Genomic DNA, 57,671 nt, shown 5'->3' on the forward strand with positions numbered 1-57,671 from the left:
CATGGCTAAGGCTAAGTTTGAACGTAATAAGCCACACGTTAACGTGGGCACAATCGGTCACGTTGACCATGGTAAAACAACTTTAACAGCTGCAATTGCAACTGTATGTGCGAAGAAATTCGGTGGCGAAGCGAAAGACTACGCTGCAATTGACTCTGCACCAGAAGAAAAAGCACGTGGTATTACAATTAATACTTCACACGTAGAATACGATTCTCCAACTCGTCACTACGCACACGTAGACTGCCCGGGCCACGCCGATTATGTTAAAAACATGATTACTGGTGCTGCTCAGATGGACGGCGCGATCCTTGTATGTGCAGCGACTGATGGTCCAATGCCACAGACTCGTGAACACATCCTTCTTTCTCGTCAGGTTGGTGTACCTTACATTCTTGTATTCCTTAACAAGTGTGACCTTGTTGATGATGAAGAACTTCTTGAATTAGTAGAAATGGAAGTTCGTGAACTTCTTTCTACTTATGACTTCCCAGGTGATGACACTCCAGTTATCCGTGGTTCAGCTCTTCTTGCACTTAACGGTGACGCTGGTCAGTATGGCGAAGAAGCAGTTGTTGCGCTTGTTGACGCACTTGATACTTACATTCCAGAGCCAGTACGTGCAATCGACCAAGCATTCTTAATGCCAATCGAAGACGTATTCTCTATTTCTGGTCGTGGTACAGTAGTAACTGGCCGTGTAGAAACTGGTATTGTGAAAGTAGGCGAAGAAGTTGAAATCGTTGGTATCAAAGATACAGTTAAAACAACTGTAACTGGCGTAGAAATGTTCCGTAAACTTCTAGACGAAGGTCGTGCGGGCGAGAACTGTGGTGTTCTTCTACGTGGTACTAAACGTGAAGACGTACAACGTGGTCAAGTACTTGCTAAACCAGGTGCAATCAAGCCGCACACTAAATTCGATGCAGAAGTATACGTACTTTCTAAAGAAGAAGGTGGTCGTCACACTCCATTCCTTAACGGTTACCGTCCACAGTTCTACTTCCGTACAACTGACGTAACTGGCGCGATCAAATTGCAAGATGGCGTTGAAATGGTTATGCCTGGTGACAACGTAGAAATGTCAGTAGAATTAATCCACCCAATCGCAATGGACCCAGGTCTACGTTTTGCGATCCGTGAAGGTGGCCGTACAGTTGGTGCTGGTGTAGTTGCTAAAGTAACTGCATAATCATCTGATTGTGTGAAAAAAAGCGCTCCTTTGGGGCGCTTTTTTTATAATTGTATTTAATTCATTTGTTTAACTTGTTGGAGATAAGGGGCTCGAGTTTTCCTTTTTGTTGACGCAATTGTTTCGGCGGAAGTTCAAACCAGCGTTTAGTGGCTCGGCTTAAGGTTGGTTGCTCAGAAAATCCTAAAATATCGGTCAGTTGACTCATTGAGATATCAGTTTGCCAAAGATACTGTGAAGAGAGCTCTTTACGAATATCGTCTTTGATGGCATCAAATGAAGCACCTTCCTGCGCCAATTTTCGCTGTAAGGTACGCGGATGTAATGCGAGCATGCTGGCTACATGTATTTTATTTGCACGTGGTGTGGATAAATGAAGGCGGAGGGCTTTTCGTACGTTTGCGCTGACTTTTTCGGCAGGATTTCGAAAGTAGCGATGAATATAATCTTCTGCAATTTCCCGCAAGGCAGGGTTTGTACTATGCGGTTGGCTGTCTAAAGTGTGTCTACCTAGGTGTAAAGCAGCACGGTTTTGATTGATTAAAATAGGTGCACCAAAGAAACGTTCATATTCCTTGATTGAAACTAAAGGCATATGCGGAAGTGATACAGCCTTCAGTTCATAATTTTCTGCTGCTAGCCATTTGAGAATACGGTGTGTGGTCCCCAAACAATTATCAATGGTCTGTCGTTGTGGTACATAACTATTAATTCGAATTTCAAAGATTACATCTACCGCATCTTCAAAAAGAGAACTTTGCTCTTTTAAAGAGATTGCTACGCCAGGTCCATGCAAAAATAAAAAATTAGAGGAATAGTCAATTATGCCACGCATCGATGAAGCGCTTTGCATAATGAGGCCCAATATTCCTAAGATGTTAATATCTTGATGTTTCGAAATCCGTAGCCCAAGATCAGGACACCTTGCTAGATATGCCGTGTGCTCGTAAAGGTCTATAACGCTTTTTTGGTCGAGCCAACATCGTCCTGTCTGATTTGTTCAAGTGTGATCTCGTGTTGTGCAAGCAGAGGTTTAGGGTCAAAGCTAAGGTCTTGCATAAACTCAAGATAACCCCGAATTCTACTTGCATGAACCATTATTGTCATGTCTTCTAAAGTTAAATATATGTCTCCTCAAGTCAAGTTAAAGTTTAATCAATTGCTAGTATAAATACGGAATAACAAAAACCGCGACACGGAGCCGCAAAAATGCAAATGGAATATGATGTTGTAATCATTGGAGCAGGTTTGTCTGGAATTGGCATGGCTTGCCAACTTGTTCAGCAAAACCCGAATAAAACCTACACAATTTTAGAACGTCGACAAGACTTAGGTGGCACTTGGGATTTATTCCGCTATCCTGGTATTCGTTCTGATTCAGATGTCATTAGCTTCGGTTATAAATATAATCCATGGAAAACAGACACCGTTCTTGCAACAGCGGACAAGATCAAAGCATATTTGCGCGAAACAGCACAAAAGTTTGGTGTTGATCAAAAAATTCGTTATGGCGTTAAAATTGTTTCAGCAAATTTTTCAACTCAAACCAACAAATGGATGGTAGAAACTGTTAATGAGTTGAATGGTGAAATTCAAAAATTTACGTGTAATTTTCTGATTTCTGCAACGGGTTACTATAATCATGATCAGGGTTATACGCCAAAGTTTGAGGGTCTAGAAAACTTTAAAGGTCAATTTGTGCATCCACAAAAATGGCCTGAAGACTTAGATCATCGTAATAAGCGTGTGGTGGTGATTGGCAGCGGTGCAACAGCAGTGACCTTAATTCCAGCGATGGCTAATGAAACTGCACATATCACCATGCTACAACGCTCACCAAGCTACGTAATTAACGTACCAAATACTGATAAGTTATTTGATGCTGCGCGCAAAGTGTTCTCTGAAGAATTGGTTTATAAATTTTTCCGTAAACGTAATATTTTCATGCAACGCGGTATTTATAAGATTTCACGTCGCTTCCCGAAACAAATGCGTTCATTCCTACTTTCTAATGCACAGAAAGAATTAGGTGAACAATACGATATGACGCATTTTACCCCGAAATATATGCCATGGGACGAGCGTTTATGTGCAATTCCTGACAATGATTTATTTGAAGTGATTCGTGAGGGTAAAGCTTCAATCGTAACCGATCAGATTGAACGTATTACAGAAACTGGAATTTTACTCAAATCAGGGCAAACGCTAGACGCAGATATTATTGTGTCAGCAACAGGTCTAGAATTGCAGATGTTGGGCGGAGTTAATCTTTCCGTTGATCAAGAACAAATTCGTCCAAGTGATAAATTAAGCTATCGTGGTGTCTTGCTTGAAGATGTACCTAACTTTGCTTATTTATTCGGTTACACCAATGCACCTTGGACCTTAAAAATTGATTTAGCCAATGATTATATTTGCCGATTAATTAATGAGTTGGATATTCGTCAAATGACTGCAGTGAAGCCTGTAGCCCCTGCTGGCGAAAATACAGGCGAAAGTATTATTTCAAGTTTACAAGCAGGCTATGTACAGCGTGGCTGTCACGAATTGCCTCGCCAAGGGAAGTCTAAGGATTGGTTTGTTAGCCATAACTACGAAGTGGACTCTGAAATGTTTGCCCAATCTTTAGAAAGTCCAGGTCTGGTCTGGTCTACCGAAGCCAAGCAAATAAAGGCGAAAGGTAAAATCAAAGCCGCATAGGAATTGCGCAATATTTTGCTCATATGGCATCCGCCATATGAGTGCAAATACAAGACATAATGGAATAAGTATAATGAACACGTCACAACTCAACTTTATTAGCCAAGGTACGCGTTGCGCTGGCACCTTGCAGTTACCCTCTCAAAATCGTAAAGCTCCAGTCATTATTATGGCGCAAGGCTTTGGGATGATTAAGGATGCAGGCTTACCCAAATTTGCAGAACGCTTCGTAGCACAAGGCTACGCTGTGTTTTCTTTTGATTATCGTGGCTTTGGTGAAAGCGGTGGACAACCACGTCATTGGGTCAGTCCTAAACGCCATTTAGAAGACTGGAAAGCTGCGCTCGATTTCGTAAGAACACTCGATTCAGTCGATACGCAACAAATTATCCTATGGGGCTATTCATTTTCTGGTGGACATGCCATTCAAACTGCGGCGCGTGATGGAAAAATCAAAGCCATTGTTTTACAAGCACCTCACGTCGATGGTAAGTCGAGCCTAAAAGGGGTTCCACTGACTAAATTGGCAAAATTGAGTGCTGCTGGCTTTATGGACTTGTTGGGAGGCTGGGTCAACAAACCTGTTTATCGTCCAATTATTGGTCGTGGGCATGAAGTTGCTGCAATGACCACACCTGATGCTTGGGATGGGTATTTATCTCAATTACCTGAAAATGCTAAATGGGAAAATAAAACTCGTGCACGTATCTTTTTAGAAATAGCCAACTATAACCCTGTACGTTTTGCACATCAGTTATCTATGCCAGTGGTGGTCATTTCAGGTCAACGCGATACCATTATTCCCGAACAATGCATACGTGCTGCAGCACAGAAAATGCCAAATGCTGAATACTATATGCTGAACAGCAATCACTTTGAGTTATGTGATGGGGAGCTATTTGAGCAAAATATTACTTTGCAAATTAACTTCCTCAAGAAGCATTGTCCAGCACATGCTGAGCTTACTGTCGCGGCATAATTAAAAAGAGGCTTTTAGCCTCTTTTTTTATATTCACATGATTTTATATTTTAATTGTCTAACAATCTGCCTTCAAAACTGTCCTAAACTGATATTTTGCTGACCCTAACTGCACTTATGGGTGAAGTCCAATCGCGTAAGATAAAAAGACGAAAACAACTATAAGTAGTGGATGTCTTTAGGATATTCATAGGAGCAGAAAGATGAATGCGAAGGTAAAAATCACTAACCGTGCGGGTGCGAGTTTTCCTGTACGTCGGATGAACTTTGAGTTTGAAAGCGTACCTGAATATTGGATGAATGGTTCAGCTGGACTGACCCATTTTATGACCGCGCTGTCGGCACTCTTTCCAGCAGGTGAAATGTTTTTTATCGATAGTGTTCGTGCGGTTAGACAGCATCCCTCTATCAAAGACAATGCTGAATTACAAAAAGAAATTTCAGCCTTTATTGGTCAAGAAGCGATGCATACGCAAGAACATGAAGGTTTTAATGCGTCTGCGCAAAAGTATGGGCACGATGTTGCAACACTTGACCGCTATACGGATCGTGCAATTCAAACCACGCGTAGAGTGTTTGCTTTTCTAGGCAAGCCTGTGGGTATTACTCAAGAGATGGTGGATTTAACAGCAACCACCGCGCTGGAGCATTTCACTGCAACCATTGCCTCTCAGTTGTTGGTCAATAACCACATTCAAGAACTGATGAGTGATGAAACCATGAAAACCATGTGGTTATGGCATGCCATTGAAGAAAATGAGCACAAAGCTGTGGCTTATGATGTGTTTGAAGGTGTTTTTGGTAAGGGAGTCAAATCCTATTTACTGCGAACAGGATCGCTGGTTGCAGCCATGGCCATTTTATTCTGCGTGCAGTCGTATTTTGTGTTTCGTTTATTACAGCAAGATAAACAACTGAACAGGGCGGCGTTGAAGGATATTTATACCTATGCATATAGTCCATCGAAAGGAATTATTACAGGGATGGCACGCGAAATGATCATGTACTTTAAACCGGGTTTTCATCCTAATCATCACGACACCGACGCGTTACTTGAGAAATGGAAGCTAAAATTAGGGTTTTAAGCAGTTTTGGCTCTTTGAGCGATGTAAATCGCTCTTTTTTTCGTTCGGTTTTTAGCACAAATTTTTTATACTGTGACCTCCACATTTTAGAAAGATAAACGAAGATGATTCGTTTAATGCAAGCTGCGGATTTAAACCAAGTTGCGCAGATTGAAAATTTAGTTCAAACCCACCCTTGGAGCCTACAACAGTTCCAAGAGTCGATACAGTCTTATCATAGTACCGTGATTGAACAGGCGGGGCAGGTCGTAGGCTTTTGTATCCTCCAGCCTGTTCTTGATGAAGCTAATTTATTGTTGATGGCCATTCATCCAAGCCAGCAAGGCAAAGGGCTGGGGTATCAGCTATTAGATGCGTCACTGGCACAACTCAAAAACAACCCGATACAAGTGTTCTTAGAAGTTCGTGAGAGCAATCAAGCAGCGATTGCCTTGTATGAAAAGTCCGGTTTTCATCAAATTGATTTGCGTAAAAATTATTATCCTAAACCAGATGGTGGCCGTGAGCATGCCATTATCATGGTGAAATCGTGTAGTGATGACTTTTCCGAGTTGTTTAAATGATAGAACAGTTAAGCTTCTTATGGCGCCATTATTTAATAATGGCGTTATTCCACCCCGAAGGTAGGGTGGTCATTAAGGAGTTTCCCAGTTGCTGCACTTCCTCGCTGCTCAGACTATGATTGAGTCTGCGCCACTGACCATCAATCAACAATTCTAGCGGTAAATACTGCGATTTGTAGTTCATTTTTTCTGAGTGCGGCACCCAATAGCCCAAATACACAAACTGTAAAGCGCGTGCTTTGGCGAGCTCGATTTGTTTTAAAATGGCGAAAGTCCCTAGTGAGCGTTTGTTTTCATCGGGATCAAAAAACGTATAAACCGCAGATAAACCATCATCTAAAGGATCGCAGGTTGAAACACAGATGAGCTGGTCTTCTTTCCACAGCTCTAAGAAAAAGCTCTCGGTACAGCTATGCACGAGGAATTTATCAAACTGATCGCGGCTAGGCGGGAACATGTCTCCATCGGCATGGCGTTTAAAAATATAACGCTCATATAAGTCATAATGTTTTTTGGTGGCATCCGCAGTGCGGGTAATTTTTAAAGTGAGATCTTGATTGCGTTTCCATGCTTTTTTTTGACTGCTGTTCATTTTAAATTCGCGCACTGGTACGCGGCTAGATAGGCACTGTCGACACAGATGACACTCTGGGCGGTAGACAAAATCACCACTCCGGCGAAAACCCACCCGAGAAAGTTCAGACAGCGTGATTACATCAATACGATGTGCTGGATCGAGAAATACCATCCGAGCTGATTTTTTTTCTAGATAGCTACAGTCATGCGGTGGCGTGATGTAATACTGTAAATCATTCAGTAGGGACTTCGGGTGATACGAATTCATGATAAATCCCTCTATTATTCTTTATTCAGTCAGTCGCGCATTTTGCGCTATTGTTTTACTTGAAAATACACCCTCCTGATACATTTTCCAATCGATAGCGGGTTGATTTACAACATCTTGTAACGATTTTAAGTAGGTTTGCCGAGAAAGTGTACAAGCACCGAGGCTTAAAAGATGATCATTGACCAATTGGCAGTCGATCCAAGGCAGCTTATTTTCACGGCCAATCAACATCAGCGTATAAAAGGCCATTTTTGAGACATCCGTTTCGGTACTGAACATGGACTCCCCAAAACAGCCGTGTCCAATGCTGATGCCGTATAGTCCACCAACCAAGCGTGTTTGATCCCAAACTTCAACGCTATAGCCATAACCCGCATCAAACATTGCACAGTAGCCATCTATAATGTCTTCGCTGATCCACGTGTCATCAGCGTAGCTACGTGGTAGTGAGCAGGCACGGATCACCCGTTCAAAAGCTTGATTGATGGTGATGCGATAATCCTGCTTTTTCATGCTACGAATGAGGGTTTTGCTGGGCTGATAATCCTGCGGACGTATGATGCAACGTGGCTCGGGGCACCACCAGCAAATGGGCTCGCCTGTTGAGAACCATGGAAATAAACCATGGGTGTAGGCTTCAAACAGGGTAGAAGGGGAGAGGTCTGCACCGATACAAATTAAGCCTTCACCCTCGGGGTCAACTTCAAGCGGATCGGGAAAGATATACTCAGAAGGCGGTAACTGCTGCATAGTGGTGTGTATACATGATAAAAAATGACTTTAAGATCATACATAAAAAAACCGCCTATGGAAGGCGGTCTTTTTCAAGGCTTAGATTATTCGCCTAAAGCATCCAAATACTTTTCCGCATCTAGCGCAGCCATACAGCCAGAACCCGCTGAAGTGATCGCTTGACGATAAACACTATCAGCAATGTCACCTGCTGCGAATACACCTGCAACAGAAGCAGCTGTGGCATTACCAGATGTACCGCTTTGAACTTGAATATAGCCATCACGTAAGTTCAATTGACCATCAAACATCGCGCTGTTTGGCTTGTGGCCAATGGCAACAAACAAACCTTGGACATCAATATCTTGTGTAGATTCGTCTTGAGTCGATTTTAAGCGAACTGCGGTTACACCCGTGTTGTCACCTAAAACCTCATCCACTTGGTGATTCCAAATGATGCTGATTTTGCCTTCTTTTTCCTTTTCAAATAAATGATCTTGAAGGATCTTTTCAGAACGCAATGAGTCACGACGGTGAACCAAAGTCACATGCGATGCAATGTTAGACAAATATAGTGCTTCTTCAACGGCAGTATTACCACCACCCACAACCATCACTTTTTGGTTTTTGTAGAAGAAACCATCACAGGTTGCACATGCGCTCACGCCTTGGCCCATAAAAGCAGCTTCAGATTCAAGACCTAAGTACTGAGCGGTTGCACCTGTGGCAATAATCAGTGCATCACAAGTGAACTCATCCATGTCACCTTTGAGTACAAATGGACGTACAGAAAGGTCGACTTCATTGATATGATCGTAGATGATTTCAGTACCAAAACGTTCCGCGTGCGCTTGCATACGTTCCATCAGTGCAGGACCTGTTAAGCCTTCAGGGTCACCCGGCCAGTTATCGACTTCAGTCGTTGTTGTTAGCTGACCACCGAGTTGGATACCCGCAATCAATGTAGGCTTTAAGTTGGCACGCGCAGCATATACCGCAGCGCTGTAACCCGCAGGGCCTGAACCGAGAATAATCAAACGTGAGTGACGAGCGCTCATACGTAGAATCCTTTTTTTATTTAGAAATTTGTGGAATTATACGTGAAACTCTATAACAGTTGTGTGAGTTCAATGTCGATATTATTGATCAATCAAATCGATTTGAGCTATATAGAAGAAATATGCGGTGTAGAGCGGGAAAAAGTGGAAAAATCATCTGCTCGTTATACATAAAGCATTTAAGAATAGTGCATCTTTTTATAAAGAAGAGGTGCATAATATGACGTTTATTGTGAAACTTTTGCTTTAGGTTTCGAACAAAAACATTAATGAAGAATTTGTTACAGGACAGTATATGACTGAGGTGTCGGGTGCTTATGCACAGCGCTTATTAATGACATTATTTTTAGTCTCGTTTGGCATTTATTTGTTCCTTGCTACCGTGACCTATACCCCATTTGATCCGGGCTGGATGCATATATCAAGTGATACTTTGCAAGTCTCGAATGCCAGTGGCGTTGCAGGGGCGTGGATTGCTGACTTACTGTTTGGTTTTTTAGGCTGGGCAAGTCTACTTATTCCTGTGTTTTTGTTCATTGAAGCCATTCAAGTCTGGTGGCCGCATAGTTTTTTAAACCGTCCATTTCGTTATGCTGCACAATTCTTTATTTTGCTTGCAACCGCCAGCTTACTGTTCTTGTTTTGGAAAGTTCCAGCGGACACTTTAGACAATGCCTCTGGCGGCATTATTGGTTATGAACTGGGACAAAGTTTGTCGCAGATTTTAACCATTTACGGTGCAACCTTATTTTTGGTCGTGTTTACCGTGGTCTTATTGACCTTGGCTTTCGGTATCAAATGGAACCGTACTTTCGCGACGCTCAAAGCAACTCCTGCGTATTTACAAGATTTATTTTACCGTAACGTACCTGAAAGCGAGTCTGCCTTTGATCGTACGACGCCAAGCGTCAAAAAAGAAGTGATTGCAACGGCACCGAAAAAGGGTATTGAAGCAACGGAATTGGTCGAGGCGCCAGTAGCCGTGCAAGAGGCATCAGTTAAAGCACCTCAGCGTGACTATTCAGCAGAGCATTTGTTTAATGACATGGTGGCCAAAGAGCAACGTGTTCAAGAACAACAGGTGGACGTAGATGATGAAGCAGAACTTGAGCGGACTATAGAAAAAGCGCACCAATTAGAACAAGACAGTCAGCGCGTGGTGGCGACAGGGGAAGTGTGGCGTGCATTAAACTCAGGTGAAGATCAACGTCATAAAAATGATATTGATGCTTTACTTCGTGCTGCCGAAGAAGATCGCCCATTTAGCCCAGAACAACATTTTCAAGCAGTGGTGCAAGATCATACAGCGCCAATTGCTGATCCTCATTATTTCCAAGACGATGCCTCTGCACAGAAGAAAAATGTCGATTGGGATGATGATGAAATCTTTGACGAGCTGCTTGCTGCCGTACCCAATGGCAAAACAGCAACGGATGTTCACAGCCCATTCAATACGCCTGAACCGGTGTCTCATTTACATGTGGTTGAAGATCCAATTGCGGTAGCCGAGGTTGCAACCTTAAGTGCTGCTGCAAGTCCCGTTGCATTACAACCAGCGCCGAGTGAAATTGCAAAAGCACAGCTTGATGAGTTGGATGATTTAGACGAATTCCTTGCTGAAGATTGGTCGGAGCAGAAAGTTGCTGCTTCAGATGTACGGACTAGCAGTAGTTATGCGCAGTCATCTGCTTTTGTACAAGCACCTATTCAGCATCATAATACCGTAAGCACAAGTGCTACAGCGGCTGTAGCCAAAGAAGTTTTGTCTAAAGAAGCGTTTATTGAAGCATGGCAGGACACTGCTGGAAAACCGCAAGACGAAGAAGAATTTGACTTTGATGCGCCATTGACTGATGCATCAGGCCGTCCAATGTCTTTGTCCATGCAAGTAGCAGAGCGTCGTCGTGATTTATCACCGCTGCCAGGACTGGATTTACTGGATGAAGTTGACCTGAATAAAAAAGTCAATTTCACAGCTGAACAGTTGGCACGTTTATCTGAATTGCTTGAAATTAAATTACAAGAGTTCAATGTCAAAGCCAAAGTGGTCGAAGCGCAGCCCGGGCCAGTAGTAACTCGTTTTGAGTTGGATTTAGCACCGGGCGTGAAAGCCTCTAAAGTGACCAATATTTCCCGTGACCTTGCGCGTTCAATGTCCATGGCATCTGTACGTGTGGTTGAAGTTATTCCGGGTAAACCGTATATCGGGATTGAAGTGCCGAATAGCACACGTGAAATGGTGCGTTTAATCGAGTTGTTGACCATTCCTGCTTTTACCGATCCGAATAGCATTCTTTCGATGGCAATGGGCAAAGATATTTCAGGTAATCCTGTCATTGCTGACTTAGGTAAAGCCCCGCATATGCTGGTTGCAGGCACCACAGGTTCAGGTAAGTCAGTGGCAGTAAACTCGATGATTTTATCGATGTTGTTGAAATATACGCCGAATGAGCTGCGTTTAATTTTGATTGACCCGAAACAGTTAGAACTTGCTAACTATAACGATATTCCACATTTGCTTACCCCTGTGGTCACGGACATGAAGGATGCAGTCAGTGCCTTGAACTGGTGTGTGAATGAAATGGAACGCCGTTATAAGCTGATGTCTTTCCTAAAAATTCGTAAGCTTGCGGACTATAACCGCAAAGTGGAAGAAGCGATTGCCAATGGTGAAGAGCTGATTGATCCGACTTGGAAAGCCAGTGATTCTGTTGCTGGTGAGCGCGCACCACGTTTGACTCCATTACCATCGATTGTGATTGTGGCGGATGAATTTGCCGATATGATTATGCAGGTCGGTAAGAAAGCTGAAGAAATGATTACTCGTTTGGCGCAAAAGTCACGTGCCGCAGGCATTCACTTATTACTTGCGACGCAGCGTCCATCGGTCGATGTGATTACTGGTCTGATTAAAGCCAATATCCCAACACGTGTGGCTTTACGCGTGAACTCAAAAATTGACTCACGCACGATTTTGGATGCCGGTGGGGCGGAAGACTTACTGGGTCATGGTGATATGTTGTTCTTAGGCCCGGGTAAAATTGAACCTGAACGTGTACATGGTGCCTTTATTGCCGATGATGAAGTCAACCGCATCTGTGATGCTTGGCGTGAACGTGGCTCGCCAAATTATGTTGATGAAATCCTAACGCCATTTGATGAAGAGCCAAGTTCGCGTGGCTTTGAAGATGGTGATGGCGATCCAAACCGTGATGCACTTTATGACCAGTGCGTATCCTTTGTATTGGAAACACGCAAGGTTTCGGTGTCCTCGTTACAACGTAAGTTTAGTTTGGGCTATAACCGTGCCGCGCGAATTGTGGATCAAATGGAAGAAAATGGGATTGTGAGTGCGCAAGGTGCGAACGGTAAGCGAGAAATTTTAGTTTAAAAAGAAAGCCTGCGGATTGCAGGCTTTTTCTTAATCATTCAGTTTAGGCATCCAGTCATGCAAATTATTGATGCATTAATTCCATTGGTAGTACTCATTGCCATGGGGTATGTATTAAAGCGGTATCGCTTTTTAACGGTGGAATTTTGGCAAGGCGCCGAAAGACTGAATTATTGGATTTTATTTCCTGTTTTGCTGTTCAGTAGTCTAGCCACCGTTCATTTTAATGTCGGGCAAGTCCTGCCAGCGCTTGCTGTGGTCTTTACTGTGACTTTGCTGATGAGTGTGGTCCTGTGGGTATTAAAAGCAGTATATGGTACGCCTGTGGCGCAATTTGGCGTCTATTTACAGAGTCACATTCGCTTTAATACTTATATTGGTTTGACCAGTATGGCTTTGATTTTTGGCGCTGCGGGGATGCAAGTCTTTGCCATGATTATTGCCTTTGTCATTCCTTTGGTGAATGTACTCTCCGTACTTGGTTTTTCTCAAGGGCAGGGACTATCTTATAAAAATATTGCGTGGTCGGTTGCGAAAAATCCGCTGATTCTGGCTTGTCTGGTTGGGCTCATTTTTAATTTTTCAGGTATGCATTTGCCCGAGAGCATCAGCCAATCTTTAAAGCTGGTAGCAGGGATGAGTCTCCCACTTGGGCTATTGTGTGTGGGCGCAGCACTACAGTTTAATGCGTTAAAATATGCTGGCCGAGCGCTAATTTTAAACACTTTTGGACGTTTAATCTTGGTGCCTATTTTGGCTTATGTAGGATGTCTTTTATTTGGTTTAGCAACATTTGAAACCATGATTGTGGTGGTTTTCTTCTCACTGCCGACGGCATCGGCTGCCTATGTCCTGACCAAATATTTTCAAGGGGATAGCCAACTCATGGCAGCAATCATTAGTTTGCAAACTTTGTGTTTCGGTTTGACTTTTCCACTATGGATGTGGTTTTTACAGTCATAAAAAATGCCAGTTTCCTAGGAATGAACTGGCATTTGTAGATCATGCGCATTAAGCAGATCTAGGCTTAGGCGAATTTAGCCAAAACGTCTAAGAAGGGAGCTGCTTGACGTGGATATGCGGCAATCACGTCATGTATGCGCTGACCTTCTGGATTGGTGGCATTAATGTCGCGACCATCCGTTTTAAATTGGGTGAGCAGACGCTCATAATCACTTGGGCGCATGTGTTTAAAGGCATGGTACAACACATGAAAATCGCCATTCACACCTTCAGGAGGAAGCTGAGTTAAGTAGGCAAATACACGCTCATCTGACCATTCTTCATTGAACGTTGCTGGCTGAGATAATGCCATAGCAATCTCCTTGCTGGTTTAATCATTAAAAAAGGCAAAATATGGGAGACAAAGAAAATACTTTCTTGTGTCTGCGCATATTCTGCCTTGATTCAATTTACTTGACTAATCAAAAATCAGATTAACGTTCTTCAGGCAAATTGATATTCATTTCAAGCATTTCAATATTCGCTTCAGAACGTACAGCCATTTGAATGTGCTGTTCATCTACACCGCGAACATAGCGATTCACCACTTGCATGATTTCTTTCTTCATTTGGTCGATTTTGTCTTGGCTAAGACGTTTACCTAAACCACTTTCAGACGCTACGATGACCTTCAAACGATCTTTTGCTGTTTGAGCACTAGACGGTTTTTCATCATTACTAAAAAGCTTACTCCAAAATCCTGCCATGTCTACGCTCCAAATAGTCTTGCTAACCAGCCTTTAGGCTTCACCGTAATATGACGGTAAGGACGTTCTTCACCTAAGAAACGTGCCACAAGGTCATCATAGGCCTGGCCTGCTGATTCTTCAGTAAAGAGAATCACTGGTTTACCTTCGTTCGATGCTTGTAAAACGCTCTTACATTCAGGAATCACTCCCAAAGTTGGCACACGTAAAATATCTTTAGAAATGTCGTCAATGGTTAACATTTCTTGTTTATCCGCACGTTCAGGGTTGAAGCGTGTGATACACAAGTGTTTACGAATACGACCTTCATTCATTTCAACTTTTTTGGTTTTGCTGTCGAGCATCCCAATAATACGGTCAGAGTCACGTACAGATGAAATTTCAGGGTTGGTTACAATAATCGCTTCATCGGCATGGTACATTGCTAAAATTGCACCGCGTTCGATCCCTGCGGGTGAGTCACAAATAATGTAGTCAAACTCTTGTGACAACTCATCCATGACACGTGCTACGCCTTCATCAGTTAAGGCATCTTTATCACGGGTTTGCGACGCAGGTAAAATATATAAATTCTCGATATCTTTATCGCGGATAAGCGCTTGTTGTAATCGAGCTTCGTTATTTAATACATTGACAAAATCATACACAACGCGGCGTTCACAACCCATGATCAAATCAAGGTTACGTAAACCTACGTCAAAATCGATCACAACAGTTTTGTGACCACGTAGGGCTAAACCTGTTGCAAAAGATGCGCTTGTCGTAGTTTTGCCTACGCCACCTTTGCCTGATGTTACGACAACAATTTTCGCCACCGAATCCACTCCTGTTATGGTTTAAATCCCCTTATTTATCATTTGGGGCTTTTGGTGTTTATTTATACATTAAAATTCAAGCGCTTCAAATACAAGCTCTTGTTGATCATTTAAGTAAATATGTGTTGGGCGTTTTAAATGCTGCGCTGGAATATCATCTGCAACACAATAGGTCCCTGCAATTGAAACCAATTCAGCTTCTAAAGCATGACAGAAGATGCGTGCAGCGCTGTTTCCGCCCGCGCCGGCAATGACTCTACCACGAGCACTACCATAAATATGTATATTTCCTGAAGCAATCACTTCCGAGCCACTGTTAATGCCTGCGGTAATAATGATATCGCCTTGATTTTGAACCAAGCACTGACCAGTACGTAAAATTTCGTCATGGTATGAAGTTGCATGGCGAATGACAGGTGCTGCCGCAACTGGTGCATTGGTAGAAGTTGTCGCAGCAGGGGCAGGGGCTTCAACCACTTGCTCTTTGGTTGCTTTGACTTCTTGAAGTTGCGAGCTAATGCCATGTCCTTGTGCTGGAATCACAGGGAACTGAATGGCACGGGCTTGTTCAGCCAAAATTCCTTCTTGTACTGCCATCGGCTGTACATCCAGATCCAGCAATAATTGAATCAAGGAAATTAACTCTTGCTCCACGCTACTTTCCAGAACAACTAACGCCCCAGCAGTCGATGCATTTTGTAATGTTTTACTTAATTGCTGTCGGATTGCATCATGATCATTGGTGTCAAGGGTAATGCGAATCGCATTGACCATTCTGCCAGTTATCCGGATATCAGCCATAATTTTTCCTTAAGACTTCTCAGATTTATTTTTTACTAAAGAAGTGATGTTGTAAATAGAGCAAATCCTAGAACAAAATGAAGGATTGCACTAGCTGCGTTTGTAATATTTTTACCTTAATGCTTATTCTTTGGCTTGATCATCTTTTTCAAGCTCTTCTAACCACTGTTTCACCTTAACTTGCTTGCGAATGGCATCCAAACTTTCATAAACAACAGACTCAACCAACTGTTCCAAAGACTGATTATTGATTTTTAAATCACTGACTTTTTCAGCTATCAAGCGATAAGTGGCATTGGGCTGTGCTGCATTTCCCACCACCATCGGTTCCAGTAAACCTTGTGTGATGTTTTCACCAAGTCGTTGTCCGATACTTTGAATTTGTTGCTCAATTCTTCCACCCACAATTGGGATTAAACGCAGTAATTGGGTCAGTTCAGGGGTATCTTCAATCGCACGATTGACAATCAGACCGACATTTTGGGCAATGAAATACTGTCGCTGTTTCAGTTCGGTGGCGAGAGATTCTTGTAAAATTTCAGCCAATGCCTGTGCAAATAAAGCTCGATGATGATCGACGAGGTCATGGATAATTTTTTTATGGGTAGAGCTGGTATTTAATTCGTGCTTCACCCCATCCAATACAGTAATCACGACGCGGTCAGAGAGTTCTTCCATCACCACACGGTAGTAAAATTTGGCCTTGGTTTGTACCGACTCCGGAATTACGTTATAGCCTAATTCATGCAGGCGAAAAGCAATCACCCCTGCACGAAATAATCTTAAAAAACGTAAATGAGGAATAATCGCTAAAATTTCGTACCAATGAATAAAGGGAAAGAAAAACCAGCGACGATGGTGTCGATACACGATGGCAATGCCCCAACGCACCAATAATTCAGTAATCAAGAACAGAATAAACCAAGCTTCTGTGGTGATAACCCACGGATGCAAATGCTCACGATAGAAGCTTAAGACACTTTCTAGGTGAATGGCATGGAAAAACCATCCACCGATATTGCTCATGATAAAAAAATTAGCACATAAACAAAACAAGTTAAAAATGATGAGAAACACCATAAAAATGTCATAGATCAAAAACAGTTTGAAATACAAACTTTGTGGATCAACCTGATGATATTTAGACTTTTTGACTTGGTTATTCTGCATCATGCATAGACCCTTACTCGGTTAAATTGGACGTTGAGTATTTGGCTTTCATTTTTTCAATCAACTGGTCTTTTTCAGTCCAAAGTTGATCGACCCACTGTTGGAATTGTTCACGAAAGTCTGCATCGTCTTCATAGTTTCCAGCGAGTACCCATGCAGGAATATCAATTTTACGCAAATTGACCGCAATCCGTGGGACTTCCCCGAGCCAAAATTCGCTATAGCCAGGCGCGCCGTCGGGATAAACAATGGTCATATCTACCAAGGCATCAATGTCATTACCTAAAATACTTAAGGCCAAGGCCAAGCCACCCGCTTTCGGTTTAAGTAAATTTTGGTAAGGCGACTGCTGCTGTGCATGTTTTTCTTGCGTAAAACGCGTGCCTTCCAAATAGTTTAACAGGGTAAAGGGTTGGCTAAGCAGTTGTTCACAAGACTTGCGTGCCTCTTCCATATCGCGTGTTTTCAACGCAGGATTTTTCGCAATTTGTTCTTTACTATGCCGCTTCATCATCGGGAAGCCTAGAATTTTAAAAGCTTGGCCGACAAATGGAATAAAAATAAGTTCCCACTTGGTAAAAAAACGGGTGAGGGGCATACGGGTTAAACCAAAATATTGGTTAACCGTGGTGTCGACCCAACTTTGATGGTTGCAAGTCATGAGGTAACGGCCCTGCATACTTAGCTCAAAATCATCGTCGACAGAAATGTCCCATTTTGTGTTGGGTAAGACATGATCGATTAAATAATTGTTCACAGCGAGCCAACTGTTGGTGATTTGAATATTGGTCTCATCCACCTTTTTAGATTTTTTAAACAGTTTGGTCAGGCCAAGCGCAAGCACTGGCGGGCCATGAAAAAAAGTACTGCCTGTAATGACTGAACCAACAGTTAAACCACGTGTGATTTTTTTTAATAAAGGTTGTTTTTGGTTTGGTGATGACATAAAAATAAACCCTAAAATATAATGCGTTTCGCAACTCGTTCTATTTCTAAAGGTCAATATAGTACGGGATGATCAAATAGAAAAGCACCAAACATTAACTGTGTAGAAATTGTGACGAAGAAAGTCTTGAAAAGGAAATTTTTTATTACATATTGTAAATAAGGGCTTTATTATTAACAAAAAATCAATGGTCTAGATCATCGTTTTACGACAATATTCGCTTTATAAACAAAACACACAAAGAAGGAGGCATGCGATGCGTGCACTAGCAATTTCCGCAGTCGTTGGGGCAATGGTTCTTACAGGTTGTCAAAGCACTGGTAATAACATTGGTGGTGTAGAATACGATAAAGCTGCATTAGGAACCTTAATTGGTGCTGCTGCTGGTTATGGTATTTCTAAAGGAAACGCAAACACGAGCCGTCAAAACAACCGTGCTGCAGCGATTGGCGCAGTTGTCGGTGGTGCAACGGGTGTTTACCTTGACAACAAAGAGAAGAAACTTCGCCAACAAATGGCGGGTACTGGTGTAGAAGTTAACCGTAATCCAGATGGCTCTGTAGGTTTGGTTATGCCGGGTAACATTACCTTTGATACCAATAAATCAAACATCAAGCCGAACTTTTATTCAACTTTAAACAAAGTTGCACAAACCTTAACTGAAGATAACAAGAGCGGTATTCTTGTAACAGGTTATACAGACAGCACAGGTAATGATTCAATCAACATTCCTCTGTCTCAAGCGCGTGCGCAATCTGTAGCAAGCTACTTGGCATCTCAAGGTGTTTCTACAACACGTATTAATGCACAAGGTCAAGGTTCAGCAAACCCAATCGCGTCTAACGCGACTGCTGAAGGCCGTGAGCAAAACCGTCGTGTAGAAATCAGCATCTACGCAATTCAATAATTTTTATTGAAGACTGAAAAACCACCTTCGGGTGGTTTTTTTTATGACTGTTAAAATATGAATTTGCATTATGCATCTGTAGCGGAGATGACTATAATCGAGCTCGGAATGAAATAGAGGAAAGACTATGTCACTGGCAAGTCAGTTAAATGACAAGCAACTTGAAGCCATGAAATATACTCAAGGACCCTTGTTAGTACTTGCAGGGGCTGGTTCAGGTAAAACTTCGGTGATTACCCGTAAGATTGCCTACTTGGTGAAACACTGCGGCATTCCTGCTTATCGTATTACCGCGATGACGTTTACCAACAAAGCAGCACGTGAAATGAAAGAACGTGTTACCAAGTTGCTGTCACGTGAAGAGGCAAAGGGGCTTTCAGTCTCGACCTTCCACACCTTTGGCCTAAACATGCTGCGTTTAGAACTGAAACACACACCATTAAAAAATAATTTTTCTATTTTAGATGCGGACGACTGTAAGCGTATTTTGATGGACTTGATGCACCGTGACAATTTATCCGGTGCGGAAAGTAAAGAACTGATTGCCAAAGCCATGAAGATGATTTCAGATTGGAAAAACGATCTGATTCCACCTGAGCAAGCACACACCACCTGTGAAACCGCAGAAGATGTTCAGTTTGCGCACTTGTATCAACTGTATGAGCGTAATTTACGTGCCTATAATGCGGTCGATTTTGATGACCTGATCGTGATGCCGACGCGTCTTTTACAAGAAAATGCAGAAGTACGTGAGCGCTGGCAAAATCGCATTCGCTATTTATTGGTCGATGAGTATCAAGACACCAACACCGCACAGTATATTTTGGTGAAATTGCTGGTCGGGGTGATGGGACAGTTCACAGCGGTGGGTGATGATGATCAATCGATCTACGCATGGCGTGGTGCCAAGCCTGAAAACATGGCTTTGCTGAATGAGGATTTTCACAATTTAAAAGTAATTAAGCTCGAACAGAACTATCGTTCGACTAGTCGTATTTTAAAAGCGGCCAATACCGTGATTGGTAACAATCCACATATTTTTGATAAAAAACTGTGGTCAGATAAAGGCCATGGTGAAGTAATTCGAGTGATTACGTGCCGCAATGATGACGATGAGTCAGAACGCGTGGTGAAAGACTTAATTACCCATAAACTGATGAATGGTAAAAATTGGAAAGATTACGCCATTTTGTATCGGGGTAATTTCCAAGCACGTGCACTGGAAACACAACTGCGTCAAATGCAGATTCCATATAAATTATCGGGTGGTCAGTCGTTCTTCGGACGAGCTGAAATCAAAGACGTGATGAGCTATTTGCGCGTCATTATTAACCCTGAAGATGACAGTGCATTTTTACGGATTATCAATACACCTAAACGTGCCATTGGGCCTGTGACTTTAGAAAAGCTGGGTCTGTTTGCACAAGAAAATCATTTGTCGTTGCTCTCTGCAGCGGGTGATCAGCGTCTCACCATGGTGATTCCTAAAAAAGCCACCACACAGTTGGCGGAGTTTGCAGACTTTATTACCACCTTTACCCGTGAGTTGCTTGAGGATGATGAACCTGTGCCCATTATCCGTAAGATGATGGTTGAAGCAGGCTATATCGACTATGTCAAAGAGTCTGCGGCGACGCCTGCACAGGAAAAAACCAAGCTAGATAATATTGAAGTGCTATATAGCAGTATTCAAAGTTTGATTAACCGTGCTGAAGATGTTGATGAGAAAAACATTGAAAGTGTAATTCGTAAAATGGTGTTGCTAGATATGTTAGAGCAGCAGCAAGAAGAAGAAGACACTGACAAAGTAAACTTGTTGACGCTGCATGCATCCAAAGGTCTTGAGTTTCCATATGTTTATCTGATTGGTCTTGAGGAAGAATTGCTGCCGCATAAAAACTCGATTGCCGCCGATACAGTTGAGGAAGAGCGTCGCCTGATGTACGTGGGCATTACCCGTGCCCGTCAGGGTTTAACTATCACGCTTGCAGAACAACGTAAGGCAGGCGGTCAAATGAAGCAAATGACACCAAGCCGTTTCTTGGATGAGTTGCCGCAAGATGAGTTGGAGTGGCTGGGGCGTAAAAAGAAACTAGCGGGCAATGTCGATCCGAAATTACAAGCGCAGCATTATTTAGACAATTTACGTGCGTTGATTAAGCGCTAAATATTTTTTTGTTTTAGAAATTTATTGTACTAGGAAAAAGAGAATGAAAGTTCAGGTTAAAGTGTTGGATTCACGTTTAGGCAATGAATGGCCAATGCCAACCTATGCGACAACGGGTTCAGCAGGCTTAGACCTTCGTGCATGTGTTGATGCTGCGACCGTCATTGAACCAGGACAAACTGTTTTGGTCAAAACAGGTCTGTCGATTTATATTGAAGACCCACACTTTGCAGGTTTAATTTTACCGCGTTCAGGCCTAGGTCATAAGCACGGCATTGTTTTGGGTAACTTGGTGGGATTAATTGATTCGGACTATCAAGGTGAGTTAATGGTTTCAGTTTGGAACCGTAGTCAAACTGCTTTCAGTTTAGAACCGGGTGAACGTCTTGCACAGTATGTACTCGTACCTGTGATTCAAGCACAGTTTGATATTGTGAATGAGTTTGAAGCGACAGAACGTGGTGCAGGTGGTTTTGGACATACTGGTCAAAACTAATCTGTCAGTGATAAATTAAAACAACAAAGCCTCTCCTTGAAAGAGGCTTTGTTGTTTTAATGCTGAATGATCATTTTTAGTTCATAAAAAGTTACAACTCTTTTTTGAATCCTTAGTAAAATTAAATGCAGCGTTAAGCATAAAAACAAGGGCAGTTGATAATGAATTGCTCAAAATGAATAAATTAGAAGTTAGACCTATGGATTTTCAGCCAAAATTTCCTGCACATATTTTTCGTGCCTATGACATTCGTGGCAAATTGGATGTCATGAGTGCTGAGCTGATTCGTGCCATTGCACAGGCGCTCGCAACGCAATACTTAAATGCTGGGCAGACACGTCTAGCCATTGGTTATGATGCCAGACAAAGTAGTCCTGCCTTTGCAGAAATTATTTACAAAGAATGTCTTACACAGGGCTTAGATGCGAAAATTATCGGATGTTGTGCTAGCCCTGTGTTGTATTATACGGCACGCCAGTTTGATGGCAATGGAATTATGGTGACAGCCAGCCACAACCCGAAGTCGGATAATGGGATCAAATGGATTATGCAGGGTGAGCCTCCTTTACCTGAGGCAATCCAACAGGTGGCACGCGATGCAAATGAATATTTTGACAGCCATGCAGAGATGAACTGGCAAACGTTGCCACATCAGATCGTGCCTGAATATTGTCTGGCTTATCAGGCGGCATTGCTCAATGATATACAGCTCATGCCTCAACCTCGACCCTATAAAGTTGTGGTCGATGGTTTATACGGTTCAGCGGGGCGTTGTGCCGTTTTGGTCTTAAAGAAACTCGGCTGTGAGGTGCATGCTTTACGGTGTGAGGCCAATGGTGAATTTCCTGAACATGCCCCCGATCCATCTCAAGCCAAACATTTAGATCTGCTGCATCACGCCGTGCAACAGCAGCATGCCGATATCGGTATTGCCTTTGATGGTGATGGTGATCGTGTTGTATTGATTGATGAAAAGGGCGTAATCATTTCAGCAGATCGTTTATTGTCCTTGTTTGCGCACATGTGTTTGGCTGATCATCCAGCACATGAAGTGGTTTTTGATGTGAAATGTTCCACCATGGTTCGAAATACAGTATTGGCCCATCACGGTATTCCAAAAATGATTCGCACAGGCAGTTCTTTTTTGCGGAAATATTTGGCGCAATCAGAAGGGCATGCGGTTTTTGGCGGTGAATATGCAGGACATTATGTGTTTAATGATGGTCGTGGTTTTGGTTATGACGATGGTTTATATGCCGCACTACGTGTGTTGGAATACTTAAGCTTGAAGCAATGCACTTTGTCAGAAGCGCTAGCAGCCTATCCAGAGCGTGCCAGTACAGAAGATATTTATATCAGCACCCATCAGATTTCACCCGCGCTGGTTTTAGCGAATGTGGAAAAACAAAGTCAGCACTTTCAAGCGGAAATGAGTAAAATTGATGGCGTAAGACTTGATTTTGAGGATGGATTTGGCATTATTCGAGCATCGAATACGGGCGAGTATTTTACCGTACGTTTCGACGCGGACAGTGATCAGCGGCTCCATCAAATTCGCCATAACTTTGTGCACATGCTGACGGCAGATTATCCGCAGATTGCACAAGACCTATTAGACGCCCATTAAGGAGAGGCACATGCCACATCAACATACTGGCCTCGACAAAGCACAAGTCCTGACCGAAGCTTTGCCGTATATTCAACGTTTTGCTGGAAAAACGCTAGTAGTGAAATATGGTGGCAATGCAATGACCGATCCTGAGCTTGAGAGCTCGTTTGCACGTGACATCGTTTTGTTAAAAACCGTCGGTTTAAACCCGATTGTGGTGCATGGCGGTGGTCCACAAGTGGATTCGTTTTTAAAGCAATTGGGGCGTGAGTCGGACCGTATTGATGGTATGCGAGTGACCGATCCAGCGACCATGGAAGTGGTTGAAATGGTGTTGGGCGGTAGTGTGAATAAATCCATCGTGAACTTGATTAACCAACATGGCGGTCGTGCCATTGGTTTAACGGGTAAAGATGGTAACTTGCTGCGTGCACAAAAGTTACTGATGGAAAAAACTGCGGAAGATGGCACAGTACAAAAAATTGATCTTGGCCTAGTCGGTGAAGTGACCAGTGTTAAAACTGATGTATTGGAAATGTTTACCAGTGGTGATTTTATTCCTGTGATTGCACCTTTAGGTGTGGATGAAGAGGGTAACACCTATAACATCAACGCAGATTTAGTGGCTGGAAAAGTGGCTGAAGCCTTGGGTGCTGAAAAGCTGATTTTGTTGACCAATATTTCAGGTGTTTTAGATGAAAATAAAAACCTGCTCACTGGTCTAACCACTCAAGAAGTTGACCGTCTCATTGAAACGGGTGTGATTTACGGCGGTATGATTCCGAAAGTGGGTTGTGCTCTAGATGCGGTGAAAGGTGGTGTGGTAAGCGCGCATATTGTGGATGGTCGTGTGCCACATGCAACGCTGTTGGAGATTTTTACCGATCATGGTGTTGGCACATTGATTACCAATCGCAGTAATAAACACTAAATATTTTGAAAAGCCTCCTCGGAGGCTTTTTTTAGGCCGATGCATTTTATAAAAATGGTTTTATGCGTGAATGTGTTCGGGTTATCAAGCATTGTGAATTGCAAGCCAGTCTGGACTCATGCACAATAAAACCATCATAAATAAATATGTTTAAATAAGATCAATATTATGTGCCAACTGCTCGGAATGAATTGTGCAACACCGACTGATATTACCTTTTCATTTCGAGGTTTTTCACAGCGCGCGGGGATTACTTCAGACCATTGTGACGGTTTCGGGATTGCTTTTTTTGAGGATAAAGCCTGCCGTTTATTCGTTGACAATCAATCTGCAGTTGAATCGCCGATTGCTGAATTAATTCGCAACTATCCGATCAAATCACGCAATGTGATTGCACATATCCGCAAAGCGACACAGGGAAAAATTAACTTAGAAAACTCACATCCATTTAGCCGTGAGTTATGGGGACGACAGTGGATTTTTGCCCATAATGGCGATTTGCATCACTTTGATCCTATACTGTCAGGACGCTTTACCCCAGTGGGTAATACCGACAGCGAACGTGCATTTTGCTATTTACTTGATCAATTGGTGAATAAATTTGGCTATGCCGAGCCAAGTCTAGATCAAGTTTTTGATTTATTAACTGATATTTCTCCAAGGATTGCGGAGCATGGCACGTTCAATTTCTGTTTATCGAATGGACAAGCCTTGTTTAGTTATGCCATTACCAAACTGCATTGGTTGGTGCGTGAGTACCCATTTAAACCTGCGCAGCTGATCGACATTGATGTTGAAGTCGATTTTAGTCAAGTCACTACTGCAGACGATCGTGTGGCCGTGATTACTACCGAACCGTTGACTCAAAATGAAGCGTGGACGGCATTTGCACCCGGTGAAATGATTTTATTTCAATATGGCAAAGCGATCCGCCACCAAATGACCCATGTGGAACGTTTAATCCGAGAAGCTAAAGATCCGTCTTTAAAACGCGTTACTAAAGCAGATCAATATTAATTTATTTCAAAATGATTAGAATATAAAAGCATGTTGATAATAAAATAAAGCATGCTTTTATTTTGGTACATACTTATAAAATAATAAAATCGATTAAATAATAACTGATTCTTTTGGTCGGATTTAAATTTATTTACTTATTTAAAATAAATACTTAAGTTTAATTTAATGAAAATAGTATAAAACCAACCAATTTGATTCACTTTTATTTTTAATTCTAATCGATATGATTAATTCATGTAATTAATCTATTAATTTTTATTGGGTGGTCGGAATGATAATGAAGTGGGTTCCAGAATATAATACTGGTATCGATGTGATTGACGATCAACACCGTCGTATTCTCGATTATATCAATGAAATTGATGCGATTGATGTCAATACTGACCGTGAACGCGTGAAACAGATTTTAGAAAATATTATTGATTACACACAGTCTCACTTCACTTTTGAAGAGTCTCTCCAAGAAGAGGCGGGTTATAAATATCGTGTACCGCACAAACGTGTACATGATTTATTTATTAAAAAAATTGAATCTTATCGTGACCGTTTTGAGCTGGGTCATTCAATCGAAGCTGAGCTGCATGAAGTGTTGTCGAAATGGCTGATTAACCATATCCAGCATGATGATGCAGATTATGTCGGCGCCGTAAAAGAAAATATGATGGGCATTATCAAAGAAAAAGAAAAGAAAAAAGGGAAAAACTGGTTTGCTCGTTTCTTTTCATAAGTGAGCCAAACGAGGGATAAAAACAATAAATTTTAATGATAATTAGCGCAGCAAATCATCAGTTTTGATGGTTTGCTTTTTGTTTTTGATTTTCATAAGCGAGCAAGGCAAAATAGCGCAAGACTTATTGAAGGAACGCATCATGCAAGACAATGCTCTGTCACGATGGTTATCGCCGCTGATGGCATTTTGTTTATCATTTATTATCATTGCCACACTTGCACCCTTGGTGGGAATTCAGGTTGAACGTCAGCTCGACTTTTGGTTACTTTGGTTAGTGACCATGGTGATCTTGGCTTTACCTGTGTGTTACTTAGAAATTGCCTTAGCCAAGCGTTCAAAAACCACGGCATTGAATGCTTTGTCGAGTTTGACACGTGATGCCGATGCTTCTCAGACGTGGCGCCTTGTGGGATGGCTTGCTGTCGTCTTTATTCCTTTTTTAGCGGGTGGCATGTTGTCTAATGCTGCGCAATTATTAAATCAATATGCACTGGCCGATATGACATCGTCCGTGATATTTATTGCTTTGGCCGTGATTGCCATCGCGTTGTCTTTTGCCCCACGTCTGCTGACCTTAGCGTTAACGGCAGTCGGTGTGCTGATTTCCTTAGTGTTTGCAAACCTCTCTGGTACAGGAACTGCTGAGTGGCAGGTGACACCTGTTGAATTTTCAGAATGGGGCAGTGCAACAGTATTGGCTTTGGTGGCAAGCGGTTTAGGACTCGGCCTGTACTGGCAGAACAGTTTGGCACAAGTTCAACAGCAAGATGCTGCAACCAAGACTGTTTTACCGATTTGGATTGCACAAATTTTGGCGGTGGTTGCTTTTGCATTTTTTGCAGTCCAAGCGGCATTACCTGCGTATGCAATTGCTTTAACTGCGGTTGCAGCAGCGGCCGTGTTGTTACAGATGGCACGTGAGCAGTTGGCACAGCGCCAGTTAAATATTGTGATTCAGTGGCTCGTATTGCTAGCTGCAATGTTGGTGTGGTTGATTCCAGCCACTGGCCCGATTTTTAACATCTTACTGATACTGTGGGGCTTAGTGATTTGTTTGATTTATGCCATTTTTGCGGGTTGGATTATGAAAATTAGCCATTTACGTAAGTCGATGAACTTTAGTAATGAAGCTTTTTATAATATTTGGCGCATTGCCGTGCGTGTGGTATTACCTGTTTCTATCGTATTGGCAATTGTAGCCGTACTTGGAAAATTGATCTAATGCGCATGCTTCAACAAGTCTGGGTTGCTTATGCAACAGCAGACCAGCAGTTTCATATTAGTGTGCCGTTTTCTGAAGGAATGACGGCACAAGATGCGATTCAACTGAGTGGTATAGGTTCGCAGGTTGAATTGCCTGAGCCTTTACAATTGGGCATCTTTGGTGTCCGCTTGAAAGATCTTCAACAGGTTTTGCAAGTAGGGGATCGTGTTGAAATTTATCGTCCTTTGAGCATTAACCCTAAAGATATTAGAAGGATACGTGCACAAAATAATCCTGTGGGTCGCTTTGCAAAAGGCAATCGCTTAAAACAATCGAAATGATATGAAAAACCCCTCAGTTGAGGGGTTTCTTTTTTAGAATAAGGCTTTATAGTGGGGGCGCGTTTAGAATCGCTTCTTTCGATGCTGGTAAGCCCGGCTGAGATGCAGGAATGGTTTCTAAGCCTTCAATTTTTTGGACAATACCGTTTGGGTCGAAATAGACTTTCAGGTGTTGACCTTGTGCAGCAGGAATCTTGGCTTTTTTAGCATACGTTCCTGGGGTATAATTGTAGATGTAGTCCCAACGTAGCGGATTCATTGGATCTGAAACTGTCGGGCTGCCAAGCAAAAAGCGAACTTGTTGATGGCTCATGCCAACTTGTATTTTTGACGCTTGTGCTTGAGTTAATGGCGTACCTTGAGGAATATCAACTTTATAAACGCCCAAGGTCGAACAGCCTGCGAGCAGTGAAGTGACGAATAACGCCAACATGATTTTTTGCATTTTGCTACACTATCCCAAATTAATTATGATGCAATTGAGCCACGGATAGATCATACTGCATCTACACTTTGTTGCATATTCTAACTTTAAATTTGTTGAGAGACCTTTTTACATGCCAATTTCAAATCAAGATCTACGCAAAGCTGGACTTAAAGTTACACTTCCACGAATTAAAATATTAGAACTACTAGAAAATTCAAAGCAACACCATTTAAGTGCGGAAGATATTTATAAGACTTTACTTGAACAAGGTGAAGATGTCGGTTTAGCAACTGTTTACCGCGTGTTAACGCAGTTTGAAGCAGCGGGCATTATTCAGCGCCATCACTTTGAAAATAACCATTCTGTTTTCGAAATCATGCAAGACGATCATCATGATCATATCGTTTGTCAAAACTGCAACAAAGTGGTTGAGTTTAGCAACGAAGTAATTGAGCATGAGCAGCACGAAGTTGCTGAAAAGCATGGCTTTACTTTAACAGGTCACTCACTCAACCTATATGGTTACTGTGATGCTGCTGAGTGCCAAGAAGCACTGCGTAAAAAGTAATAATTTAGATCTAAAAAAGGGCTTCATGAGAAGCCCTTTTTTATTGTTTAAAGAAATGCTTAAGCTTGTCCGTCAAACGTGATGTTTGCACTGGCATGTAATAGACGATCACCGCCTTCTTCAGATAACTTGATTTGTAAGCGTAAGTCGTTTGGAGAGTCGGCGTGTTTCAGCGCATCTTTATAGGTAATCTGCTTAGCTTTGTACAAATCGAATAAGGCTTGGTCAAAGGTTTGCATACCGAGTTCACGAGAACGCTTCATCAGGTCTTTAATTTCGTGGATTTCACCTTTACGGATCAAATCGGAAATTAACGGTGAGTTAATCAAAATCTCAATTGCAGCGCGACGTGAATTACCGTCAGGTGTTGGAATTAACTGCTGAGCAACCATCGCTTTAAGGTTTAAAGACAAGTCCATAAACAATTGGCTATGACGGTCTGCTTCAAAGAAGTGAATAATACGGTCAATGGCTTGGTTGGCGTTGTTGGCGTGCAGCGTTGCAAATACCAAGTGACCTGTTTCTGCAAAGGCAATCGCATAATCCATGGTTTCACGGGAACGAATCTCACCAATCAGGATCACATCGGGTGCTTGACGTAAGGTGTTTTTCAAAGCCACTTCAAAGGAGTCAGTATCAATGCCCACTTCACGCTGGGTAATGATACAGCCTGCATGTTCATGAATAAATTCAATTGGGTCTTCAATGGTAATGATATGGCCTTTCGAGTTTTGGTTGCGGTAACCAATGATCGAAGCCAAAGAAGTCGATTTACCCGTACCTGTTGCTCCCACAAAGATGATGATGCCACGTTTTGTCATGGCCAACTCTTTGAGCACAGGCGGGAGTTTTAACTCGTCCATGGTTGGAATTTGCGTCTCAATCCGACGCAAAACCATACCTGGCATATCACGCTGTTGAAAGGCACTGACACGAAAACGTGCCGTTTTATCCCGATTCATAATCGCGAAGTTGCACTCATGTGTATCTGCAAATTCTTTACGCTGCTTTTCACTCATAATCGAGTTGAGCAGTTGCCCCGCGACATCACCCGTCAGCTTGCCCTTAGCCACAGGCACAATTTGACCGTTAATTTTCATGGAGGGTTCAACATCAGCGGTGATAAATAAATCTGACGCTTTTTGTTGAATCATATAATTGAGTAAGTCGTTAAAATCCATATCTATACCCCAAATCCATTGTTTTCTTATAAGAAGGTTTCAGGTTGCTTGGCAGCTGTACGGGCAGTTTGTGGACTGATCACCCCTTTGGTAACCAAGTTTTTCAAACTTTGATCCAGTGTGGTCATACCGTAGTTTGCACCAGTTTGAATAGCAGAATACATCTGTGCCACTTTGTTTTCACGAATTAAGTTACGAATGGCAGGAATACCAATCATGATTTCATGCGCGGCAACACGGCCACCGCCATTTTTCTTGAGTAAGGTTTGAGAAATCACGGCTTGTAGCGATTCAGATAACATGGCACGAACCATGTCTTTTTCTTCAGCAGGGAATACGTCAATCACACGGTCAATGGTTTTTGCCGCAGAGGTGGTATGTAGTGTACCGAAGACCAAGTGACCCGTTTCAGCGGCAGTGAGCGCCAAACGAATGGTTTCAAGATCACGCATCTCACCCACGAGGATAATATCGGGGTCTTCACGGAGTGCAGAACGCAACGCTTCGTTAAAACCATGTGTATCACGGTGTACTTCACGTTGGTTGATCAAGCATTTTTTTGACTGGTGTACAAATTCGATTGGGTCTTCAACCGTTAAGATGTGATCATAGCGGTTATCGTTAATATAATCGATCATTGCAGCCAACGTGGTAGATTTACCAGAACCAGTAGGCCCCGTCACTAAAACTAAACCACGTGGCAATTCACACAACTCTTTAAAGGTTTGTCCTAAACCTAAGTCTTCCATGGTCAGGACTTTAGACGGAATGGTACGGAATACTGCACCTGCACCGCGGTTTTGGTTGAATGCGTTCACACGAAAACGAGCAATGCTTGGAACTTCAAAGGAAAAGTCTGTTTCTAGTTTTTCTTCGAAATCACGACGTTGTTTGTCATTCATGATGTCATAGACTAGTTTATGCACTTCTTTGTGTTCTAAAGCTGGTAAATTGATACGACGAACTTCACCATCGACACGAATCATCGGTGGCATACCTGCAGATAAGTGTAAATCTGATGCCCCGTTCTTAGCCGAAAAGGCTAGTAATTCTGTGATATCCATTATTTCCCCGAGTTCATTTAAATGCTAATTATTTTGATAGAATAATAAGGCTTTCAATCAACTTAACCAACAGTTTGTTGAAAGGCAAAGCAAAAAAGATGACCGAAATGAGACCCTCGTCAATGAATATCTTGCAAAATTCACGTCAATACGTGTTATCCCAAATTCAACAGGCCTGCGAAATTTCAGGTCGTGACGTGGAGTCTGTAGAACTTTTGGCGGTTTCTAAAACACATCCGAGCGAAGTGTTACGAGACATGTACGCTTGTGGTCAACGCGCCTTTGGTGAGAACTACCTACAAGAGGCTTTGCAGAAGATAGAGGCGCTACAGAATTTAGACATTGAATGGCACTTTATTGGGCATGTACAACGCAATAAAACCAAACATTTGGCTGAACAGTTTGCATGGGTGCATGGAGTTGATCGTTTAATTATTGCAGAGCGTTTATCGGCGCAGCGTCTGATAACACAACCACCATTAAATCTTTGTCTACAGGTCAATATCGATGGTCAAGACAGCAAAGATGGCTGCCAACCTGATGAAGTTGCTGAGTTGGTAAAAAGTATCAGTCAGTTGCCTCACATCAAACTGCGTGGGTTGATGGTGATTCCTGCACCGAACAATACTCAAGCCTTTAAGGCGGCGAAAGTGTTATTTGACCAAGTAAAAGAGCTGCATGTTCACCCTGAAGACTGGGATACCTTAAGCATGGGTATGTCAGGCGATATGGTCGATGCAATTGCAGCTGGGTCGACTATGGTTCGCGTTGGAACTGCCTTGTTCGGGGCGAGAGATTATTCACAGCATTAAGTTTAAATAGGGCTTCTTGAGCTTGAAGGCCGCGAGAAGTGCTTAATTTACAATTATATAAAACTAATAGGCTGCTGAAAAAATAGGCTTAATTTAAACTCATGAATTGAACCGTCTATAGATTAGACAGATGAACCCTGAAAAATGATTGCCTGACAACGATAAAAATTGTATTTAGGATGAAGCCAAAATGAAAAAACTCTATTTATTTATCTCCCTGCTTCTGAGCTTATTTGTAGCAGCTTGTAGCAGTACAAATACTAAAATGAGCGAGATGAGTGCGGAATCTACGGTTCAGAATGCTCAGGTCGCTAAAAGTGAAAAATTAGGCACCAAGTGGGGCGATGAGATTAGTTCAAACGTCACGGAAGTCAATTTAAAACGCTTATCCAGCAGTCCAATTGCTGAATCACAAGTTCGCTATGCCAGTAAAAAATACGTGGGGAAAGCCGTGAACAGCCTGTCATTGGCTGCTGGAAAAATTAGCTTTTCGATTGTAGATGATGCACAGCGTCCACTGCCTTTATTTCGAGATGGTCAGCAGTATTATTTATCTGGCAAAGATGGACAAAGCTATCAACTCAAATACAAAAACCACAGCAATAGCACATTTGAAGTGGTTGCCAGTGTCGATGGTTTAGATGTTATTGATGGACGTGCAGCATCACGCAGCAATTCAGGTTATGTGCTTCGTCCACAGGGGGAGTTGATTATTGAAGGCTTCCGTAAGAGTGACTCTGCGGTGGCTTCCTTTACCTTTAGTCGACCTGAAGATGCCTATGCTGCAAACTCAGATCATGGTTCCATCCAAAATACAGGTGTGATTGGTACAGTGATTTATCCGCTACAGTCTGTAGCGGCTACAGACAAAGCCGCAGATGTATCTAAATATGCACCTCCACCAAAAGCATTCCCAGCGGATTAAAGCATTTGTTTAGATTTTACAGGGAGCACTTACATTAAGTAGGATGCTCCCTTTATTTTTAACCGAGAGATGGTGCCTTAAAAACAGATCAAACTTTGACTTTCAAGAATCTGAAATTATCCGACCACCTCAATGGTACTGGCACCTGCGCCCAAAGCTTTAACTTGGATTTGGACGGGAATACGTTCATGCATTTCTTGGATGTGTGAAATCAGCACGACTTTACGTCCTTGGTTTTGCAGTTGATCGAGAGCATTCATGACCATGTGCAGGGAAGATGCATCTAAAGTCCCAAAACCTTCATCAATAAATAGAGATTCGATTTTCATTGAGCCTGAGGCCATATTGGCAATGGCAAGAGATAGGGCAAGTGCGGTCAGGAAAGACTCGCCCCCAGAAAGTGATGCAACGGAGCGGGTTTCGCCATCCATGTCATGATCAATAATGGCCAGACTCAGCGAATGTTCTAAACGCTTTAAGGTATAACGCTGTGAGAGTTGGTTGAGCTGTTGGTTGGCATGTTCCAGTAAAATATCGAGATTATATTGCTGCGCATAATCACGGAATTTTTTGCCTGTAGCATCTCCCATCAGACCTGAAATTTTCCCCCAACGGTGTTCTTCCTGTTGTATGGCTTGAATCTGATCTGCAAATTGCTTTTGTTTGGCGACATTTTGCTGATGCAACTCAAGTTTGAGTTTGAGTTGATCGCGTATTTCAAGTTGTGTTTGCAGTGCGACTTGATGCTCCTGCATTTGCTGTTGTAACTGTGCTGGGTCAATCTCAGGTTGCTGGCCCAGATGTTCAATCAACTGCTCTTGCATGGTTTTCAATGCAGCATGTGCTTCATTTACTAGGCGTTCTGCATGCTGTAATTTCTGACGAATGTGTTGTTCCTGAGCCGAGTTAATTTGAGCCAGTGCATCTAAATCAGGCTTATGGAAATCAGGGTGCGCATTGAGCCAGTGCTGAAGGGTATTTTCTACTTGGCTGGCACTGGTCTGATTCTGCTGCAACTGGGCTTTGAGCTGTTCTAGCTGATTTTTTTCCTGTTCGAATTGATGGCGCAATTGCTCAAAATGCTGTTTCAGTTGTTGATAATGGCTTTGCGTCTGTTGGCGATGTTGATCGTGCTGGATGAGCCACTCATTGGCTTTGATGTCAGTTAAGCCAGTCATTTGTTGGATCAATTGATTGGCTATTTCTGTATTTTGCTGTCCTTTTCGTTTGATTTCATTGAGCTGCTCGTTGGTTTCAGTGATGTGCCTACTGGTATTTTCGATATTCAGTTGATTGGTCTTGAACTGTTGTGTGGTTTGTTCGCATTGCTGACGCCATTGTTCCAACTGTTCCAGTTGTTGTGAACGGGTATTTAGACGTATCAAGATTTGCTGAGCGGTTTGAGTGGTCTGCTGTTGCCAAGCTGTTTTTTCATCTTCAGGTAAACACTGCACGATATGCTGAACTTGGTTGTGCAAACCATTCGCTGTTTGTAGTAAATGTTCAATCTGTTGAATATTTTGGATGCATTGTTGCTGGGTTTTAATATTGTGTTGGAACTGCTCAGACTGTTGTTGGAGTTGTTGCAAATCCAACTGATATTGCTGAGCCATTTGCATGAATAGACTCTTCAACTCCAATGCCGTTAGGGTGAAGTCGAGTGCCATATTTGCTGTTTGACTGTGCTCGATTAACACGTGTTGCAAAGTACTAATTTTTTCAGAAAGTTGCTGAATTAGAGTTTGGCGTTGTTCTATTTCAGTATTCAGTTTAGTCAGCTGTTGCTGCGCGCACTGCCAGTCATCAAAGCAATTCTGTTCTTTTAGCGTTGCCTGTTGTTCCTGCTGTTGTTGAAGCTCAAACAGGGCCTTGGAGAGCGCAGTATCTTCCACTTTATAAGGATGTGAGGTACTGCCACAGACTAAACAGGGTTCGCCGTCTTGGAGTGCCGAGCGTAAATCTTCGATATTTTCAGCATGTAAAAGTCGTTGTTGTTGCAAAACCTGTTGCAGTTGGATGCGTTCACTTTTTGCAGCCTGAAAGGCTTGTTCAGCTTGTCGGCTATTGTGTTGCACGGCTTGAAGCTGTGTTTTGGCGTTGTCGAGCTGTACTTGCTGTTCTGTAGATTCAGCCTGTAAGTCAAAAAACTGCTGAAGTTTTTGCTCAATCAGCTCGAATTGACTGAGCTGATTGATTTTCAACTCGCGTTGCTGCTGTGTCTGCGCAACTTTGATTTCAAGCTGTTCGATCGTCCCGAACTGTTGTATCGACTGCTGTAATTGTTCTTTTTCTGATGCTAGCCGATGTTCCGTTTGAGCACGTGGCCCGAGTTGATGTTCAATTTTTTGATATTGATGAATGAACTGTTCTAGCTGTTGAGTATGGGCGCTGAGACCTTTGTCTAAGCTTGTAAACTGTTGTGAGCTTTCCAGTTGCTGCTTACACTCTGTTTGCTGTCGATCAATATGTTGAATCTGCTGTTCAAGCTTTTGCTGCTGCTGAGTTAGGGGTAGCTTAGACTGCTCTAAAGCCTGCAATTTTTCCTGAACTTTCTTAAACTCAGCCCCAATAAAATCCCGTTCTTGAATACATTTACGTACCTCATTTAATGCATCATGATGGGTACGTTCAAACTGTTGTAGTTCATTCACTGCCATTTCAGCTTGCGTGAATTGGGCTTTTTCGCTTTCAAATGTAAGCTGTAAATGATCGAACAGTTGTTGCTGTTGTTGAATACGGGGCGTCAGTTGCTGCACCGTTTGCTGTAACTGTTGTCGCTGGAAGACCACAGCACGAATTTCAGAAAAGATCTCCAAACGAGCCAAGTGTTCGCGCTCAGGAGCTAAATCTTGTTGTAACTTGCTTTGCGTATCGAAGAGTTGTTGTTTGCTAATGATTTCACTGTCGAGTTTATGTTTGCGTTCAAACCATTGTTGTTGTTTTTCTAGTTGCGACTTTTGAGCTTCAAGCTGTTTATAATCCCTGTCACACTGCTGAAACTGTATCGATAATGCTGTGACTTGTTCATCAGTTAACAGTTCAATATGACCCAGTACATTTTCCAGTTCTTTGCGCTGCGTGGCGACAGATTTGGTTTTCTCATAAGCCAGTTGACCAATTTTCCCAAAAATAGCGGAATTGGTTAGATATTCCAGCAACTCACCGCGTTCATTGTCCCGTGCTTTTAAAAAAACGGTGACCTCAGATTGGGCCAATAAAACGGCACGAGTAAATTGTTCAAAACTGAGCTGAGTGATGCGTTTGATATTTTCATCGACGGCTTTGGCTTTATCCGCAACCACAACACCATCGGTGACACATTTTAAAGAGCGCTGCACACTTTGCAGTTTACCATCGGTTTTTTCCCGCGAACGTTTTAATTCCCAACGTGCAATATAGCGTTTTTGGTCTTGTGCAATAAAGCAAAGCTCGGCATAACCATGTGCAGTGCCACGACGCAGTACGGTCAATGGAGAGTTGGTGAGCAGCTCCGAGCCATCGACATCTTGAAGTTTCCCATCACTGTCTTTTAGCCGTGGAATACGGTTAAACAGGGCCAAACACATGGCATCTAAAATGGTGGATTTACCTGCGCCTGTTTTCCCCACAATGGCAATCAGACCTGCACTGGCTAAGGGATCACTTTCAAAATCAATCAAATGTTCGCCAGAAAGTGAAGCAAGGTTTTTAATTCGAATCGATAAAATATTCATACTAAACCTTTAAGCCTCGTGTTCATCTGCAAGGGATTGTTCTGCTTCACGCATTAAGCTTATAAAGTCGTTCAACACTTCTGCATCATTGTGATAACCCTGTTTTTCCCAAATTTGCTGAAACAGTTTTTCTGGTGTAGGTGGTTCTAAACTCACTTTAGTGGGTGCATTGGGGTCTTGCTCGGTCGCTAAGTATTGACGTGAAATACGGACTAAACGATAACGGTCTTTGGGTAGAGCCTCTTCGAATTGTTGTCTTAAATTGGGCTGCGGTGGAACAGCAGTATGGTATTCAATATCGACATATTCACGTTGATCAATCTCTGGGATAGCGCCTTGAGGCAATGCTTGCAGCTTTTCCAGTACCTCATTTAATTCACCGCGTATTTTATGCAGTTGAATGCTTCGTGGTATCGCTAAAACATTCAATTGAAAACGGGAGGAATTGTTTTGTGTGGGATCAAGTGTCACTTCAATAACTTGATGTTTATAGTTAATTTCACTAAAAGATAGTGGAATTGGGGAGCCACTATAGCGGATATGCTCTTCACCGACTTTTTGCGGTTTATGCAAATGTCCGAGTGCCACATAGTCAATGATTTCATCAAATAATGCTGTTGAGAGTGCTTCTTCATTACCAATTACAATGGGCCGTTCCGAGTCGGAGGTTTCACCGCCTTGCATATGTGCATGAGACATTAAAATCAGGGCTTGATCCGCTGTTTTACGAGCTTTGGCCTCGGCAATCAGTTGTTGATGCAAATAGGCAATCGCGTTTTGACTATTGGTAGTATGTTCATTAAAGCCTGTAATTTCAGCAGGACGTAAAAAAGGTAGGCTCAGACACCATGCCACAATATTTTGTTGCTCATCTAAAATCGGCACCAATAAGTGCTCAAGATCGATCTGCTGTTGGCTATTTTTATGAATCACTCCTACCGCTTTGGCATTGTATTTGGCCAGTAACGGTTCAACTTGTTCAATGCGGTAGCCTGAGTCATGGTTGCCTGCAATCATCAGAGTTTGCATATGCGGTGCACGAACATGTACATCTGCTAAAAATTGATAGAGTTGCTTTTGTGCGCTAGACGCTGGGTTGATGACATCGAAAATGTCTCCTGCAATCAAAAGCGCATGCGGCTGTCTTACACTGATTTGCTCCAGTAGCCATGCTAAAAACTGTTCATGTTCATACTGACGGGAATGGTTATAAAAAAACTGTCCCAAATGCCAATCAGATGTATGAAAAAAACGAACAGCCATAGTTACCCCAAGCTCAAAGCGCAATAGAGCTATAAGCTAACATAAATCAAAATTATTCAATGGATAATTGTCGCTACGACGGCAATCTCTGACCTGACAGTTAGGTTTAGATTGGTAAGTTAAACTGCACAGAGAAATCAGTAAGTGTTTATGTGAAAAAGAAAGCGATGGATTTATTTGATTAACACTATAGTAAAAAGATAAATTATGATTAAAAAATGTTCTTTTAATGGGGTATTATGTAATTCTGTGAAATTGTATATCGTGTTGTAGTCATAGAAGAAATGTGAAGATTGATCACGGATTCAATTTTGAGACTTTATAAGAATGATTTATGAAGAATGTCTAAAAAATAAGTCATGTATTGAGTAGGACAGGGTATAAGGAGAACGTAACTATGTCTGATTCTATTTTCAATTCGCCCCGTATTGTCAATGATCTGGTGTATAAGACGCTGATTGAATCAACACTTGCTATTCCTTGGAGTATTGATTGGGAAACCAAAACGTTTAGTTATATTGGCCCACAAATTGAAAAAGTGCTGGGTTGGACGCAAGACTCGTGGAGAACAGTCGAAGATTGGGCGATGCGAATGCATGAAAATGATCGTGCATGGGTGGTTGATTTTTGTGTGGCGCAGTCGATTTCGGGGGTTGATCATGAGGCGGATTATCGCGCACTAACCATCAATGGAGAATATATTTGGATTCGCGATGTGGTGCATGTGGTGCGCAAACCCGATGGGGAAGTCGATAGTTTGGTCGGATTTATGTTCGATATTTCGGAGCGTAAAAAACAGGAACAAGAGCTAGAAACACTGAAAAAGCAACTGGAAGAATATTCGTATCAAGATGGTCTAACGGGGATTGCCAACCGCCGCTTCTTTGAAGATAGCTACCAACGCGAATGGCTCAATGCACAGCGTGAACAGCAACCACTGACTCTCATGTTACTAGACATCGATTATTTTAAACAATATAACGATTATAATGGCCATATTCTCGGTGATGCTTGCTTGAAACAAATTGCACAATTACTGAAAAAAAGTGTCTCACGACCACGTGATTTGGTGGCGCGTTTTGGTGGGGAAGAGTTTGTTTTGATATTACCCGATACCTCACAAGCGTCTGCAATTGAAGTAGTGGAGCGTATTTTACAGAGTATTCGAACTGCTGATATTTGCCATAGCTCATCGCCATTGGATCAGCGTTTATCGGTCAGTTTAGGGGTGAAAACCATTATCCCAACCCAGAAAAATGACAAAATGGCTTTCTTAAAAGAAGTCGATCAGAATCTGTATTTGGCCAAAGAGCAGGGGCGTAATGGTTATGTCATTCAGGATGCAGAAGACGTCCAGCACTTAAACTCATATTAAATTTTTAGGGGCTTCTTCATCTATTGAGGTGGGGGAGCACTGAAAAAATCAGGACTACAAAAAATAAAGACCGACGATTCGAGTGATGATGAAATCGTCGGTCAAAGAAAACTGCTTCACGCTTAAATGTCGGCTGCTGACAACATTTAAATTTGGAGCCAATCTTATTGCTCTAGGAAAGGTCACCGTACGTATTGTGGATGCCGGTACAATGTTGACGGTTGCTGCGACCTTGTACCCTATTTAACGCACATCAACTTCGATTGGTTGACATGAAAATGAAAAAAAAATGATTTTTTTTTATAATGATTTTTTGGTTGGGTTTAAAGTAGCGCTATGGTTTCGCTAACACGATATTTTCTCTGGTTTTTTTTCATATGTTTTGTCTTTAGTTGTGTCTGTGGTGTACTCGCTGCACTACTTCCGACAGGGATGGGAGCGGTATTAACGGCTGTACCTTATTTGGTGGCCATGATTTGGGTTTTACTTAAATTTATTAAGCAACAACGCCGTGCGCCAACCCAAGCAGAACGGAAAAAATTCACTTTAGGTTTTAGTCTGATTTTTTGGAGTTATAACTTTGCCTTTCTTATGTTGGGGGTATTTATTTTTGCGCAGGGTGATGCCGAAGTTTGGCAAAACTTTATGCTCTACGTCCAACAACCGCAATTTATCAGTATGGTGGTGATTCTGATTTTATTGATCGCGATTCCGCTGTATGTGCTGACTTATTGGTTTTATGGCAAACAAGCGGAGCGTATGGCGGCAAAAATGATCGATCAATCGTAAAGCTTTCTTCTAAATGCTATAGTTTGAGCAAAAGCATCATTTGAGGCCACGCTATGCAAAAAGAACGTGTATTGGTGACAGGAGCGAGTGGCTTTATTGGTTCAAACTTGCTCGATTATTTATTAGAAAAAGATTATGACGTGATCGGCTTAAGTCGACAGAAGAATCTGCCTAAAATTCACCCGCATTTGACTTGGATTCGAGCTTTAGAAGAACTCAAGCATGATCGCATTGATTATGTGGTGAATTTGGCTGGCGAAAGTATTGCTCAGGGGCGGTGGACAGATGCCCGCAAACAAAAGCTGATCGCCAGTCGCGTTGAAATGACGACGATGCTCTATCAATATCTCGCTAAAAGAAAGATTCAACCGAAATGTATTATTTCGGGTTCGGCAGTGGGCTATTACGGTATTGATCCGACTGAACAATGGTCAGAGTGTTGTAATGAGCAGTCAGCGTCGCAGTCTATTTTTATGTCAGAGTTGTGTCAAAAATGGGAACAATCTGCACGGCAAGACCCGTCGCAGAATACCAAAATTATTCGTTTAGGCGTGGTCTTTGGACGTGGGGCCGGCATTTTGCCGCAAATGTTGTTTCCGATCAAAATGAACTTATGTGGGCGTATCGGTTCGGGTCGGCAACCTGTGGTCTGGGTGCATATTCAAGATGTGCTGCGAGCGATTGAGTTTCTAATGCTGCATGAAACCACTGCACAAGTCTTTAATGTCGTCAGTCCAGAAAAAGTCACCCAGTCAGCATTTGCACAAACCGCAGCGCAAATACTGAAACGTAGACCTGTACTTTGTTTACCCGCTTTTGTGCTGAAGTTACTTTTAGGCGAGCAGTCTCAACTGGTGTTGAATGGTCAGTTTGTTCGCCCCGAAGCATTGAAAGCACAGGGGTTTGAGTTCAAATATCCCACTTTAAAAGAAGCCTTGATCCACATTATTCAACCGCAAAATTTACCCAAATAGCGTTTGATCAAGCAAAGCTTACTAAACGCTCAGGGCTATAGGCACTGGCGTCAACCGTTAAGTTTTGGCCTAACATCAATTCGCGTAGCAGTCGTGCAGATGCAGGCCCCATACATAGACCATTTCTATAGTGACCGAAGTTTGTCCAGAGATTGACTATTTCAGGGAAGGGGCCGATATAAGGAACACCCGTTGGTGAACTTGGGCGTAGACCTGCCCAATGTTTCACAATTGGGAAATCTGCCAGCTCAGGCACCATATCCAAACAGGCTTTATAAATATTTTGCTGGGTCTGTAGAGAAGGGCGTTGGTCAAAACCGACATCCGCCATGCTTGAACCACAAACGATATGACCATCCAAACGTGGAATCAGATACATAACCTGATTCATACACATGGTTGGTAGCCAGTTTTCAGGGGTTTTAAACAGTAACATTTGCCCTTGTACGGGGTTCACTGGAATGCTGCACTGGAGTTGTTCGGACCAATGTTGTGACCATGCACCTGTCGCAATCACCACATGATCTGCCGAATAGCTCTGACCATCAGCAGTTTTTATCCCTTGAACTTGCTGATTGACTATGTCAAAGGTATGTACCCACGCTTGCTCATGAAAGGTGACTTGTGGCTGCCGTTTGAGATATTCCACAATCGACTTGAGCAGTCGAGGATTACGGACGTTGGCCAATTGCGGAAAATGGATAGCTTGTTGAAAGCGCGTCGAAATGCGGGAATTGACCTGTTCCAGTTGCTCAAGTTGCAAAAGCTCACAATGCTGCATCGGTTCTTGGTGTTGATCTTTATAATTTAGGCCAATGTCAAAATCAGCTTCATCAAAAATCAGCATACCTGTTTCGTGGATTTCAAAATCTATCCCCGAAACCGGACTAATTTTTTCATTCCATGCTTGATACATGCTTTTGCCATATTTGGCGAGGTCATTGACACTTTGTGGATAGCGCCATGGGTACATCGGGGAAAGAATCCCTCCACCTGCCCATGAAGCCGCTTGTCCCGCTTGCTGTTGGTCAAAAATCTCAACCGAACAACCATGTTCAATCAGCTCAAGCGCTGTCAGTAAACCACTGATTCCTGCGCCAATGATGGCAATATGCATTGCAACTCAATCCTTCTAAACAGGCTTTTATTTCATGTCTTTTAGTTTTAATGCAGCTTCTTCTGCAAAATAGGTCCAGATGCCATCTGCACCCGCGCGGCGGCAGCTCATTAGTGATTCAATAATCACGTTGTCCGATAACCAGCCGTTTTGGATGGCCGCTGCGAGCATGGCATATTCACCGCTGACTTGGTAAACGAAAGTCGGCACGCCGAAGTTGTCTTTGACTTCACGGACAATGTCCAAATACGGCATACCCGGTTTCACAATCACCATGTCAGCCCCTTCTTGAATATCAAGGGCAATTTCATGTAATGCTTCTGCGCGGTTGCCTACATCCATTTGATAGTTGTATTTGTTGCCACCTTTAAGATTGCTGGATGAACCGACCGCATCACGGAAAGGGCCATAGAAGCTCGACGCGTATTTTGCTGAATAGGCCATGATTGAGGTGTAGATATGACCATTGGCTTCAAAGGCTTGACGAATCGCACCGATACGACCATCCATCATGTCACTTGGCGCAAAGACATCTGCTCCAGCTTCAGCGTGGCTTAAGCCTTGTTTGATCAGTGCTTCAACGGTTTCGTCATTGAGTACATAACCTGTGTCATCAATGATGCCGTCTTGACCATGCGTGGTATACGGGTCAAGTGCGCCATCGGTAATCAGCACCATTTCAGGTAATTCTTTTTTGAGCAGACGTAGCGTGTTTTGAACCACACCATCTTCACGCCATGCTGCTTCGGCAGTTAAGCTTTTATCTTCTTGGGGAGTCACTGGAAATAGCGCCAGTTTCGATACGCCAAGTTCAAGTAAACGTTCTGCTTTTTTTAAGAGTAAGTCTGCAGATAGACGCTGCACCTTCGGCATACTGGGAATGTCTTGCGTTTGGTTTTGTCCCGGCAGTACAAATACTGGATAGATAAGATGATCTGTCGTTAAATGGGTCTCGCGAACCATAGAGCGCAGATGTTCATTTTTACGAATACGGCGCATGCGAGTAGCGGGGAAGGCGGGACGATTGAACGTATAGGTCATACAAATCTCGATAATCGGTATTAAACTAGGTCAGTATTGTAGACCTATCTTATGGCTTTGGGCACATATTGAGGGGTTTTTATTGTTTTAAGAGTGAAGCAGATTGTTATGAGTAGTGGTGAAAAAAGCTGGACGGGCAGCATACACTTAGGAGCAAAAGTGGATATTGATGTGGTTTTTGAGCAGTTGGTTAAGGCTTTTAATGCGTCGCCATTTTTTAAGCACAACACCATGACCATGCGAGTCGTTGACGGGAAAATTGAAGCCTATATCGATATGCAAGATTACTTAATTGGCAATGTCGCGTTCCAAATTTTACATGGGGGCGTGGCTGCAACGGTTTTAGACAGTATTGGTGGCATTGTAGCGATGGGGGAGCTGTATAAAAAAGCGGAACCTGACACGATTGCGGACACCATTAAAAAAGTATCCCGTTTAGCTACAGTCGATATGCGGGTCGATTATCTCGCGCCGGGACGTGGAAAATACTTTATTGCCCGTGCTGAAACTCTAAGATTGGGGCGTAAAGGCTGCACGATGCGCATGACCATGGTCAATGACGAAGGCAAATCGATTGCAACAGCGATTGCTTCTTATGCTTATTAGTTTTAAATTAATTAAGCCTTTAATATTCAAGTGAAATTTATAGCATCCAATAGGAAGTTGGATGCTGAAAACTAAAATAGACTGAGCAGTTACAATTTATTTTCTCAAAATGTGATTATTTGCTCTTAGAATGCATCAAATTTTATTGTGACTTTCTCATCGACACCAATGCAGACAATACTTGTCTGATGTCCCTTTCGTAGGGATGATGCCGGCTGACCAAGTCTGTTAGATTTAGGAAAAATCAATGACAGATGCCCCAAATACACTGCCAGATACTGATCCAGCCGATCAAATCAATGATCAAGCACTGAAAGCTAAACGTAAGAAAAGCTTAGGTTTCGTGGCTGTGATCCTGATCATTGCTGCCATTTTATTCTTGATTTGGAAACTGTTCTTTAACCATTCGGTTTCAACTGATAATGCTTATGTGGGGGCGGAAACGGCCTCGATTACTTCTATGGTGACTGGCCAAGTTGAAAAAGTGTTGGTCAGTGACACGCAAACTGTAAAGAAAGGCGATGTGCTGGTTTTGGTCGATCATCGTGATGCTGAAATTGCTGTAGCGCAAGCTCAGGCCGAATTACTTAAAGCACAGCGCCAGTATAAACAAAGTGCGGCCAACAGCAGCTCTCTAAACTCGCAAGTCTTTGTGAGTGATGACGCCATTCATAGTGCTGAAGCACAAGTGGCTAAAGCCAAAGCGGAGTTAGATAAAGCGCAAGATGACTTGAATCGTCGTCAGCAGTTGAGTGCGACAGGCGCGATTTCTAAAGAAGAATTAAGCACGGCACAAGCTGCTTTAAATAATGCGCAAGCAGGCTATAACTTAGCGCAAGCGGGTTGGGCGCAGGCTAAATCCAGTCAGAAAGCTGCGCAAAGTAACTTGGCTGCAAATGAAGCTTTAATTCAAGGCAGTAATGAAAATTCGACCCCGGATGTTTTGGTCGCTCAAGCAAAACTAAAACAAGCCTTGCTTGATTTAGAACGTACTGAAATTAAAGCACCATTTGATGGGGTAGTGACGAGCCGAAAAATTCAAGTTGGACAGCGTGTGGCGCCAGGTTCTGTGCTCATGGTGGTGGTTCCAATTTCACAGTTATATGTCGATGCAAACTTTAAAGAAAGTCAGCTTGAAAATGTACGCCCAGGGCAAAAAGCAGTTTTAACCTCAGACCTCTATGGTGACTCAGTTGAGTTCCATGGCACGGTCTTGGGCTTTTCTGGTGGAACAGGCTCAGCCTTCGCACTGATTCCTGCACAAAATGCTACAGGCAACTGGATTAAAGTGGTACAGCGTTTGCCTGTACGTATTCAACTCGACCCAAAAGAGTTGGCTGAACATCCTTTACGTGTTGGCTTGTCGATGGAAGCTCAAATCGATTTGAAATCGAAGTAGTTGCACATGAATAGCTATGTTCCCTATGGTGACTTAAAGGGTGGTCGCCTGATGTTGGCGGCTTTCGTCCTTGCATTGGCCAACTTTATGGTCGTGCTGGACATGACGATTGCCAATGTTTCTGTGCCTCATATTACGGGAAGCCTTGCAGTATCGAGTTCGCAAGGGACATGGGTGATTACCTCTTATGCCGTGGCTGAAGCGATTTGTGTTCCCTTAACAGGCTGGCTTGCAGGCCGTTTTGGAGGGGTAAGGGTTTTTACCTTAAGTCTGATTGGCTTCACCATATTTTCGGTACTGTGTGGTTTATCGACCAGTTTAGAAATGCTGGTCTTCTGCCGAATTGGCCAAGGTTTATTTGGTGGCCCGATCATGCCGCTCAGTCAGATGTTACTGATGCGGATTTTCCCTCCAGAAAAGCAATCCCAAGCGATGGGCATGTGGGCAATGACGACGGTGGTTGGCCCGATTCTTGGTCCGATTTTAGGGGGAACCATCAGTGACAACATGTCTTGGCACTGGATTTTCTTTATTAATATTCCCGTCGGTATAGCGTGTGCTTTTGCTGCGATGCGTCTACTTAAACCTGCGGAAACAGCAACGGCCAAACTCAAAATTGATCGCGGTGGATTGATCCTCCTGATTTTATGGATTGGGGCATTACAGCTCATGCTCGATTTGGGGCATGAACGCGACTGGTTTAATAGCCCTGCGATCGTGGTACTGGCTTTAACGGCTGTGATTGGTTTGGTGATTTTTACCATTTGGGAGCTGACCGAACGGCATCCAGTGGTGAATATTCAGATCTTTAGATACCGTAGTTTCACGATTTCTGTCTTGGCACTGGCCTTTGGCTTTGGTGCATTTTTCGGCAGTATTGTACTGATTCCGCAGTGGTTACAGATCAATTTGGGCTATACCGCAACTTGGGCAGGCTATTTAACGGCAACCATGGGTTTTGGCAGTTTAGCTATGTCACCCATTGTGGCGAAATTGGCAACCAAATATGACCAACGTGCACTGGCCAGTTTTGGTTTGAGCATCTTGGGTGGGGTGACTTTGATGCGCTCGTTCTGGACCACAGATGCTGACTTTTTTGCATTGGCACTGCCGCAAATCTTGCAGGGCTTTGCTGTACCATTTTTCTTTATCCCATTATCAAATATGGCGCTGTCATCGGTATTGCCGCATGAAATGGCATCAGCCGCAGGTTTAATGAACTTCTTAAGAACTATGGCAGGGGCGATAGGCGCCTCTATTGCTGTCACTATTTGGGACGACCATACCAAAGTTGCACGTAGCGAAATGGTCGGCAGTTTGCATACAGATCAAACCCAGTCGGTGTTGATGCAGCAGGGAATGAGCGCGGAAGGTGCATTAGGCTATATTTCTAGTCTGGTGGATAAAGAAGCGTTGACCTTGTCGGCAAACTATATTTTCCTGATCTTGGCCTTGGTGTTCCTATTTGCAGCATCTATTATTTGGCTCTGCCCTAAACCTAAAATAGGGGCAGGCGGTGGCGGGCATGCGCATTAAGGTAATAAAAAACCGCTTTCTTGAAGCGGTTTTTTATTATGCAATTTTATGATGTTTTTGATATCTCAAAACAATAGCGTTAAATAATCAAAGTTCTGACTTTGCACGTTTCAAGGCAGATTGCCATTGTTGTAAGTGAAACTCACGTTGATCTGGACTCATTTTGGGTTCAAAAGCACGTTCAAGCTGCCAAGACTGTGCAATTTCATCCAAACTTGAAAATACGCCACACCTTAACCCTGCCATGGCCGCTGCGCCCCATGCGGTCGACTCCTGCATCTTAGGGCGTAGTACAGGCACATTTAAAATATCGGCTTGAAACTGCATCAGCATGTCATTTTGGCTGGCACCACCATCGACGCGGAGCTCTTTCAGCGGCTGCTGGATATCGGCTTGCATGGCGGTCAGTACATCAGAGACTTGAAAGGCAATGGACTCTAAGGCTGCGCGAGCGATATGGGCCTTATTGGTTCCACGCGACATTCCACATAAGAGGGCACGCGCTTCACTGTCCCAATGTGGTGCACCGAGTCCAGTAAATGCCGGAACTAGCATGACGCCATCGGTATCTTGAACTGTACAAGCTAATTTTTCAACATCGCTACTTTTTTGAATAATGCCTAAATTATCTCGTAGCCACTGAACAATCGCACCGGCCATAAATACACTGCCTTCTAGGGCATAAGTGGTTTGATGTTGCGTTTTCCAACCCAGCGTCGAAAGCAGTTTGTTCTTACTGTATTGAACGGTCTCGCCTGTATTGAACAGCATAAAACAACCTGTGCCATAGGTATTTTTGGCAGTCCCAATGTCCAAACAGGACTGTCCAAACAGCGCAGACTGTTGGTCGCCTAATATGCCTGTAATCGGAATATTGGCACCGAGTAAGCCTGCCGCGGTATCGGCGACATAGGTGTCCGAGTTGATGATTTTTGGCAGTAATGCAGACGGAATATTAAATAGATCTAACAGCTCTTCATCCCACTGCTGGGTACTTAAGTTCATGAGCATGGTGCGAGAGGCATTGCTGACTTCGATGACATGTTGAGCACCTTGGGTAAGATTCCAAATCAGCCAACTATCAATCGTGCCAAAGGCCACATGCCCCTGTTCAGCCAGTGTGCGTAGACCATTGACATGCTCGAGTAACCAGACCAATTTTCCTGCACTAAAGTAAGGGTCAATTCGGAGTCCAGTTTTGGATTGAATCTTATCTTTTAAGTTTTGCTGTAGGAGCTGATTGCACCATTCAAATGCGCGACGGTCTTGCCAGATAATGGCTGGTGCAAGCGGCTGTCCTGTACGTTTATCCCATACGACAGTTGTTTCTCTTTGGTTAGTAAGACCAATTGCTTTGATGTCTTTGGCTAAAATACGAGCAGAAGCCAGAGCCTGCTGTACAACAGCAATTTGTGAGCTCCAAATCTCTTGGGCATCTTGTTCTACCCAGCCTGATTGTGGGGTGTGTATACGTGTTTCGCGTTGCGCCGTTGCCTGAACTTGACCTTGTTCATTGAAAATAATGGCACGACTCGAAGTGGTTCCTTGGTCGAGTGCAAGTAAGTAGCTCATAAATTATTTTATTGTTGGACTTGAAAACCAAAATATTAGCGCAATTATATAATTAAGCGCATCAATATGTGTGTTTGTTTAGAAAATAGATCGTATTTTCTAGCAACTATGCTATGATTACCGCTACTTTGGGGGTGTTTCTGGCTTCGACGCTGGTGATGAAACTCATAGATGCATGTCGAGAGCGCATTTTCTCTCGTAAATCAAATTTGCATTTTTTAGTCGCAAACGACGAATCATACGCTCTAGCTGCCTAAGGGCAGCTTGTCCGCCTCTCCGAATACTTGTGGTTAGAGAGTCCGACTGAAGCGCACGCACACAAGTCCGTATAAAACTAAGCCTCGGGGTTTTGTACTAAATTAAGAGGATCGCGATTTGTACCCTGTTCGTCGGGTCACAAAGAGTTAAAACAGTAGACGATATCTAAGCATGTAGTATTCTCGAGCGTAGTGCTGGCGGACGCGGGTTCAACTCCCGCCACCTCCACCAAAATTCTTTCCGAAGTAATCCATCGGAATCTAAAAAAGCCTTTAAACTCAATGTTTAAGGGCTTTTTTATTGGCTGTATTGTCCGATGCTGTCCTAAGCGATTTGACCCTATTTTTGCTTTGTGTGGGTAAAAATTGGCAAAATTTACCCAGAATTAACACAACAAATTCTGGTTAAAGATATGTCACTCACAGATGCAGAATGTAGAAAAGCTCAACCGAAAGACAAGCAATATCGTCTATCAGATTCACATGGTTTATCGCTGATTATTACGACTAAAGGTCAGAAGTATTGGAATGTCCGCTATACCGTTCATGGGCAGCGTCAATCTGAGTCACTAGGTCCTTACCCAGAACTTAGTTTGAAAAAAGCTAGAGAAATGGCTTATGAACTTAAGTATAAACATTCAAAGTCAGTACTTCATGAGGATATAAAGCCTTTCTTTAAAGAAGTAGCTGAAGATTGGTTTGAGAATCAGAAGGAAACATGGTCTCTAAAACATATTAGCAATGTACGAGCCTCTTTAGATGAACTTTATATTGCTCTAGGCAATAAACGCATCAATCAAATTCAGGCACCTGAAATATTGCAAATTATTAAAAAGATAGAGGCCAGAGGGTCGCTTGAAGTGGCAAAACGGACTTTATCCCGCTGTGGCATGGTCATGAAGTACGCGATTGCACACGGCTATCGCTACGATAATCCTGCAGGCGATTTAGTCTATGCACTAAAAAATAAGCGTGTGAAAAATTTAGCATCATTACCTGCTTCAGATATGCCTGAATTTCTAAGAAAAGTTAGAGCTTACCCAAGCGATCAGCAAACCCATCATGCCATTATCTTAATTATGCTGACAGGTGTTAGGGTAAGTGAATTACTGCAATCGCGCTGGGAAGAGTTTGATTTGGAGGGGCGTAAGTGGGATATCCCAGAAAAACGCATGAAGAATCGTCTTCCGCATCGTGTGCCGTTGACGGACATGATGATTGAGGAACTAAAAGCTTTAAGACTTACCCATAATCAGGAATTACTTTTTCCTCATCGTCTAAGTAATAAAGAACCGATGCGTAGTGAGTCTATTTTGGCCGTGATCAAACGTTCGGGCTATGCCGGTCGGATGACCACACATGGTTTTAGGTCACTATTCAGTACAGTCGTAAATGAGTCAAATCTGTTTAATCCCGATGCTATTGAACGCCAGCTTGCTCATGTTCCTCAAAACAGAATTCGCTCAGCCTATAACCGTGCACAGTACTGGGATGAGCGAGTGAAAATTATGGAGTGGTATGGGGAATATGTTAAAACATGGTTGCAATAATAAATTAAAAACAGATTTAGAGATCGTTAGGCTAACGATCTCTATCTATCAAAAATATTTAATACTTCATTTTACCTCTTTCATCCAGCAGTGTAGCTTCATATTCTTTCAGGATTAATTTTTCAATAACCTGATCTCTACGTAGATTTTTAAACTTTGCTAATTTTTCTAATTGTTCCTGCGTGCTTTTTGTAAGTGGGATATGATAAGGTTTTTTCGCTTTTCCAGAGTCTCTAAACTTCTTTTGACTCCAAGTTTTTTTCATACGCTCCATAAATAATTTCTTATCAGATGGGATTCCATAAGATTGATTGTCAAATGAAGCCAGAATTGCACTATAAAGTTCTTCATTATTTTGAGGTGGATGAAATGGGTTGATATTTTTATAGAATTTATTTAGATATTCCCATGCCCATGTTAATTGCATTTTATTTGATTTATCCAACCAGGCAGTCTCTTTTTCAGGAGTTTTAATTGTTTCCCATTCTCTTTTTTTATTTTGTATCAAGGTGATTTTTGAATTTATATCTAAAATAATTATAGAGTCTAATGTTGATAAAAAATCTTTATATAGTGTGTTATTAACTCCGATTGGTAATGTCAAATTAAGATCCAATTGAATTCTGGTTAATAACCATATTAATTTTCTATTATCATTATTATCTATCCAATCTAAGTGTTCTAAGGGAACTAAATTATTTTCCATATTGATTTTTAGATTTTTTATATACTCCTCTTTGTTTTGAAGATTATTTATATAGCTAATTAATATTTGTCTTTTTTGTGTGATTGATGAATGGGGTCCTAACGAGTATATTTTAAACATTTGTAAAAAAACCCATGCCCACTCAAAACCTCTATCTCCGAAACTTGCAAGACTTTCGGGAATAAAGCCTTCTTGTGTAGCTATCATCCAACCGTCATTACTATTACTTTGCATTTCTTATCACTATGTAGATTTATTTATAAATTATTAGTTATTTTTTTATAAAATTCTAGTAGATTTTTAGTGAATTTATAATAAATTTTAAGTGATATACAAATAGTGTTTTATATAGATATAGGCCATTTTTTACTGAAAATTGCCTTTTTATATGCATAAAAAGTAAAAATCATGATGTCAAATATCAATTTTCTAAAAACTAAGTCGTCGATGTGAATTTTTAGCCAATCCCTATGAAGAAGGATTAAAGTCAAATGATGGCTTACAAGTTGTGGCTTAAAATTAACTTTAGCTTGTTCATGTTGACCAAGTTTAGGCTAGTGAAGTGTCGGATTGTAATGTGTTCTTAAGGGGGAGTAGCTATCCAGCTTAGCTGGTTATTAATATTATTAAATACTTCTATATATCTTGATTCATATGTATAGGCTATATTTTATAAGCATATTTATGGCTATTAATTTTTTACAGAATAGTAAGTGATATGAATCCTAACATGATGAGTATCACGACATGAATTTGACTACACTAATTTGGAATGAATCTAATCTTTGTACTGCAATTGAAGATTTTGTTTATAGCGTTTGTTTTGAACAGATGAGTGAACAACAATTCAAACAGTCATTCAGTACATTATATGAAGCCTTTCAGTATTTCTATTCAGCACAGCTTCACTACACGGTATCCATCCAATATTTTATTCAGTGTAAGTACTGGATTGATCATTTTCTAAATGGGCAACCTGCATCATACATCTTAAATATTGATACTCAGCAAGTTCAAACCCTATGCTGTGTACTCTATCAATATCAAAATGAATACTGGAAAGAACAAGCTCGTTTTATCCAACAAGAAAACCAGAATCGAAATTCACTGTATCAGTATCTGACTAAACTCATTACACACTATTCTGAACTGTTATTTGTACGTGTTGATTTGGGTTATCTCGAAGAACAACAGGTCTATATAGGTATTCAAGATGTTCAACAGCATATGGATATTTTAAGAAGTCGTATAGCAAATCAAGATGGATGTTTCATAGGTTTACAGGGCTATGCATGGGCATTAGAGCAGGGGGTAGATAAAGGCTATCATTGCCATTTATTGCTGATCTATGATCCATCTAAACGTATGAGTGACTGGTATCTTGCTGATCAGGTTTGGCAAATGTGGAAAAGTATTACAGGTAATCTGGGATGGTACTTTAATTGTAATACTACGGAGCATAAGCAGCAGTTTAAGGAACTTAATCGATTAGGTGTAGGACATATCCAGTGCAATGTTGCATTGGAAATCAGTAATGCATTGAATGCTGCTATGTATCTGGTCAATCCTGAAAAGTATGCACAGCATTTACGAGTCAAAATACCGTATATGCGTAGCTTTGGTACGGGTCAATTTGAAGTGAATTGGCGTAGAGGTGTAGCAAAAACCTTACAGCAATGTGGATTCTAGGTTAGATCACCATTAAAAAGTTACGGCACTCCTAAGTATATGAAATAAATAACTTAGGATGTGTTTTACCATGACGACTTACAATGAATCTCAAACATTTTGTGAAATTGAAACCTTTATTCTGTCGATCTTAGCCAATCAAATCAATGTTGAACAATTCAAACAGCAGATCATTCCCTTGATTAAGAAATCTAGACGTTTCTTTGTAGATGGGAATAATTACATCGCAGCAATCATTGTGTTTAAGTTACTTGAGCAGATCATCTTTAAAGCGAATGCGTTTAAATTCTATGATTCTATTCAAGACTTACCTGAGCATGTAGTGGAAGGTTTTATCAAATACGTACATGATCAAGCTGGTTTGATTGAAGTGGACTATCAATATGATCAGAACGAGTATAAGAAACAGGTGAAAAAGGCTGAACGCTTTCTATTGGAGTGTATGCAGCAGCAGGATCAATTGACCATCTTTCCAATTTGTTTAGGGATTCAATCTGAAGCGCTATCAGTAATTCGCTTATATGGTCTAGATCTTTACCTCAGTGCTTTTCTAAAGTTAATTCGATCTAGAGATACTGAGCTGTTTCGTTCAATTCACTCTGTGATTTGGCAGATTAAACATGATCCAGAGCAGGGCTATTATGTTCAGTTATTCTGTATCTATGCTGGACAAGCACAAGCTGTCACTCTAACGGATCATGCACGTAGAATCGGTGAGCAATGGTTGGAGGTCACCAATGGTTATGGTGCCGTTTCATTCGAAGAGCATGATTTAAAAGGTATCTCAGTGAATTGTTTGGATGACAAGCAGATTCAACGCGCTTTGCAAGCTGTAAAAAACCGTTTAAACAGCCATGCCAATAATCATTACTTAAGAGTGACAAGGCATCGTAGAAAAACCTTTGATTGTCAGCGGATAGTTCTAAGTTTGGTTTAAATGGTTGCTTTCTGTTTTGAGCGACTGTTTGATCATTATTTATCTTTTATGATTTCGTCACCAATCCAGTTTAAAAAGTGGTTCACTTTGAGAATGTTCTCATGGGTACGTGGATAAACTAAGTGGTGTGCAGAGATGGGTACGGATAAGTCATCCGGAAAGACTTTGACAAGTTTGCCTGAATCTAGATAATTTTGGGTAAGTAAATTGCTTTCTAGGACAAATCCAAGCCCATGAGTTGCAGCTTCAAGTGACATATATGAGCGATCAAAACTAAAAGTATAAGGAAATTCAGGAATGCTTAACCCTTGATGTGCAAACCATTGGGGCCATGTCACGAGAGTGGACTTTGATAAAATTAATTCTTTTTTTAGTAAATCTTTAGGCTTAGAAACAGGACTGCGCTCAAGTAATTTGGGGGAGGCAAGAACTTCTAATTTTTCACTTCGAACCGTTCTAATTTCGACGCCTGTCCAATTCGGAATACCATGACGAATATCAATATCAATTTTATCTCGTGTGAAATGAAGGTTTTCATAAGAGCAAGATAAATTTACCTGAATGAGAGGATATTGTTCTTTAAATGATTCCAATCTTGGCAATAACCACAGAAGTCCAAAGCTAGGTGAAGAATGGATATATAAACTATCTTTTGGGCTTTTATCTGATGCTTGTTCAGTCGCTAACATCAAATTATGCAAGATAGTCGTTACATCTTGATAATAACGTTCACCAGAAGGTGTTAAGGTCACTCCGCGTGCGCCCCTTATAAATAAGCTTTGACCAATCATTTCTTCTAGTTTTGCTATTTGATGACTGACAGCAGATGGTGTGAGGCTCAAAACCTCTGCCGCTTTTGCCACATTTCCTAACCGAGCAGTTTGTTCAAACGCTTGTAAGGTTTTTATTGCAGGCACTTGATTGTAATTTTTTTCACTATTGTTCATTTAAAATTCCATTTTTCTTTCGAATATCAACTAAAAATATCATAGGCATGAATATTATTCATGCCTAGTTGAGTTTAACCTTATTGCTGCTCACTGTGAAAAAAGAGAATCTAGCGATGAATAAATATGTTGAAGAAAAGAGGAATAGACATGTTACTACAAGGAAAAGTAGCGTTAATCACAGGTGCAGCATCTGAACGTGGTATTGGTCGTGCAACAGCAGAAATCTTTGCACAGCAAGGCGCCAAAGTCATTATTGTTGATCTAGATCTTGCGCAAAGCCAGCATGCGGCTAAAGCATTGGGCGAAAGTCATTTAGGTCTAGCAGCAAATGTTGCTAATGAAGAACAAGCATACGCTGCTGTGGAACAAGCCCTTCAACACTACGGAAAAATTGATATTTTGGTCAATAACGCAGGCATTACCCAACCTGTAAAAACATTAGATATCAAGCGTAATGATTATGACCGTATTTTGGATGTCAGTCTGCGTGGAACGCTCATTATGTCTCAGGCTGTAATTCCCTCAATGAAAGAAAACGGTGGAGGAAGTATTGTGTGTTTATCATCCGTTTCGGCACAACGAGGTGGTGGTATTTTTGGAGGTCCACATTACAGTGCTGCCAAAGCTGGGGTTTTAGGATTAGGTAAAGCGATGGCGCGTGAATTTGGTGCTGATAATATTCGTGTCAACTCACTTACACCAGGTCTTATTCAAACAGACATTACAGGTGGTTTAATGAATGATGATCGTCGTCATGACATTCTTGCAGGAATTCCACTTGGTCGCTTAGGTAAAGCACAAGATGTTGCCAATGCAGCATTATTTTTAGCCAGTGATCTATCAGCCTATTTAACAGGTGTAACTTTAGACGTAAATGGCGGAATGCTGATTCATTAAAACTCAGTATTAGTATTAGAAAATTCAAAATAGAGACATGGCCACGAGAGGATATTGTGGCCAAATGTAAAGGGACTCGCATGATGGATACCGTATTTTCATCTGATACAGATGCTATTCGTAAATCTGCATATCGAAAAATTGCATTTCGGCTGATGCCATTTTTAATGCTTTGTTATTTTTGTGCTTACTTAGATCGTGTAAATGTTGGTTTTGCCAAACTTCAAATGATGAGTGATTTGCAGTTTAGTGAAGCTGTTTATGGACTCGGTGCAGGTATTTTCTTTATAGGATATTTTTTATGTGAAGTACCTAGCAATATTGTGCTTCACAAAGTTGGTGCTCGACGTTGGATTGCTCGAATCATGATTACATGGGGTATTTTGTCAGGCTGTTTTGCATTTGTTGAAACAGAATGGCAATTCTATACCTTACGCTTTTTACTCGGTGTTGCTGAAGCAGGGTTAGCGCCAGGTTTATTACTTTATCTTACATATTGGTTCCCCTCTTATCGTCGGGCCCGTATGACTGTGCTGTGGTTTATTGCGATTCCAATTTCAGGAATGATTGGTGGCCCTCTATCTGGCTTAATCATGGATCAAATGAACAATGTGCAAGGATGGCATGGCTGGCAATGGATGTTTGTGCTTGAAGCTATCCCTACAGTGGTTGTTGGTTTGTTAGTCCTCGCAGTTTTAAAAGACTCTGTGCAAGATGCACATTGGTTAACGAGTGCTGAAAAGAATTTAGTTCAGCAAGAAATCGCTCAAGATAATCAACAGAAAGAAGGGCATAGCAGTATTAAAGACTTCATTAGTGATAAACGCTTGTGGTTACTTGCTGGAATCTACTTTTGTGTCGTAATGGGACAATATGCAATTACTTTCTGGTTGCCGACATTAATTCGTAACTCGGGTATTAGTGATAACTGGCATATTGGCTTGTTGACCAGTCTACCTTATATGTGTGCCATAGTTGTAATGCTGTTAGCAGGTCGTAGCGGAGATCACTTTAGAGAGCGTCGCTGGCATTTAATTATTCCTATGTGTGCTGGTGCAATTGCACTGACCTTCGCAACATTGTTTGCCTCAAATCTAACCCTATCGCTAATTTGTTTATGTATTGCGGCATCAGGTGTACTCACCGCATCTTCTTTGTTTTGGATGTTGCCAACCAACTTTTTAGGTGGTGTTTCAGCTGCCGCAGGTATTGCTGGAATCAATAGTTTTGCCAATCTCGCTGGATTTTGTTCTCCGTTTCTCATCGGCTGGATTACCACTAATACAGGTTCGAATGCCATAGGTATGTTCTTAATCACAGCAGTCTTAGTTGTCGGCGCCAGCCTAGTACTGCGCGTTCCAGCAAAACTGGTTAATCGTTAATAAGAGAAGTTAATCATGTCAAATATTAATAAAGAAGCTCGTATTGCTGAACTACAGCAACGTGCATATAACATTCGTCAACATGCGTTACGTATGGGACAAGTACAGGGTCAAGGTTATGTTGGACAGGCCTTAGGTGCAGCTGATCTACTTGCAGTTTCTTATTTTCATGCAATGAAATATCAGCCTGAGAACCCTGAGTGGGAAGGACGAGACCGCTTTTATCTTTCAATAGGTCATTATGCAATTGCTTTATATGCTGCTTTGATCGAAGCAAAAGTTATTCCACTTGAAGAACTTGAAACGTATGGTTCTGATGACAGTCGTTTACCTATGTCAGGCATGGCAACGTATACCCCGGGTATGGAAATAACAGGGGGATCATTGGGTCATGGTTTAGGCATTGCGGTAGGTGCTTGCATCGGATTAAAGCAAAAGAAATCAGAGTCTTTTGTTTATAACTTCCTATCAGATGGTGAGCTCAATGAGGGCTCGACATGGGAAGCCGTCATGTCGGCTTCACATTGGAAATTAGATAATCTAATTGCAATTATTGATGTGAATAATCAGCAAGCCGATGGGCATTCAAGTGAAATTCTAGCTTTTGAACCAATTGTAGATCGTTGGCAGTCTTTTGGTTGGTATACCCAACGCGTAGATGGCAACAATATGGAAGCTTTACTTGATGCTTTCGATCAAGCGAAAAGCCACGAAGGAACATGCCCAAGAGTCATTATTTGCGATACCAAAATGGGTAAAGGTGTTTCATTTTTAGAAAGCCGTGAAAAAACACATTTTATTCGCGTGGATGAGCGCGAATGGGATGAAGCTTTAAATATATTAACCCATTACGGCAAATAAGGAGTCTAGATCCATGAGCCAATTAGCGAACTCTCCTAAGAAAAAATTAAAAACGTCTGCAATGATTGCTTCGATTGCTGCAGAAGGGCAACCAACCAAGTCTGCACCATTTGGACATGCTTTAAATGCACTAGCGAAAGAGCGTGATGATATTGTTGGATTATCAGCAGATCTATCCAAATATACAGATTTGCATATTTTTGCGAACCAAAATCCTGACAAGTTCTTTCAAATGGGAATGGCAGAACAACTCCTAATGAGTGCTGCTGCTGGATTAGCTCGAGAAGGCTTCGTTCCTTTTGCCACGACTTATGCTGTCTTTGCTTCACGCCGAGCTTACGATTTTATCTGTATGGCGATTGCCGAAGATAATCTAAATGTGAAAATTGTAGCAGCCCTTCCTGGTTTAACTACAGGATATGGACCAAGTCACCAAGCAACAGAAGATATTGCCATTTTCCGTGGAATGCCAAACCTAATGATCATTGATCCATGCGATGCATTGGAAATTGAACAGGCTATTCCACAGATTGCTGCTCATCAAGGTCCTGTTTATATGCGCTTGTTGCGTGGTCAAGTTCCATTGGTACTGGATAAATATAATTACCAATTTAAATTGGGTAAGGCCCAAGTCATTAAACCTGGTAAAGATCTTTTGATTATTTCTACTGGATTACTAACTATGCG

The 57,671-nt window shown here is 42.0% G+C and carries 52 protein-coding genes, 1 other RNA gene and 1 pseudogene (1 of these 54 running past the window's edge); 33 read left to right on the plus strand and 21 right to left on the minus strand.

The annotated features are described in order from the left end of the window. The first annotated feature begins 1 nt into the window (after position 1). A complete protein-coding gene (gene tuf, locus PTT44_RS10525; RefSeq protein WP_010325730.1) occupies positions 2 to 1,192 on the plus strand; it encodes an elongation factor Tu in 1,191 nt (396 codons plus the stop codon). A 61-nt stretch (positions 1,193 to 1,253) separates the two neighbouring features. Here tuf and PTT44_RS10530 read toward each other — a convergent pair whose 3' ends face one another. Both PTT44_RS10530 and PTT44_RS10535 read right to left on the minus strand, forming a co-directional pair. Continuing rightward, positions 1,254 to 1,526, minus strand: coding sequence for a helix-turn-helix domain-containing protein (locus PTT44_RS10530; protein WP_252726115.1), 273 nt, complete (start codon positions 1,524 to 1,526; stop codon positions 1,254 to 1,256). 171 nt (positions 1,527 to 1,697) lie between these two features. Then, a pseudogene (locus PTT44_RS10535) lies at positions 1,698 to 2,156 on the minus strand (AraC family transcriptional regulator ligand-binding domain-containing protein); the annotation flags it as partial. 245 nt (positions 2,157 to 2,401) lie between these two features. On the opposite strand from PTT44_RS10535, the gene PTT44_RS10540 reads away from it, so the two are divergent. The 4 genes from PTT44_RS10540 to rimI all read left to right on the plus strand — a co-directional run bounded on the left by PTT44_RS10540 (position 2,402) and on the right by rimI (position 6,519). Next, positions 2,402 to 3,892, plus strand: a complete 1,491-nt coding sequence (locus tag PTT44_RS10540; protein ID WP_168158571.1) for a flavin-containing monooxygenase — start codon at positions 2,402 to 2,404, stop codon at positions 3,890 to 3,892. Between the two features lie 73 nt (positions 3,893 to 3,965). Continuing rightward, on the plus strand, positions 3,966 to 4,871 hold the full coding sequence (locus tag PTT44_RS10545) for an alpha/beta hydrolase (protein ID WP_168158570.1): 906 nt from the start codon (positions 3,966 to 3,968) through the stop codon (positions 4,869 to 4,871). A gap of 203 nt (positions 4,872 to 5,074) precedes the next feature. Further along, complete coding sequence (locus PTT44_RS10550; RefSeq protein ID WP_168158569.1) at positions 5,075 to 5,956, plus strand: metal-dependent hydrolase; 882 nt, start codon at positions 5,075 to 5,077, stop codon at positions 5,954 to 5,956. A gap of 104 nt (positions 5,957 to 6,060) precedes the next feature. After that, the gene (rimI, locus tag PTT44_RS10555; protein WP_126035469.1) at positions 6,061 to 6,519 is read left to right on the plus strand and encodes a ribosomal protein S18-alanine N-acetyltransferase; all 459 of its coding nucleotides are present in this window, start codon (positions 6,061 to 6,063) and stop codon (positions 6,517 to 6,519) included. A 28-nt stretch (positions 6,520 to 6,547) separates the two neighbouring features. Here the strand turns inward: rimI and PTT44_RS10560 are convergent, their stop codons facing one another. The 3 genes from PTT44_RS10560 to trxB form a co-directional block, all read right to left on the minus strand. Next, positions 6,548 to 7,363: an arginyltransferase gene (locus PTT44_RS10560; RefSeq protein WP_168158568.1), complete on the minus strand. Its 816-nt coding sequence runs from the start codon at positions 7,361 to 7,363 to the stop codon at positions 6,548 to 6,550. A gap of 21 nt (positions 7,364 to 7,384) precedes the next feature. After that, the gene (gene aat, locus PTT44_RS10565; protein ID WP_130235182.1) at positions 7,385 to 8,116 is read right to left on the minus strand and encodes a leucyl/phenylalanyl-tRNA--protein transferase; all 732 of its coding nucleotides are present in this window, start codon (positions 8,114 to 8,116) and stop codon (positions 7,385 to 7,387) included. An 86-nt stretch (positions 8,117 to 8,202) separates the two neighbouring features. Beyond that, positions 8,203 to 9,156, minus strand: coding sequence for a thioredoxin-disulfide reductase (trxB, locus tag PTT44_RS10570; protein WP_004694912.1), 954 nt, complete (start codon positions 9,154 to 9,156; stop codon positions 8,203 to 8,205). Positions 9,157 to 9,451: 295 nt separating this feature from the next. Between trxB and PTT44_RS10575 the strand changes: the two genes are divergently transcribed. Together PTT44_RS10575 and PTT44_RS10580 are read left to right on the plus strand one after the other, a co-directional pair. After that, positions 9,452 to 12,547, plus strand: coding sequence for a DNA translocase FtsK (locus PTT44_RS10575; RefSeq protein WP_168158567.1), 3,096 nt, complete (start codon positions 9,452 to 9,454; stop codon positions 12,545 to 12,547). Between the two features lie 57 nt (positions 12,548 to 12,604). After that, positions 12,605 to 13,510, plus strand: coding sequence for an AEC family transporter (locus tag PTT44_RS10580; protein ID WP_168158566.1), 906 nt, complete (start codon positions 12,605 to 12,607; stop codon positions 13,508 to 13,510). A 64-nt stretch (positions 13,511 to 13,574) separates the two neighbouring features. Here PTT44_RS10580 and PTT44_RS10585 read toward each other — a convergent pair whose 3' ends face one another. The 6 genes from PTT44_RS10585 to PTT44_RS10610 all read right to left on the minus strand — a co-directional run bounded on the left by PTT44_RS10585 (position 13,575) and on the right by PTT44_RS10610 (position 17,988). Next, a complete protein-coding gene (locus tag PTT44_RS10585; protein WP_087014341.1) occupies positions 13,575 to 13,862 on the minus strand; it encodes a PA4642 family protein in 288 nt (95 codons plus the stop codon). A gap of 121 nt (positions 13,863 to 13,983) precedes the next feature. Then, positions 13,984 to 14,256, minus strand: coding sequence for a cell division topological specificity factor MinE (gene minE, locus PTT44_RS10590; RefSeq protein ID WP_004694905.1), 273 nt, complete (start codon positions 14,254 to 14,256; stop codon positions 13,984 to 13,986). A 2-nt stretch (positions 14,257 to 14,258) separates the two neighbouring features. Beyond that, positions 14,259 to 15,071 carry a septum site-determining protein MinD gene (gene minD, locus PTT44_RS10595; RefSeq protein ID WP_004694902.1) on the minus strand — a complete coding sequence of 271 codons (813 nt, stop codon included), beginning with the start codon at positions 15,069 to 15,071 and terminating at the stop codon, positions 14,259 to 14,261. 69 nt (positions 15,072 to 15,140) lie between these two features. Then, positions 15,141 to 15,872 carry a septum site-determining protein MinC gene (gene minC / locus PTT44_RS10600; RefSeq protein WP_087014344.1) on the minus strand — a complete coding sequence of 244 codons (732 nt, stop codon included), beginning with the start codon at positions 15,870 to 15,872 and terminating at the stop codon, positions 15,141 to 15,143. A gap of 123 nt (positions 15,873 to 15,995) precedes the next feature. Further along, positions 15,996 to 17,045, minus strand: a complete 1,050-nt coding sequence (locus tag PTT44_RS10605; protein WP_435781929.1) for a preprotein translocase subunit SecA — start codon at positions 17,043 to 17,045, stop codon at positions 15,996 to 15,998. 10 nt (positions 17,046 to 17,055) lie between these two features. Continuing rightward, entirely contained in the window at positions 17,056 to 17,988 is a 933-nt protein-coding gene (locus tag PTT44_RS10610; RefSeq protein WP_273795640.1) for an acyltransferase, read from the minus strand. A gap of 256 nt (positions 17,989 to 18,244) precedes the next feature. Here PTT44_RS10610 and PTT44_RS10615 point away from each other — a divergent pair, with 256 nt between their 5' ends. The 9 genes from PTT44_RS10615 (at position 18,245) to PTT44_RS10655 (ending at position 27,393) form a co-directional block, all read left to right on the plus strand. After that, entirely contained in the window at positions 18,245 to 18,895 is a 651-nt protein-coding gene (locus tag PTT44_RS10615; RefSeq protein ID WP_062034242.1) for an OmpA family protein, read from the plus strand. 127 nt (positions 18,896 to 19,022) lie between these two features. Then, on the plus strand, positions 19,023 to 21,062 hold the full coding sequence (locus tag PTT44_RS10620) for a UvrD-helicase domain-containing protein (RefSeq protein WP_004694892.1): 2,040 nt from the start codon (positions 19,023 to 19,025) through the stop codon (positions 21,060 to 21,062). Positions 21,063 to 21,105: 43 nt separating this feature from the next. Further along, positions 21,106 to 21,558 carry a dUTP diphosphatase gene (gene dut / locus PTT44_RS10625; protein ID WP_004694889.1) on the plus strand — a complete coding sequence of 151 codons (453 nt, stop codon included), beginning with the start codon at positions 21,106 to 21,108 and terminating at the stop codon, positions 21,556 to 21,558. A 199-nt stretch (positions 21,559 to 21,757) separates the two neighbouring features. Beyond that, complete coding sequence (locus PTT44_RS10630) at positions 21,758 to 23,185, plus strand: phosphomannomutase/phosphoglucomutase (protein WP_168158587.1); 1,428 nt, start codon at positions 21,758 to 21,760, stop codon at positions 23,183 to 23,185. Between the two features lie 10 nt (positions 23,186 to 23,195). After that, positions 23,196 to 24,098, plus strand: coding sequence for an acetylglutamate kinase (gene argB / locus PTT44_RS10635; protein ID WP_004984290.1), 903 nt, complete (start codon positions 23,196 to 23,198; stop codon positions 24,096 to 24,098). A 168-nt stretch (positions 24,099 to 24,266) separates the two neighbouring features. Then, complete coding sequence (locus PTT44_RS10640; protein ID WP_168158565.1) at positions 24,267 to 25,115, plus strand: class II glutamine amidotransferase; 849 nt, start codon at positions 24,267 to 24,269, stop codon at positions 25,113 to 25,115. 274 nt (positions 25,116 to 25,389) lie between these two features. Continuing rightward, a complete protein-coding gene (locus PTT44_RS10645) occupies positions 25,390 to 25,845 on the plus strand; it encodes a bacteriohemerythrin (RefSeq protein ID WP_005400160.1) in 456 nt (151 codons plus the stop codon). A 142-nt stretch (positions 25,846 to 25,987) separates the two neighbouring features. After that, positions 25,988 to 27,070, plus strand: coding sequence for a hypothetical protein (locus tag PTT44_RS10650; protein ID WP_168158564.1), 1,083 nt, complete (start codon positions 25,988 to 25,990; stop codon positions 27,068 to 27,070). Beyond that, a complete protein-coding gene (locus PTT44_RS10655) occupies positions 27,070 to 27,393 on the plus strand; it encodes an RnfH family protein (RefSeq protein ID WP_104222298.1) in 324 nt (107 codons plus the stop codon). Before PTT44_RS10650 ends, PTT44_RS10655 begins: the two co-directional genes overlap by 1 nt. A gap of 46 nt (positions 27,394 to 27,439) precedes the next feature. On the opposite strand, the gene PTT44_RS10660 is transcribed toward PTT44_RS10655, so the two are convergent. Next, entirely contained in the window at positions 27,440 to 27,838 is a 399-nt protein-coding gene (locus PTT44_RS10660) for an outer membrane protein assembly factor BamE (RefSeq protein WP_004694868.1), read from the minus strand. 112 nt (positions 27,839 to 27,950) lie between these two features. Here PTT44_RS10660 and fur point away from each other — a divergent pair, with 112 nt between their 5' ends. Next, entirely contained in the window at positions 27,951 to 28,388 is a 438-nt protein-coding gene (gene fur, locus PTT44_RS10665) for a ferric iron uptake transcriptional regulator (RefSeq protein WP_004694866.1), read from the plus strand. 59 nt (positions 28,389 to 28,447) lie between these two features. On the opposite strand, the gene PTT44_RS10670 is transcribed toward fur, so the two are convergent. After that, positions 28,448 to 29,569: a PilT/PilU family type 4a pilus ATPase gene (locus PTT44_RS10670; protein WP_168158563.1), complete on the minus strand. Its 1,122-nt coding sequence runs from the start codon at positions 29,567 to 29,569 to the stop codon at positions 28,448 to 28,450. A 26-nt stretch (positions 29,570 to 29,595) separates the two neighbouring features. Continuing rightward, complete coding sequence (locus tag PTT44_RS10675; protein WP_004694862.1) at positions 29,596 to 30,633, minus strand: type IV pilus twitching motility protein PilT; 1,038 nt, start codon at positions 30,631 to 30,633, stop codon at positions 29,596 to 29,598. 122 nt (positions 30,634 to 30,755) lie between these two features. Between PTT44_RS10675 and PTT44_RS10680 the strand changes: the two genes are divergently transcribed. Together PTT44_RS10680 and PTT44_RS10685 are read left to right on the plus strand one after the other, a co-directional pair. Then, a complete protein-coding gene (locus PTT44_RS10680; protein ID WP_168158562.1) occupies positions 30,756 to 31,445 on the plus strand; it encodes a YggS family pyridoxal phosphate-dependent enzyme in 690 nt (229 codons plus the stop codon). Between the two features lie 190 nt (positions 31,446 to 31,635). Beyond that, positions 31,636 to 32,370 carry a hypothetical protein gene (locus PTT44_RS10685; protein ID WP_168158561.1) on the plus strand — a complete coding sequence of 245 codons (735 nt, stop codon included), beginning with the start codon at positions 31,636 to 31,638 and terminating at the stop codon, positions 32,368 to 32,370. A 116-nt stretch (positions 32,371 to 32,486) separates the two neighbouring features. Here the strand turns inward: PTT44_RS10685 and PTT44_RS10690 are convergent, their stop codons facing one another. Together PTT44_RS10690 and PTT44_RS10695 are read right to left on the minus strand one after the other, a co-directional pair. After that, on the minus strand, positions 32,487 to 36,083 hold the full coding sequence (locus tag PTT44_RS10690; protein ID WP_168158560.1) for an AAA family ATPase: 3,597 nt from the start codon (positions 36,081 to 36,083) through the stop codon (positions 32,487 to 32,489). A gap of 9 nt (positions 36,084 to 36,092) precedes the next feature. Beyond that, complete coding sequence (locus PTT44_RS10695; RefSeq protein WP_168158559.1) at positions 36,093 to 37,346, minus strand: exonuclease SbcCD subunit D; 1,254 nt, start codon at positions 37,344 to 37,346, stop codon at positions 36,093 to 36,095. A gap of 397 nt (positions 37,347 to 37,743) precedes the next feature. On the opposite strand from PTT44_RS10695, the gene PTT44_RS10700 reads away from it, so the two are divergent. The 3 genes from PTT44_RS10700 (at position 37,744) to PTT44_RS10710 (ending at position 40,484) form a co-directional block, all read left to right on the plus strand. Beyond that, complete coding sequence (locus PTT44_RS10700; RefSeq protein ID WP_168158558.1) at positions 37,744 to 38,721, plus strand: GGDEF domain-containing protein; 978 nt, start codon at positions 37,744 to 37,746, stop codon at positions 38,719 to 38,721. Positions 38,722 to 39,057: 336 nt separating this feature from the next. Further along, entirely contained in the window at positions 39,058 to 39,510 is a 453-nt protein-coding gene (locus PTT44_RS10705; protein WP_168158557.1) for an ABZJ_00895 family protein, read from the plus strand. A gap of 53 nt (positions 39,511 to 39,563) precedes the next feature. Beyond that, positions 39,564 to 40,484 carry a TIGR01777 family oxidoreductase gene (locus tag PTT44_RS10710; protein ID WP_168158556.1) on the plus strand — a complete coding sequence of 307 codons (921 nt, stop codon included), beginning with the start codon at positions 39,564 to 39,566 and terminating at the stop codon, positions 40,482 to 40,484. 7 nt (positions 40,485 to 40,491) lie between these two features. Here the strand turns inward: PTT44_RS10710 and thiO are convergent, their stop codons facing one another. Both thiO and hemB read right to left on the minus strand, forming a co-directional pair. Further along, positions 40,492 to 41,601 carry a glycine oxidase ThiO gene (thiO, locus tag PTT44_RS10715; RefSeq protein WP_168158555.1) on the minus strand — a complete coding sequence of 370 codons (1,110 nt, stop codon included), beginning with the start codon at positions 41,599 to 41,601 and terminating at the stop codon, positions 40,492 to 40,494. Between the two features lie 27 nt (positions 41,602 to 41,628). Beyond that, the gene (hemB, locus tag PTT44_RS10720; RefSeq protein WP_168158554.1) at positions 41,629 to 42,642 is read right to left on the minus strand and encodes a porphobilinogen synthase; all 1,014 of its coding nucleotides are present in this window, start codon (positions 42,640 to 42,642) and stop codon (positions 41,629 to 41,631) included. Positions 42,643 to 42,750: 108 nt separating this feature from the next. Here hemB and PTT44_RS10725 point away from each other — a divergent pair, with 108 nt between their 5' ends. The 3 genes from PTT44_RS10725 (at position 42,751) to PTT44_RS10735 (ending at position 46,183) form a co-directional block, all read left to right on the plus strand. After that, on the plus strand, positions 42,751 to 43,248 hold the full coding sequence (locus tag PTT44_RS10725) for a thioesterase family protein (RefSeq protein ID WP_058952291.1): 498 nt from the start codon (positions 42,751 to 42,753) through the stop codon (positions 43,246 to 43,248). A 247-nt stretch (positions 43,249 to 43,495) separates the two neighbouring features. Next, positions 43,496 to 44,647, plus strand: coding sequence for an HlyD family secretion protein (locus PTT44_RS10730; RefSeq protein ID WP_168158553.1), 1,152 nt, complete (start codon positions 43,496 to 43,498; stop codon positions 44,645 to 44,647). 6 nt (positions 44,648 to 44,653) lie between these two features. Beyond that, positions 44,654 to 46,183 carry a DHA2 family efflux MFS transporter permease subunit gene (locus PTT44_RS10735; RefSeq protein ID WP_004984332.1) on the plus strand — a complete coding sequence of 510 codons (1,530 nt, stop codon included), beginning with the start codon at positions 44,654 to 44,656 and terminating at the stop codon, positions 46,181 to 46,183. 87 nt (positions 46,184 to 46,270) lie between these two features. Here PTT44_RS10735 and glpK read toward each other — a convergent pair whose 3' ends face one another. Continuing rightward, positions 46,271 to 47,755, minus strand: a complete 1,485-nt coding sequence (glpK, locus tag PTT44_RS10740) for a glycerol kinase GlpK (protein ID WP_273795642.1) — start codon at positions 47,753 to 47,755, stop codon at positions 46,271 to 46,273. Positions 47,756 to 47,885: 130 nt separating this feature from the next. Between glpK and ssrA the strand changes: the two genes are divergently transcribed. Together ssrA and PTT44_RS10750 are read left to right on the plus strand one after the other, a co-directional pair. Continuing rightward, positions 47,886 to 48,244: a transfer-messenger RNA gene (gene ssrA / locus PTT44_RS10745) on the plus strand. A 181-nt stretch (positions 48,245 to 48,425) separates the two neighbouring features. Then, entirely contained in the window at positions 48,426 to 49,562 is a 1,137-nt protein-coding gene (locus tag PTT44_RS10750) for a tyrosine-type recombinase/integrase (protein ID WP_168158536.1), read from the plus strand. Positions 49,563 to 49,620: 58 nt separating this feature from the next. Here the strand turns inward: PTT44_RS10750 and PTT44_RS10755 are convergent, their stop codons facing one another. Beyond that, on the minus strand, positions 49,621 to 50,502 hold the full coding sequence (locus PTT44_RS10755) for a hypothetical protein (RefSeq protein WP_168158535.1): 882 nt from the start codon (positions 50,500 to 50,502) through the stop codon (positions 49,621 to 49,623). Between the two features lie 513 nt (positions 50,503 to 51,015). On the opposite strand from PTT44_RS10755, the gene PTT44_RS10760 reads away from it, so the two are divergent. Beyond that, complete coding sequence (locus PTT44_RS10760; RefSeq protein WP_168158534.1) at positions 51,016 to 51,957, plus strand: inovirus-type Gp2 protein; 942 nt, start codon at positions 51,016 to 51,018, stop codon at positions 51,955 to 51,957. Positions 51,958 to 52,027: 70 nt separating this feature from the next. Next, the gene (locus PTT44_RS10765; RefSeq protein ID WP_168158533.1) at positions 52,028 to 52,894 is read left to right on the plus strand and encodes a hypothetical protein; all 867 of its coding nucleotides are present in this window, start codon (positions 52,028 to 52,030) and stop codon (positions 52,892 to 52,894) included. 35 nt (positions 52,895 to 52,929) lie between these two features. Here the strand turns inward: PTT44_RS10765 and PTT44_RS10770 are convergent, their stop codons facing one another. Beyond that, a complete protein-coding gene (locus PTT44_RS10770; protein WP_168158585.1) occupies positions 52,930 to 53,811 on the minus strand; it encodes a LysR substrate-binding domain-containing protein in 882 nt (293 codons plus the stop codon). A gap of 180 nt (positions 53,812 to 53,991) precedes the next feature. Between PTT44_RS10770 and PTT44_RS10775 the strand changes: the two genes are divergently transcribed. The 4 genes from PTT44_RS10775 to PTT44_RS10790 form a co-directional block, all read left to right on the plus strand. Further along, entirely contained in the window at positions 53,992 to 54,741 is a 750-nt protein-coding gene (locus PTT44_RS10775; protein WP_168158532.1) for an SDR family NAD(P)-dependent oxidoreductase, read from the plus strand. An 83-nt stretch (positions 54,742 to 54,824) separates the two neighbouring features. After that, on the plus strand, positions 54,825 to 56,123 hold the full coding sequence (locus PTT44_RS10780; protein WP_215904343.1) for an MFS transporter: 1,299 nt from the start codon (positions 54,825 to 54,827) through the stop codon (positions 56,121 to 56,123). A 15-nt stretch (positions 56,124 to 56,138) separates the two neighbouring features. Beyond that, positions 56,139 to 56,984, plus strand: a complete 846-nt coding sequence (locus tag PTT44_RS10785; RefSeq protein ID WP_168158530.1) for a transketolase — start codon at positions 56,139 to 56,141, stop codon at positions 56,982 to 56,984. Between the two features lie 13 nt (positions 56,985 to 56,997). Then, positions 56,998 to 57,671 carry the 5' portion of a transketolase family protein gene (locus PTT44_RS10790; RefSeq protein ID WP_168158529.1) on the plus strand. Its footprint extends 331 nt past the window's final position, so 674 of the gene's 1,005 nt are visible here — the first part of the coding sequence; its start codon is at positions 56,998 to 57,000; the stop codon falls past the right edge of the window.

This window comes from Acinetobacter sp. Gutcm_16, assembly GCF_028649355.1.
GTDB lineage: Bacteria > Pseudomonadota > Gammaproteobacteria > Pseudomonadales > Moraxellaceae > Acinetobacter > Acinetobacter johnsonii.

Bases quoted from the DNA above. Each gene is read 5' to 3' on its own strand.
- tuf (WP_010325730.1), top strand. From the start codon at position 2: ATGGCTAAGGCTAAGTTTGAACGTAATAAGCCACACGTTAACGTGGGC.
- PTT44_RS10530 (WP_252726115.1), bottom strand. From the start codon at position 1,526: ATGCTCGCATTACATCCGCGTACCTTACAGCGAAAATTGGCGCAGGAA.
- PTT44_RS10540 (WP_168158571.1), top strand. From the start codon at position 2,402: ATGCAAATGGAATATGATGTTGTAATCATTGGAGCAGGTTTGTCTGGA.
- PTT44_RS10545 (WP_168158570.1), top strand. From the start codon at position 3,966: ATGAACACGTCACAACTCAACTTTATTAGCCAAGGTACGCGTTGCGCT.
- PTT44_RS10550 (WP_168158569.1), top strand. From the start codon at position 5,075: ATGAATGCGAAGGTAAAAATCACTAACCGTGCGGGTGCGAGTTTTCCT.
- rimI (WP_126035469.1), top strand. From the start codon at position 6,061: ATGATTCGTTTAATGCAAGCTGCGGATTTAAACCAAGTTGCGCAGATT.
- PTT44_RS10560 (WP_168158568.1), bottom strand. From the start codon at position 7,363: ATGAATTCGTATCACCCGAAGTCCCTACTGAATGATTTACAGTATTAC.
- aat (WP_130235182.1), bottom strand. From the start codon at position 8,116: ATGCAGCAGTTACCGCCTTCTGAGTATATCTTTCCCGATCCGCTTGAA.
- trxB (WP_004694912.1), bottom strand. From the start codon at position 9,156: ATGAGCGCTCGTCACTCACGTTTGATTATTCTCGGTTCAGGCCCTGCG.
- PTT44_RS10575 (WP_168158567.1), top strand. From the start codon at position 9,452: ATGACTGAGGTGTCGGGTGCTTATGCACAGCGCTTATTAATGACATTA.
- PTT44_RS10580 (WP_168158566.1), top strand. From the start codon at position 12,605: ATGCAAATTATTGATGCATTAATTCCATTGGTAGTACTCATTGCCATG.
- PTT44_RS10585 (WP_087014341.1), bottom strand. From the start codon at position 13,862: ATGGCATTATCTCAGCCAGCAACGTTCAATGAAGAATGGTCAGATGAG.
- minE (WP_004694905.1), bottom strand. From the start codon at position 14,256: ATGGCAGGATTTTGGAGTAAGCTTTTTAGTAATGATGAAAAACCGTCT.
- minC (WP_087014344.1), bottom strand. From the start codon at position 15,872: ATGGCTGATATCCGGATAACTGGCAGAATGGTCAATGCGATTCGCATT.
- PTT44_RS10605 (WP_435781929.1), bottom strand. From the start codon at position 17,045: ATGATGCAGAATAACCAAGTCAAAAAGTCTAAATATCATCAGGTTGAT.
- PTT44_RS10610 (WP_273795640.1), bottom strand. From the start codon at position 17,988: ATGTCATCACCAAACCAAAAACAACCTTTATTAAAAAAAATCACACGT.
- PTT44_RS10615 (WP_062034242.1), top strand. From the start codon at position 18,245: ATGCGTGCACTAGCAATTTCCGCAGTCGTTGGGGCAATGGTTCTTACA.
- PTT44_RS10620 (WP_004694892.1), top strand. From the start codon at position 19,023: ATGTCACTGGCAAGTCAGTTAAATGACAAGCAACTTGAAGCCATGAAA.
- dut (WP_004694889.1), top strand. From the start codon at position 21,106: ATGAAAGTTCAGGTTAAAGTGTTGGATTCACGTTTAGGCAATGAATGG.
- PTT44_RS10630 (WP_168158587.1), top strand. From the start codon at position 21,758: ATGGATTTTCAGCCAAAATTTCCTGCACATATTTTTCGTGCCTATGAC.
- argB (WP_004984290.1), top strand. From the start codon at position 23,196: ATGCCACATCAACATACTGGCCTCGACAAAGCACAAGTCCTGACCGAA.
- PTT44_RS10640 (WP_168158565.1), top strand. From the start codon at position 24,267: ATGTGCCAACTGCTCGGAATGAATTGTGCAACACCGACTGATATTACC.
- PTT44_RS10645 (WP_005400160.1), top strand. From the start codon at position 25,390: ATGATAATGAAGTGGGTTCCAGAATATAATACTGGTATCGATGTGATT.
- PTT44_RS10650 (WP_168158564.1), top strand. From the start codon at position 25,988: ATGCAAGACAATGCTCTGTCACGATGGTTATCGCCGCTGATGGCATTT.
- PTT44_RS10655 (WP_104222298.1), top strand. From the start codon at position 27,070: ATGCGCATGCTTCAACAAGTCTGGGTTGCTTATGCAACAGCAGACCAG.
- PTT44_RS10660 (WP_004694868.1), bottom strand. From the start codon at position 27,838: ATGCAAAAAATCATGTTGGCGTTATTCGTCACTTCACTGCTCGCAGGC.
- fur (WP_004694866.1), top strand. From the start codon at position 27,951: ATGCCAATTTCAAATCAAGATCTACGCAAAGCTGGACTTAAAGTTACA.
- PTT44_RS10670 (WP_168158563.1), bottom strand. From the start codon at position 29,569: ATGGATTTTAACGACTTACTCAATTATATGATTCAACAAAAAGCGTCA.
- PTT44_RS10675 (WP_004694862.1), bottom strand. From the start codon at position 30,633: ATGGATATCACAGAATTACTAGCCTTTTCGGCTAAGAACGGGGCATCA.
- PTT44_RS10680 (WP_168158562.1), top strand. From the start codon at position 30,756: ATGAATATCTTGCAAAATTCACGTCAATACGTGTTATCCCAAATTCAA.
- PTT44_RS10685 (WP_168158561.1), top strand. From the start codon at position 31,636: ATGAAAAAACTCTATTTATTTATCTCCCTGCTTCTGAGCTTATTTGTA.
- PTT44_RS10690 (WP_168158560.1), bottom strand. From the start codon at position 36,083: ATGAATATTTTATCGATTCGAATTAAAAACCTTGCTTCACTTTCTGGC.
- PTT44_RS10695 (WP_168158559.1), bottom strand. From the start codon at position 37,346: ATGGCTGTTCGTTTTTTTCATACATCTGATTGGCATTTGGGACAGTTT.
- PTT44_RS10700 (WP_168158558.1), top strand. From the start codon at position 37,744: ATGTCTGATTCTATTTTCAATTCGCCCCGTATTGTCAATGATCTGGTG.
- PTT44_RS10705 (WP_168158557.1), top strand. From the start codon at position 39,058: ATGGTTTCGCTAACACGATATTTTCTCTGGTTTTTTTTCATATGTTTT.
- PTT44_RS10710 (WP_168158556.1), top strand. From the start codon at position 39,564: ATGCAAAAAGAACGTGTATTGGTGACAGGAGCGAGTGGCTTTATTGGT.
- thiO (WP_168158555.1), bottom strand. From the start codon at position 41,601: ATGCATATTGCCATCATTGGCGCAGGAATCAGTGGTTTACTGACAGCG.
- hemB (WP_168158554.1), bottom strand. From the start codon at position 42,642: ATGACCTATACGTTCAATCGTCCCGCCTTCCCCGCTACTCGCATGCGC.
- PTT44_RS10725 (WP_058952291.1), top strand. From the start codon at position 42,751: ATGAGTAGTGGTGAAAAAAGCTGGACGGGCAGCATACACTTAGGAGCA.
- PTT44_RS10730 (WP_168158553.1), top strand. From the start codon at position 43,496: ATGACAGATGCCCCAAATACACTGCCAGATACTGATCCAGCCGATCAA.
- PTT44_RS10735 (WP_004984332.1), top strand. From the start codon at position 44,654: ATGAATAGCTATGTTCCCTATGGTGACTTAAAGGGTGGTCGCCTGATG.
- glpK (WP_273795642.1), bottom strand. From the start codon at position 47,755: ATGAGCTACTTACTTGCACTCGACCAAGGAACCACTTCGAGTCGTGCC.
- PTT44_RS10750 (WP_168158536.1), top strand. From the start codon at position 48,426: ATGTCACTCACAGATGCAGAATGTAGAAAAGCTCAACCGAAAGACAAG.
- PTT44_RS10755 (WP_168158535.1), bottom strand. From the start codon at position 50,502: ATGCAAAGTAATAGTAATGACGGTTGGATGATAGCTACACAAGAAGGC.
- PTT44_RS10760 (WP_168158534.1), top strand. From the start codon at position 51,016: ATGAATTTGACTACACTAATTTGGAATGAATCTAATCTTTGTACTGCA.
- PTT44_RS10765 (WP_168158533.1), top strand. From the start codon at position 52,028: ATGACGACTTACAATGAATCTCAAACATTTTGTGAAATTGAAACCTTT.
- PTT44_RS10775 (WP_168158532.1), top strand. From the start codon at position 53,992: ATGTTACTACAAGGAAAAGTAGCGTTAATCACAGGTGCAGCATCTGAA.
- PTT44_RS10780 (WP_215904343.1), top strand. From the start codon at position 54,825: ATGGATACCGTATTTTCATCTGATACAGATGCTATTCGTAAATCTGCA.
- PTT44_RS10785 (WP_168158530.1), top strand. From the start codon at position 56,139: ATGTCAAATATTAATAAAGAAGCTCGTATTGCTGAACTACAGCAACGT.